Origin of the sequence: Photorhabdus sp. P32 (assembly GCF_038085095.1) — a bacterium.
Classification (GTDB): Bacteria; Pseudomonadota; Gammaproteobacteria; order Enterobacterales; family Enterobacteriaceae; genus Photorhabdus; species Photorhabdus luminescens.
This window is the reverse complement of the sequence record NZ_JAZGJN010000287.1, coordinates 57,672-115,342: the sequence shown is the minus strand read 5'-3', so window position 1 is coordinate 115,342 and position 57,671 is coordinate 57,672. Positions and strand designations below refer to the sequence as shown.

The following is a 57,671-nucleotide window of genomic DNA, read 5'->3' as shown; positions in this document are numbered from 1 at the left end:
TTGCAAAATAGAGATTATTTTACTGATAGCTCTTTGATAGTTTATATGCAGCTGCTGAGTTTATTGATGAGATACTTTTGTAATTTTTAAGTAACGGAATATCTACGTCGGCGAGCCTGTAACTAAACCAAGAGTGTTAACCACTATCGTAAACATTTCATCAAAGTAAGCTTGAGTTACTTTCTTGGAAGGTCAATTTCCACTTAATATCAGGCAATATAGCCGTCATTCATCGCGGACAATCAATCATTATTAAAAATAGTTTTAAATCTATATATAATTTTTGATGTAAATATCATGGTAATTAATAAAATCCTGGTGCATACTTTCTTGTTCATAGATTTAAGTACACTCCAAATAATATAAAAAATTACTGTCTTATGGTGGTTTGGTGATCCATGAACATCGGGCAAGCATAGTTTATTGAAAAATGAACACTTATTTTCTAAATGTAATGTTTCTGTTAAAGAAATAACTTCATCATATTTACTTTGCAAATAAAAAACTTTTAGACCTTTATTTACCTTTTCAACAGGAGTAAATTCATTGTCCAGAAAGTTAAATAGCTCAGCATCTGTGTATATTTTTTCTTGGTTGATTTTATTAATATTATTTATCAAAACATCTTTGGTTATTTTTGGTAAATTTTTAAATGCTTTAACATTGTGGTAGAGATCATATATAGGCGCACCAACCATAGTTATAGTGTTGATTCTGTCATCGATACAACTATTCTTCAATGCGATGTAACCACTAAAACTCATCGCCAGTAAATGACACCGGTTTTCATGTGAAAAATCTATTACATTAAGTATGTCTGAAAACATGCTAAATGATTCAATGTTAAAGTTTATTTCATTTTCACCAACACATGGCATCTCAGTCAAAATGACTGTAAGATTAAGAGAGTGGAAAATATCTAATGCGCTTATCCACTGCTCTTTCAAAGAAATTATTCCTCCACATATAATTACAATATCTTTTGTTTTTCCATGTTTGATATAAAATCGCTGACGCCCGTCCGAGGTAATTTTTTCTTCCAGTTTGTGAGTGGCTATATACATTTTTTTAAACAAGCTAATGTAGTCATCATAGGAACGATGTTGAATTGTCGTCGCTGGATAAGGGAATCTTGCAATATTATATAATCCTAATGCTTCTTTATAATTATCATTTCTTTCTGAGTTTTTGGCCTCCTTCCAAAAAACATTGCCCCAGCCAGATGATGAGTCATCTGACAATGAATCTATAGATAAAAGTAAGTTACTAACTCTTCTATAGATTCCCAAAGTTTTTGCATGTAAAATTACGTAATTCTTCATTTCATCTAACTTATTCATATTTATCTCACAAAAATAAAGTTGATTCGTATTCCATAAAATTAGATTTTACTTTATTAAGAAATCTTGAGGCTTCGACACCATCAAGTACTCTGTGGTCAAAAACCATAACTAAATTACAGCTATATACGTCTTTTTCTGTCTGTTCTGGACAACCCAGAGTAAATGTAAATGTAGAACCGGATATAGGGATGCAAAGATTCTGACTTTCCTTACCGAAGGATGTTACAGTGAAACTACCAAACAGAGATGCTTGATTTTTAGGGTTTAATATCAACCACTTAGATAACAATCTTCCTATAAACAGTGGAAGTTTCTGTATCAATCTGATTTTCCTATAGGAAGTCTGTTTTTTGAGTCCTTCTTTTTTTATTAAAGATATCTCTTCGTATATAGTATTTGTTGATTTTTTATCTGCGTTTTCAATAGTGTAAGTATAAATACCTTCTTGCGATTCGTCTTCTTTGGATATGGTTAACCTTGCGTTGATTGCTTCCATATTAATTAGTCTTATGCTACTACCATATTTCACCATACAGTTAAGATGTCTGAATTCTTTGAGCGTCTCACCAATTGCTTTAATTAATACTGATGTTGCATAACTCATTTTACAAGGTGATATATTTATTTTTGTTACAAGAGTAACCCCCTTAATTCCATTTACGATATCTAAAAAAATTAGAGTCTGTTTTCTGTTACTTTGTATTTTTGTTAATTTCATTGTTCATCGCCTCAAGGATTTCGCGCAAATTTCTGCATTCTAATAATTTCTCAATTTCAAATTTGATATTTTTCTCATTTTCTAATTTTATTATCATATACACAAAGGTTAATGAATCCCAGCCGTCAAGATTTGAAAGATTACAATCAAGGTCACTTGATTCAAACTGCATACCGGTTTTATCCTTTAAAAATGTCAAAAAATTATCAGATTTCATTTGGGACTCCTTCAATATTCACATAAGTGTGTTTGTCAGAAATCTTTATTTCCGATAAATTAACTTGGTATAAATAATCTGTTTTGTTTAGAAAACCGCATTTCTTATAAAAATCTTTAAATTTTTTATTTTTGTTTGTTTCTGTATATTTGGCCGTGAATAACTCACAATACTTTTTTTTAGCAATGTGTACGATTATATCCATTATGCCAAATTCAACTTGTCGTTCGAATATTCGGCAACTCATTGCGATATTTTCTATTAAACATGTTTTCTCAAAGAAAGACAGAAATGCACATCCAATAACTCCATAATCACCCAAATTGTCTCTACATGAGAATACGACAATTTTATTGGAGCTTACTGCAAGAAAGTCTCTTACCTCTTTTATATTCATTCTTATTGTTGTCATATTAAATTGGTTCGTTCTTAATGTTAATTCAGAAATTCTTTCAATATATGGCTCTGGATGTGTTGTAAAAGTTAAAGTTGTGTTCAGACTTTTTAAGAAATCGCTATTGTCTTTTGATGCAATGCGAATTTTTTCGCGTAATTTATTTTGGGAAAATGTTATGTTTCTTATTCTATCTGAGTCTGTTAATTTACTCTTGATAAAATAATCGAAACTTAATATTTTTTTGATATTTTCCATTATGTTATTTGAAAACTCAAAGACAGTAATGCCGGGAACATTCAATTTAACTTCTTCACATTCATACCTTGTGTCATCTATAAAAAGAACATGCTCTGGGTTGATATTTAGATGTTTACATATTCCCTTTATGTTATCACTTTTTCTATTCCAGTTAATTGATGTAAAAGAAAATTTATCCCAGTCTATTTTTAATTTACCATTAGCTTTATCAAAGGCTTCTCTTACAATGACCTCATCGTTTTTACTCGCTATTGCCAGAATAATACCCTGCTCGTACATCCTTAATAGCCATCTTTGATAAATATTAAAATCGTTGGCCTTTTGTGAAGTCAGAATATTGTCTAAACCATCTTCAGCTATAATACCATCCCATAATGTATTATCTAAATCTGTGATTATACATTTCAAGGATTTACCAGAAATTAGCTTTAATAATTTTATTGTCTCTGTTGCAACATAATTTAAAAACTCTAAAGACGCAACCGTGTTATGTGTTTTATATATATTCTCTGTGGTGTTACTATTAAACTCATTCAGGTTTATAATTTGAAATACAGAACTGCTATTTTCTATGTGTTCGGTAAATTTATAAACCAGCCTCTGAAAGGTTTTTCTGTCATCGAGGCTTAGATATTGATTAAGGTTATGAGCGCGGTAGGGTAATGATGACACAAAGAATTTAGCTTTATCTATTCCGAGATCGTAAAATATATCGATAACTCTTTTTACATCCAGTTTTATATTGTCAATATTTTGTTTTACATCATCTATCGGTTTGCATGTGCCATATTCATCGAGATAAAATGATTCGTCATGAATAATTAAGGCAATATCTGGATTGAAATCTTTTATTATAGATTGGTTTAATGACACATATGATAAATAATTGCTGTAATCAGCTTCCATAAATCTTAAATGGATATTCAGATTTGTGGCTTCATAATTTAGTATAGGTTGTAATGCTTTGTGGCTGAGATTGCAAAGAGCTAAACTATTTATAATTTGCTTAGAGCCTTGCTCTATAGATTTTCCTGAAATCATTTTGTTTAAAATACTATTTGGCATATGCACCTCCTTTTTTTACATGAACTCTTGATGTTAACCAACGAGATGATTCTATAGATATAGCTATACCATCCTCACCGTCGTTTGCTACATCAAAAAACTCTTTTAACTGAAAGAATAAAGCTGCATTTGCACAATTTCCTATATCAGCGACCTTGGATAAAATATGTGTTTTAGGAAATTCGATTTTATTACATATTACATCAACCATTTTTCCAGATAACTGTGGCGGCATTAGCCACATCTTGTCCGATATTTTTAGGTTATTCTCACTTAAAAATGATTTAAAACTATCTTCGATAAGTTCCGGAACTATTTTTTCAATTAATTTATATTCTTCTTGTAACATAGGGGAGTAGTTCATATTTTCCCGCGTTCCCTTCCAGTTAGCGAGTTGACCTATTTTTTCATTCAGTCCTATGTATTTGTAACTAACTTCATTTACTGTTAGAGAGTTTCTTGTTTCCTCGCCAGATAGAATGCAGCCTCCCACACCATCACCAAAGAGAACATAATTTACGACTTCTCTGGTGTCTATTTTTTGATTGCCCGAATCAAATACATTAAGAAATTTATTTGAGCATTCAACCCCTATTACGATTCCTTTTTTATGAAAGCCGCTTTCTAATATATATTTTGCCAGGTTTAATGCTTGTACAGCTCCTGAGCATCCTCCTATGATCTGATAGGTTTCAATATTTTTTATCCCTAACTTGTAGCATGCTTCATTGATGCTAGTTGGCAATAAATAATCAGGTGTTGCAGTTGATGTTATAATAAAATCAATGTCATGATAACTGTTTTTATTTCTCTCTATTAGTTTTTTTAAAACTATTGAGATGAGATCGGATGTATTACTGTTAACCTTACCTGTCAGTATATCGGTTGAAAAATGTCGTCCATAATTACCAAATAGTTTTTCTATTAACTGTGACTTGAAATTAATTAATTTACCGAGTTCTTCATTCGTTATGTTAGTGCCCGGAAGATATGTCTCTACTGATGATATGTACATATTTATCCCCCCATTTTTTTATTCTTTATTGATAAGTATATCTTATGTTTTTCGGGTGTAAAGAAGTTACTGAGATAATGATCATAAGCTGAATAATCCACAGTGTACCTGTTGCGGAAGTACAATCTGTACAAATTCGAGTTACTGAATTTCGTAAGTGAAGGCGATACTGTGGTGGTGCACAGCGTTGAGTGAGTGATGGTCATTTAGTGATTGTATATCAATATGCTATCATGATATGGAATTGATATACATTGTTTTGTCATGACTCGGAGAATACACCATGCACAATACCCAAGGAAAAACCACAGCCAGTTTCTTGATCCGCTTACGTAGTCAGGATACGCCCACTGGGATTAGCGCCGGGACGCTCGATGAACTGGTTAAAGTCACTGGTATGAGTAAAACTGAGATCGCACACCTTGCCTTGCGCAACTTTGCAGATCGGTACCTACCGCACTACGAGAAAGATGACGGACCATTGAGCAATGAGCAGATCTGTGCCGTCCGTGAGGCGAGCGCCGCTAGCGACATCGCGGATGATAACTTCACTCAACGCCTGTTCTGATCGAGAGGCAATGATGGCACAGCAGCACAAAACGATCAGGTTTACTCCCCTTGCCACTATCGGCAGCATTGTGTGGTGCCGGTTTCTTGAAAGCGTCGGGATGCCGGGACCGAAACCTCGACCGGCGTTAGTCATTGCTGTATCCCCTACTGATCACGCGGTGATTGTGGTCTACGGCGCTTCACAGAAAACCCATCAGATTAACCCAGGCGAATTTCTTATTCAGACAACGGACGCCGATTTTGAACTGACAGGCCTTGCTTACGACACAAAATTTAACCTAAATAACGAAGTAAAACTGTTTTATGATTCTAACTGGTTTGACGTTGCGCCAGCTTGGCGTGCGCTGCCAATCCCTATTACGCCGCGTATGGGAACGTTACCAGCCAGCTACTATGATGCTGTGAGACGAGCCGCAGCACACCTCAAAAAATAGCTATACCCTATGGATTTCAAGATGCATCGCGGCGGCAAGGGAGTGAATCCCCGGGAGCATAGATAACTATGTGACCGGGGTGAGTGAGCGCAGCCAACAAAGAGGCAACTTGAAAGATGACGGGTATAAATTTATTGTTTTAATTGGAGGGTTATAAAGGCATATACAAATAAAAAGCTCAGGTATTTTGAATTTAAGCTCTTCTTTAAAAATCTGCCGGTGAAAATTAGATTGCTATTCAATCTATTTCTGTCGGTATTTGCGAAATAATACTCAGGATAATAATTTACATAAATATTATCACGCATTAGAGAAGAGCGTGACTCTTTTAATTTGAACTTTTTATTAACAAATCTTGTTGATATGAAAATTTTCCTTTGCTATTTTAACAGATATTAAAACTGGAATAGGCATTATATTGACGATTCATTCAGTCAGATTAAAAACCTTGATTAGAAAATTTAGATTATTATCATAATTATGACGAAAGTTACAGGCTTGGAACCACGTAATCAGAATCTGATTTCCTATATATTTGTTGTTTACATCGTCATAACACAAAAATATATACCCAATGGATTTCAAGATGCATCGCGACGGCAAGGGAGCGAATCCCCGGGAGCATAGATAGTTAGCAAGATAGTTAAACAACAACTTAAATTGGAATTACCCCCATTAAATGGATGGCGAATATGACTAAAAAAATTTCATTCATTATTAACGGCCAGGTTGAAATCTTTCCCGAAAGTGATGATTTAGTGCAATCCATTAATTTTGGTGATAATAGTGTTTACCTACCAATATTGAATGATTTTCATGTGAAAAACATTATTGATTATAATGAAAATAATAAATTACGATTGCATAACATTGTCAATTTTCTCTATACGGTAGGGCAAAGATGGAAAAATGAAGAATATTCAAGACGTCGGACATACATTCGTGACTTAAAAAAATATATGGGATATTCAGAAGAAATGGCCAAGCTAGAGGCCAATTGGATATCTATGATTTTATGTTCTAAAGGCGGCCTTTATGATGTTGTAGAAAATGAACTTGGTTCTCGCCATATTATGGATGAATGGCTACCTCAGGATGAGAGTTATATTAAGGCTTTTCCGAAAGGTAAATCTGTACATCTGTTGGCAGGTAATGTCCCATTATCCGGGATCATGTCTATATTACGTGCAATTTTAACTAAAAATCAGTGCATTATAAAAACATCGTCAACCGATCCTTTTACAGCTAATGCATTAGCGTTAAGTTTTATCGATGTAGATCCTAATCATCCGATAACGCGCTCTTTATCTGTTGTATATTGGCCCCACCAAGGTGATACCTCACTCGCAAAAGGAATTATGCAACATGCGGATGTTATTGTCGCCTGGGGAGGGCCAGATGCAATTAATTGGGCTGTAGAGCATGCGCCATCCTATGCTGATGTGATTAAATTTAGCTCTAAAAAGAGTTTTTGTATTATCGATAATCCTGTTGATTTGACGTCCGCAGCGACAGGTGCGGCTCATGATGTTTGTTTTTACGATCAGCGAGCTTGTTTTTCTGCCCAAAACATATATTACATGGGAAGTCATTATGAGGAATTTAAGTTAGCGTTGATAGAAAAACTTAATCTATATGCGCATATATTACCGAATGCCAAAAAAGATTTTGATGAAAAGGCGGCCTATTCTTTAGTTCAAAAAGAAAGCTTGTTTGCCGGATTAAAAGTAGAGGCGGATATTCATCAACGTTGGATGATTATTGAGTCAAATGCAGGTGTGGAATTTAATCAACCACTTGGTAGATGTGTGTACCTTCATCACGTCGATAATATTGAGCAAATATTGCCTTATGTTCAAAAAAATAAGACGCAAACCATATCTATTTTTCCTTGGGAGTCATCATTTAAATATCGAGATGCGTTAGCATTAAAAGGTGCGCAAAGGATTGTAGAAGCAGGAATGAATAATATATTTCGCGTTGGTGGATCTCATGACGGAATGAGACCGCTACAACGATTAGTGACATATATTTCTCATGAAAGGCCATCTAACTATACGGCCAAGGATGTTGCGGTTGAAATAGAACAGACTCGATTCCTGGAAGAAGATAAGTTCCTTGTATTTGTCCCATAATAGGTAAAAAGTATGGAAAATGAATTAAAATATAAAACCATCGACCACGTTATTTGTGTTGAAGGAAATAAAAAAATTCATGTTTGGGAAACGCTGCCAGAAGAAAACAGTCCGAAGAGAAAGAATGCCATTATTATCGCGTCTGGTTTTGCCCGAAGGATGGATCATTTTGCTGGTCTGGCGGAATATTTATCGCGGAATGGATTTCATGTGATCCGTTATGATTCGCTTCACCACGTTGGATTGAGTTCAGGGACAATTGATGAATTTACAATGTCTATAGGAAAACAGAGCTTGTTGGCAGTGGTTGATTGGTTAACTACACGAAAAATAAATAATTTCGGTATGTTGGCTTCAAGCTTATCTGCGCGGATAGCTTATGCAAGCCTATCTGAAATCAATGCTTCGTTTTTAATCACTGCGGTCGGTGTTGTTAACTTAAGGTATTCTCTTGAAAGAGCTTTAGGGTTTGATTATCTCAGCTTACCCATTGATGAATTGCCGAATAATCTAGATTTTGAAGGTCATAAATTGGGTGCTGAAGTCTTTGCGAGAGATTGTCTTGATTTTGGCTGGGAAGATTTAACTTCTACAATTAATAACATGATGTATCTTGATATACCGTTTATTGCTTTTACTGCAAATAACGATAATTGGGTCAAACAAGATGAAGTTGTCACATTGTTATCAAATATTCGTAGTAATCGATGCAAGATATATTCTTTATTAGGAAGTTCGCATGACTTGAGTGAAAACTTAGTGGTCCTGCGCAATTTTTATCAATCGGTTACGAAAGCTGCTATCGCGATGGATAATGATCGTCTGGATATTGATGTTGATATTATTGAACCGTCATTTGAACATCTAACTATTGCGACAGTCAATGAACGCCGAATGAAAATTGAAATTGAAAATCAAGTAATTTCTCTGTCTTAAAACCTATTGGGATGGATAGTTAATGCTATCACTCAAATAGCAATATAAGGACTCTCTATGAAATTTGGAAATTTTTTGCTTACATACCAACCTCCCCAATTTTCTCAAACAGAGGTAATGAAACGTTTGGTTAAATTAGGTCGCATTTCTGAGGAGTGTGGTTTTGATACCGTATGGTTACTGGAGCATCATTTCACGGAGTTTGGTTTGCTTGGTAACCCTTATGTCGCTGCTGCATATTTACTTGGCGCGACTAAAAAACTGAATGTAGGGACTGCCGCTATTGTTCTTCCCACAGCCCATCCAGTACGCCAACTTGAAGATGTGAATTTATTGGATCAAATGTCAAAAGGACGATTTCGGTTTGGTATTTGTCGGGGGCTTTACAACAAGGATTTTCGCGTATTCGGCACAGATATGAATAACAGTCGCGCCTTAGCGGAGTGCTGGTACGGGCTAATAAAGAATGGCATGACAGAGGGATATGTGGAAGCTGATAATGAACATATCAAGTTCCATAAGGTAAAAGTAAACCCCACGGCATATAGTAAAGGCGGCGCACCTGTTTATGTGGTCGCTGAATCAGCTTCGACGACTGAGTGGGCCGCTCAATTTGGTTTACCGATGATATTAAGTTGGATTATAAATACTAACGAAAAGAAAGCACAACTTGAGCTCTATAATGAAGTGGCTCAAGAATATGGGCATGATATTCATAATATCGACCATTGCTTATCATATATAACATCTGTAGATCATGACTCAATTAAAGCGAAAGAGATTTGTCGGAAATTTCTGGGACATTGGTATGATTCTTATGTGAATGCCACGACCATTTTTGATGATTCAGACCAAACAAGAGGTTATGATTTCAATAAAGGGCAGTGGCGTGACTTTGTATTAAAAGGACATAAAGATACTAATCGCCGTATTGATTACAGCTATGAAATCAATCCCGTGGGAACGCCGCAGGAATGTATTGACATAATTCAAAAAGACATTGATGCCACAGGAATATCAAATATTTGTTGTGGGTTTGAAGCTAATGGAACTGTAGATGAAATTATTGCTTCCATGAAGCTCTTCCAGTCTGATGTCATGCCATTTCTTAAAGAAAAACAACGTTCGCTATTATATTAGCTAAGGAGAAAGAAATGAAATTTGGATTGTTCTTCCTTAACTTCATCAATTCAACAACTGATCAAGAACAAAGTATAGTTAGCATGCAGGAAATAACGGAGTATGTTGACAAGTTGAATTTTGACCAGATTTTAGTGTATGAAAATCATTTTTCAGGTAATGGTGTTGTCGGTGCTCCTCTGACTGTTTCTGGTTTTTTGCTCGGTTTAACGGAGAAAATTAAAGTTGGTTCATTGAATCACATCATTACAACTCATCATCCTGTCCGAATAGCGGAGGAAGCTTGCTTATTGGATCAGTTAAGTGAAGGAAGATTTATTTTAGGGTTTAGTGATTGCGAAAAAAAAGATGAAATGCATTTTTTTAATCGCCCGGTTGAATATCAGCAGCAACTATTTGAAGAGTGTTATGAAATCATTAACGATGCTTTAACAACAGGCTATTGTAATCCAGATAACGACTTTTATAGTTTCCCGAAAATATCTGTAAACCCCCATGCTTATACGCCCGGCGGACCTCGGAAATATGTAACAGCAACGAGTCATCATATTGTTGAGTGGGCGGCCAAAAAAGGTATTCCTCTCATCTTTAAGTGGGATGATTCTAATGATGTTAGATATGAATATGCTGAAAGATATAAAGCCGTTGCTGATAAATATGACGTTGACCTATCAGCGATAGACCATCAGTTAATGATATTAGTTAACTATAACGAAGATAGTAAGAAAGCTAAACAAGAGACACGTGCATTTATCCGTGATTATGTTCTTGAAATGCACCCTAATGAAAATTTCGAAGATAAACTTGAAGAAATAATTGCGGAAAACGCTGTCGGAAATTATACGGAGTGTATAACTGCGGCTAAGTTGGCAATTGAAAAGTGTGGTGCGAAAAGTGTATTGCTGTCCTTTGAACCAATGAATGATTTGATGCGCCAAAAAAATGTAATCAATATTGTTAATGATAATATTAAGAAGTACCACATGGAATATACCTAATAGATTTCGAGTTGCAGCGCGGCGGCAAGTGAACGAATCCCCAGGAGCATAGATAACGATGTGACTGGGGTGAGTGAAAGCAGCCAACAAAGCAGCAGCTTGAAAGATGAAGGGTATATACCCAATGGATTTCAAGATGCATCGCGACGGCAAGGGAGCGAATCCCCGGGAGCATAGATAACTATGTGACCGGGGTGAGTGAGTGCAGCCAACAAAGAGGCAACTTGAAAGATGACGGGTATAATATAAATGTAGATTATTTATCTGTATTTATTATTATATTGTGAATAATTCTGAAAATTGCTCATCATTGAATAGAAATAGACCATATAATGTTTTACCTGAAATAGTTTTCTCACTGAAAATAATAATCTTATTTCCTTGGGTTTAATGGTTTTATTTCGGGTTTAGAGATTTCTTCTGTTTAAATAATTGACGAGAATTAAAGAAGTAACGTTATTGATTATCATGCTAACTATTAATTATATAAATATCGTAGAGATTTTAGCATTATATTTGTTTGTCAAATGTTAAATATTGATTATAAATTCATATTTGATAAGTAATTATGTGTTCATTTTGGCGTTATTAATGTGTAAATAATGACGATTAAACTCGTTGAGAAGGTTATTAGGTATAAGTTGGTTATTACATTAGCCTTTATTTAAATCACTATTGTTATATTTTTTCATTTTTATTTACAAGGAATTAACAAAATTAAAAGTGAGTTTTTTACAAAACGGTAACACATTTTTATTTGGTTAAGGAGTTGTATTCAACATGTCGTCATTTTTTCTTCGGCGGGCTTTACTTGCTGGAGGTTGAAACAACGTACCTATTATTTTAAGGGAGTAAATGCCCTTTTTTCTTTAATTTCTGGAGATGACTTTTGACCTCTCTTGCTTATGTTGACGCCCTTTGCGCGTTTGAGCATCCTTATCGAGTCGATGCTGTTTGCGACCAACTATTTGATGCTGCCATGCGTGAGTTGACGCTATACCACTGCGAAAATACTCCCGGTTATTCCCTGTGGTTGAAGGCTAACGGTCTGGAAGTGGAAAGACTGGAGAAACTGGACGATTGGTCGCGTTTGCCGCCTATTTTCGCTAATTATTTCAAACGCCAGTTGTTGCTCAGCGCCACTGGTAGGAATGCATTGGAGTTGACTTCTTCTGGGACAACCGGCCAAAAGAGCCGTATGCGTTACGATGCTCGTAGTATGCATGCAGCTCAAAATATGGTTGAACGGATTTTCGAGTATTACGGTTGGAATACGCCGCAGCAGCCGTGCAATTATTTGCTGCTAAGTTATGAACCTGCCGGCACGGTTACGTTGGGAACCGCGTATACCGATCAGTATCTATGTAAATATGCGCCGATAAATCAAGCTTATTATGCATTGCGCCACAATGGAAAAAGCAATGAGTTTGATCCTTTTGGCGTCATTCGATCCTTACAAGAGTTTGCTGCCCAAGGGCTGCCGGTGCGTATCTTGGGCTTTCCGGCATTCTTGTGGTTTACACTGGAACGGATGCAGGAAATGGGGTTGCCGCCGGTGCAGTTTCATCCTGAGTCACTGGTATTTTTAGGTGGAGGCTGGAAAACCCACGCCGATAAAGCCATTCCAAAATCCTTACTGTATCAGCGTTTGGGGGAACAACTGGGTATTCCTGACGAGCGGTGCCGGGATGGTTACGGCTCGGTTGAACATCCTGTGCCTTATGTTGAGTGCCGAAATCACCATTTTCATGTGCCGACCTATGCCAGAGCCTATATCCGCGATACGGCCAACATGGCGGTTCAACCCTATGGCAAGTCAGGTTTTCTGCATCTGATATCACCCTATATCACTTCCAGCCCGGCACACAGTATTGTGGTGAGCGATTTGGCGGTGCTGCATCCGGCCGCTGAATGTGGTTGTGAGTTAGCTACCGATTGGTTTGAGTTACTAGGTCGTGCCGGTACCAGTAAAAGCCGCAGTTGTGCGATCGCCGCTTCTGAGTTGATAAAGGAGTCCTGAAATGTATTTAGTGAATGGTAAGGTTATCTCTGACTTGGAGCCTGCTGCCGTATTGGCGGAACTGAAAGGTAATTTGGCTGAGGCGCTGGCTTGTCCCCCAAGTGTACAACAGATATTAGCGTGTGCTGAGCGCTTTGTTGATGGTCTCGATACGGTTGCTGCTAAGCTTAAGCTGGATACAGCCGCAATCACCGAGTTACGTCGTTTCTGTCATCGCGATTCTTTAGAGGCAAAGTTGCGGCACGAACTGGGAGAACAACCCTTTTCTTTGCGTCGCTTTGATTATACGCAGCCCCGTTTTGAAACTTGGCGACCATTGGGGCTGGTCGTGCATATTACGCCGGCCAACGCGCCTTTGCTGCCATTTATGGCAGTGTTAGAGAGCTTGCTAGTGGGTAATGTCAACTGGTTACGTCCTAGTAGCAGTGATAACGGCCTTAATGCGCAGATATTGGCTGAGTTCCTACGCCATGACCTGAGCGGCACGTTGGCGCCTTATATATCCGTATTGCCTTTGCCGTCAGATCAATTATCAGAATTACTGGCGTGTGCTGATGCCGTATCCGCTTGGGGCAGTAATAGCGCTCTGACCGCTATCCGTAGTCAATTACGGCCCGGTTGCCGTTGGATAGATTGGGGGCATCGTATCAGTTTTGCTTATTTAGATCCGATGGTTGCCAGTGATGCTGATTACGATGCAGTGGCTGATGATGTTTGCCGTTTTGACCAACAAGCGTGTTCCAGTCCACAGTGTTTATTGGTCGATAGCACTGACGAGAACGTCTTACGGCAGGTGGTTAGTGCTGTGGCCGCCGCACTGGAACGACGAGCGCCAGTATGGCCAGCCTTACAGCCGGACATACAGGAAGCGGCGGAAATCAGTAGTCAAATGGCATTCTTACAGTTGGATCACACTTTTGCTGATCTTCGCGGTTCAGTAGAAAAAGGCAATGGTTGGCGAGTAGCCTGGACACAGTGTCAAGAGCTTGCGCCATCGCCTCTGTTCCGTACTTTGCAAGTTCGTCCGGCTCCACGTGCGCAATTGGTTGAGATTTTATTGCCGTGGCGTGTTTATTTGCAAAGTTGTGCTTTGATAGCGAAAGAAAAAGAGCTGCCGATGTTGAGTCGTCAGTTGCTGGCCGCTGGTGTTAGCCGGATATGTCAGGCAGGAGAGATGCATGATGGCTATGAGGGTGAGCCCCATGATGGTGTTTATGCATTGACTCGGCTGGCGCGGCGCGTCTCCGTCAATTTGAAAGCTGAACAACTGCCAAGCCATGTCACGTTGGATAAATTGTCGGCCAATCCGCCGGAGCTGGCAGGGATTCCAGTGATGGATAAAGCCAAGTTTCAGAGCGGCGGTATGACGGCGAAAGCACAAGTGTTTTTCCGTAGCGGCGGCAGTACTGGCGAGCCAAAGCTGTCGGGTTTCAGCCATCGAGATTATCACTGTCAAATGCAGGCTGCGGCAGATGGTTTGTTTGCTGCGGGTCTGGAACCATCACAAGACCGGGTAATGAATTTGTTTTATGGTAGTAACTTGTATGGCGGTTTGATGAGTTTCTTCTCTATGCTGGATAAATTATCCGTGCCTCATTACCCGATGGGTGGCCCAATAGACGATGATTTTAGCCAAATCCGGCACTTTATTGTCACTCAAGGGGTGAATACGCTGGCGGGAATGTCAAGTACTGTACACCGATTGTTTGAATGTGAAGAAGCTGCGTTGCGCGCTTATGGCGGGATACGCAAAATTTTTACTGGTGGTGAGCATATTGGTGAAGAGCGGCGTCGGTTTCTGTCCAGTTTTGGCGTACAGATAATTCGCTCGGCGATTTACGGTTCCGTGGATGCGGGTCCGTTAGGTCATGCTTGTGCTTGTTGCCAAGAGGGAGAGTTCCATCTGTTATCTGATATTCAATGGTTGGAAATCTTGGCTCTTGATAGTGATCAGCCTGTTCCGACAGGGGAAACCGGTCGATTGGTGTTTACCCCTCTGGCTCGGGAAGGGCAGAAGGTTCAGCGTTACGATGTAGGCGACTTAGGTTATTGGCTTTCTGGCCCTTGTGCCTGCGGATTACCAGCGCCGCGGTTTAAACTGGGAGGTCGTCATGGTGTGTTATTACGGGTAGGTTCTATTTTTTTGAACCCAACAGAATTATCAGCCGGGCTGCCGTTTCCGGTGCAGTGGCTGGTAGGGAACAACTCCAGTGGTTGTGATTATATCCATATATTAGCCGACGGGGATGTTGATCAGGTACGTGCGCATCTGTTGCAACATAAGATGATGAATCAGGTTGTCAGCGGTGGATTACTGCAATTGGAAGTTATCCCTACACCTGCTGGACAGTTCCATCGTCATCCGCAAAGCGGCAAAACGCCGCTGGTGCTGGATAGCCGATTCTGAGACCGATAATACTACTTTTTGGGTAAATCATGACACTATCATTACGCGATTTGGTTGAGTACGCCCGCAATCATGCTCCTTTTTTTAAAGATCTTTATCGTGATCTGCCTCGATCTGGTTGGACGTTAACTGATCTGCCATTGATCAATCCTGCTGACTATTGGCAGCAATCGCAGTCGCTGGAAAATTGGCCGGTGTTAACCGGCCCTGTTAACGGTGGTCATGTGTTTAAAACCGGCGGCTCTACCAGTGATGGTCGGATGTCGGTGTTCAGTTGTAGCGAATGGCGTGCTTTTGTACGCGCATTTGGTCAAGGGCTGGCACAGCAATTACAGCCTGGCGACCGTGTAGCTAATCTGTTTGTGGCTGGTGATTTGTATACCAGTTTATTGTTTATTCACGGCGCTTTGTCCTATTCACCGGTGCCGGTGGTGGAGTATCCGTTTACCTGGTCAGTTGATGATCGGGCGCTGGCCGATGCGATTGTCAGCTTGGGGATTAATGTTCTGGCCGGGGTAACGGTGCAACTATTACGTTTCGCTAGCACTTTGCAGCAGTGCGGCCAGTCTATGCCCGGCATTGATCGTCTGTTGTACGGCGGTGAAAGCCTGTTTCCGGAGCAATTGACACTGTTGAGCCATGTATTTCCTAATGCGCGTATTGGTTCAGTTGGTTGCGCCAGCGTTGATGCGGGTCTCATTGGGTCGGCGTCTCCCGATTGCTGTTACGGCGAACATCGGGTTTTTGATAAGGATACCATTGTCGAAATTATTGACGAATCCAATGGTCAGCCGATTACGGCGCCCGGACAAAATGGCCTATTGGTTGTGACCAACTTGCAACGGCGTTTGATGCCGGTTATCCGCTATCCTACCGGTGACATGGCCTGTTGGTGTGAAGCGCCGGGGCAGCCGCGCCGCAAATTCGCTTTGCAGGGGCGAGCGGGCGGCGCTCACCGAGTGCGAGTGTGCTCACTGTCCATTTTTCCTGACCATATTGCGCGTTTACTACGACAGCAAGAGGGCATACTGGCTTGGCAGTTATTGCTGAGCCGTCAGGGCGGCATAGATAAGATAGAACTATTGTTAGCTGGCGATCCATCATTGGCGCCATCCACAACATCAGTACACCAGACATTGTTGGCGGCACAACCCGCTATGGCAAAGTTATGTGATCAGGGATTACTGCATGTGGAGGTTACTTACTGCGCTTTGGAAAATATGGTCACTCATCCACGCTCCGGTAAATTGATGCGGGTAGTTGATCATCGTGGTTATGGTGCTGAAGAGAAGGCAGCATGAGCATGAATCCAGGAATACCATTAATTCGATTATTCCGGGAAGAGGACGCTACCGGTGTTAGTACGTTGTTTCGGGCGGTTTATGGTGAAGATTATGTCTACCCGGAAGTCTATTTACCTACCATGCTTGGTCGCTATAACGCGGCAAAACGGTGGTATTCCGCCGTTGCGGTACAGGATGGACAAGTGTTGGGGCATGCGGCGCTGTGGCGGGATGAAAGTTGTCCATTAAGCGCTGAACTGGCATTGATCGTGGTGCATCCACAGGCGCGTGGGCAGGGTATTGCTACTGTATTGGGTCGATATTTGTGTGAGCAGGCTAAGAAAATGGGGCTAAGCATACTCACGATTAAACAAGTGTCGTCGCATAACCACAGTCAGCGTCTGGCCCAAAATCTGGGGTTTCACACTACGGGATTGCTGCCGGACTATGTAACATCACCGTTTGATCAGGCACGACCGGAAAGCATCGTACTGGGTTGTTTACCTTTACAAAGCTGGCCGTTTCCAGAGTTACATTGGCCTTCCGGTTGGCAAAGGTGGTTGACATCGGTGACTCAAGTGTTTGGTCAAGAACCTCTGCAACCGGAGGAGTTGGCTGATGCAGATATCCGTATAACCAATCATGGCTGTCGGTTGGAAGTGTGGATAGAAAAGCAAACAACTGAGCGGGTAAAAGAGGTGGCGGAGTTACCGGCAAACAAACTGGTCTATGTGAAACTGCCGGTAGGAGAAGGGACTCTTCAGGCAATGGAAATTTTGCAGCAGGCGGGATTTGCCTGTACCGGGTTTGTGCCAGGTCATCATCACCATTGGGAAGCTTTATTGGTTCGGGGACATAGCAAGAAAGAGTTGACCTTAAATTGTCAGTTTGCTCGTCGTTTGCACCAGCAAAGCATGTTTGCTTGTGCGGGCGCATAGCCTTCCTGCAATTATCAGAGGTAATCAAGTAAAGTTCGTCAAAACCTAAATAGTTTTACAGATGATTGACAAAGTGTTGGTCTTTTGGTCAGCACTTTGAACGGATATTCAATTTATTCGTGATTCTCATGTTTGTTATGTAATTGTATATAAATTGTTGCAATTAATGGTGAATTGCGGGCATTAATCAACCACATTTCTCTAAATTTCAGAATATTCCTATATATTTTTAAGTGAAATTCATTGCACCATTGATCACTTATTAATCCATAAGTGGCAATGACATGATGATTTCAATTAAAGCCACTCTTCATACGGTGAATCAATGGAGATGTGAATAGATGGCAATAGGATATTTCCTGCTCGTTGGTGATAAAACAACTTGCGGCGGTCAGATTATTACCGGTGACCACACCATGACATTCAATGGGCGAGCAACGGCCCGTGAAGGGGATAAGGTTACCTGTGGCAAACATCCCGGTACTTATACAATTGTCGGTGGTGTATCCGATGTGTTTGACATGGGGCGTAAGCTGGCTGGCACGCTGGATAGTGTCAGTACTTGCCCCTGTCGGGCCCGATTTATTAATTCTGAGATGGACAGTTATGAGAAGCAGGATAAGGCTGCTGACCGAGTTGTCGCTCCAGCGAATATAGTGATGCAGCGTTTCTCCTCGCCGACAAAGGAAGCGGGTGGTATTCAGCCAGAGCCGCCTGTAACGCCGACCCCTCCGCCGCCGATACCGGTGTTTACGAAGTCCTGCCAACGAGGTAAAGGGTGTACCGATGCCGGAACTGAACCTGAACCGGCAGATAATTTTGGCAGAATGGCGATATATCAGGTGCCGTCATCTCCTGCTCCAGCCTCGGCGCAAAAACCTGAACCACCTCCGCAGGATAAGAAACACCCGCCAGAACCGGATAAGCCGCGGGATAAAAAATTACCGTGGTATAAGCGATGGTTTCGTAGTGGAAAAGATAATGCCGAAGCGGCTGCTACCGCTGTGGCCGCCACTGCCCGTAGCGCGGTAGCGGAAGGCGAGACGCTGGCGATGCGTTACATTGGTGGCGGCGCTATCAGTGCTGGACGTTGGCTGGCTGCGCCGAATCCGGTAACGGTTGGGTTAATGGGACTGTTTTATTCACCATCTTTGAATCAGGGGGAAGAGGATTACTTAGATCCGTATCGCCTGAGACAGATAGCGGAACAGTACGGTAAAGCACCAACTCGTGTACGTTTTCGCTGGATCAGAGATGAAAAAAGCGGCAGGATGACGGTTCAGGGATATCACGTCAGCCCGGAAGGCGGTCTGGATAAAGTGCCGGTTCGCATGATGACGCTGAATCGGACCACGGGTAATTACGAGTTCTGGGAACCGGGAGAAACCCGGCCGACAATTTTATGGACGCCGAACGAGCAGGAATTTCAGGTTCCAACGCATACCGGGAATGAAGAACAGCCGTTTATTCCGTCGCAAATAACCGTGTTGCCGATCCCGGATAAAGTAGGCAGTGATATTGAATCGTTGCCGATGCCGGAAGAGAAGGATTTCCGCGATTATATTCTGGTATTCCCCATTCCGAATATGCCGCCGGTGTATGTGTATTTGAGTAAACCGCCGGTGAAATTATTTGAAGTGGATTTGTATAGAAACTTTGCGGGCAGGCTAAGAAATGGAACACATGCGGATCATATGCCTTCGGCTGCTGCGGTTCGAGCGAGATTGCAGAAGATGTACCCAGATGCTCAACCTTTTGAAATTGATGCTATGGCTAAAGATGTTGCCGCTATCATTATTCCTGCCGAAGTACATCGAAAACTCAGTATGACTTATGGTGGACGAAATACTCCAGCTCGGATAGGACAGGATTCAAAGGATTTACGCTCTGCGGTTGACCGGGATTTTGATGCTATAAAACCAGCGTTGAAGCAGTATGGTGCAACAGAAGACCAACTTGAAGAAGCTAGATCGAAGATGCATAAAATTAATCAGAAACAGGAATTATATAAATAATGGCGACCAACATTGAAGCGTTAATTAATAGTTTGGGGAAAACCTATCAGGAAATTTTTGATGAAGGGTTGATTCCTTATAAAACTAAACCAACAGGATATCCTGGAGATCCTGAAATATCCCTGCATATGATTAAAGAAGGTGTACATCTTGCTTTTAGGAGGGATAACAAGGTTTTATTTGCGATAGGGCTTATCTTGATTGATGAGAAAAAAGATTCATACCAATTTCCAAATGAACTACCATCACCATTAATTCCCATAATGTTCCGTCAATGGATTCATGAACATTTTGGTGAACCTGAAAAATCACTTCCACCAAGGAAAAGGTTAACTAAAGAAATTGGCTGGACTGAGTTATATACCTTATTGGATTTTCGTATTCCAACTAGCATGCAAGTTGATTACGATTTGCTGGAACGGGTCAGATTGGTGACTTTTTTACCCACTTCAGAAGTCCGTTGGTAATCAACAATAGATGGACGGTTATCTTTGAATGCCAATTCATTTGCAAGCAGCTTGGAAAGTTAAGTCTCAGATGAATTGGCTAAATCAGGAGCAGAGGTTATATAAATAATGACTATCAACGTTGAAGCGTTAATTAATAGTTTAGGCAAAACTTATCAGGAAATTTTTGATAAGGGCTTAATTACTTATAAGACTAAACCAAGAGGTTTTTCTGGTGATAAAACAATATCGCTAGATATGGTAAAAGAGGGGGTTTTCTTATCATTTGATCGAGAAACTAAGACATTCATAGAGATGACTTTAACTTTACTTATACCTGAGCGCCCCAATTTTGTTTTTCCTAACAACATGCCATATCCCTTAATTAAGGAAATGAGCCGCCAATGGGTGGATGAGAATTTAGGTAAACCAATTAAATCAGCGCCTCCATTTGAAGCATTGACATATAAATTTGGTTGGACATATCTTTATTTCTATCAGGGTAAATCAGAAATTGGTATGCAAATATCGCACGATGTTCTAGATCGAGTTAGTCGAGTTACATTTCTACCTACGAGTGAAGTACGTTGGTAGTCAGTAAAAAGGGAAGGCTTTTTTGAGAGCTAATTCATTAATTAACACTTGAAAGATTAAATTGAAGATTAATTATCTGAGTCAAGAGCAGGAATTATATAAGTAATGACTATCAACGTTGAAGCCCTAATTAATAGTTTAGGTAAGTCTTATCAGGAAATTTTTGATGAAGGATTAATCCCTTATAAAACGAAACCAACAGGGTACCCCGGAGATCCAGATATTACTCTGAATATGGCTAAAGAAGGTATGCATTTAGCTTTTAAAAGAGATGGTAAGGTTTTATTTGCTGTAGAGCTTTTTCTGCTTGATCAGAAGAGACCTTTATATCAATTTCCTAATGAATTACCTTCTCCCTTGAAGCCTTTGATGACTAGGGAATGGGTTCATGAGCAGTTTGGTAGTCCTGAAAAGGCTCTTCCGCCGAGAAAATTTCTAAAGAAGGATGTTGGTTGGACGGAACTGTATACGTTATTGGATTTTCGGATACCAACTAGTATGCAGGTTGATTACGATTTGTTGGAACAAGTGAAGTCAATTGCATTCTTATCCACATCAGAAGTACGTTGGTAATCAACAATGGATGGGAGATTATTTTTAAAAGCCAATTCATTTGCGAGCAGTTTGGAAGGTTAAATTTCAGATGAATTGGCTAAATCAAGAGCTGAGGTGATATAAATAATGACAATCAACGTTGAAGCATTAATTAATAGTTTAGGTAAAACCTATCAGGAAATTTTTGATGAAGGATTAATTCCTTATAAAACTAAGCCATCAGGTTTCTCTGGTGATGAAGTGGTATGTCTGGATATGGTAAGAGAGGGAGTTTTTCTGGCGTTTTATCGCGAGGGAAAGCGTTTAAAAGAAATTACATTGACTCTATTTGATGAAAAGAAACCCTTATATCAATTTCCGAATGAGTTACCATCTCCTTTAGTGTCTCAAATGTCACGACAGTGGGTTCATGAGCAGTTTGGGGAGCCTGAAAAATCACAGCCTCCAGAGGTAATAATGAAGCGTCAATTTGGATGGGCTGATTTATACACTGTTTTGGATTTTCGCATACCAACCAGTATGCAGGTTGATTACGATCTGCTGGAACAAGTGAAATCAATTGCATTCTTACCCACATCAGAAGTACGTTGGTAATCAACAATATATGGGTGGTTATTTTTGAAAGCCAATTCATTTGCGAACAGCTTGGAAAGTTAAGTCTCAGATGAATTGGCTGAATCAAGAGCTGAGGTGATATAAATAATGACTATCAACGTTGAAGCCCTAATTAATAGTTTAGGTAAAACCTATCAGGAAATTTTTGATGAAGGGTTGATCACTTATAGAAGTAAACCAAGTGGTCCTCCTGGGGTACTTAATATTGGTATTGATATGGTGAAAGAGGGGATTTTTTTATCGTTTGAACGGAGTAGTAAAATATTAAACGAAATTACTTTAAGGTTGCTTAGCGACGATAAAGCTTCATTTATATTCCCAAATGAATTGCCATCACCATTGAAACATTCTAAGGATAGGGAATGGGTTAAAGAAAATTTAGGTGATCCGATTAAATCAATACCACCAAGGCAAATTTTAAAAAGGCAGTTTGGTTGGAAAGATTTATATCGTTTCACAGACGAAATCAGTATGCAGATTTCTTATGATTTACGTGAACAGGTTAACTCGGTGACTTTCTTACCTACATTAGACGTGAGTTGGTAATTAATATATAGATGGAAGATTCTTTCTTAAAGCCAATTCATTTGCGAACAGTCTGAAAGGTTAAACCTTAAATGAATTGGCTAAATCAAGAACGGAGGTTATATAAATAATGACTATCAACGTTGAAGAGTTAATTAATAGTTTAGGTAAGTCTTATCAGGAAATTTTTGATGAAGGGTTGATCACTTATAAAACGAAACCAGATCCGTCTTCACTGATTTATGTTCACACAAAACACCCATTAAAAGGGATTTAATGTGGAGATGGAGAATTGGATAAGGTCACTGCAATTAAAACATTAGACGAATTCAGTAAGATGGGTAAAAACATCTTTCTTTTGCGGGATTTGGAAGTCATTTTTGCTGATGAAACGTTACGAACATTGAAGAAATCCGTTGACCGTCTTATCAAAGCGGGGTTATTGGTGCGCATCACCAAAGGGATTTATGCAAATGCTCGCGTGAGCTTGGGAGCGTATCCGCTGGAAAGTATCGCAATCAATATCAGGCGTGGAGAATATAACTACATCAGCCTTGAGTCTGCGCTGTCCCAGTATGGAGTTATCTCGCAAATCCCTATCGATAGACTCACAATCATGTCAACAGGCAGATCAGGAGAGTTTGAAACGCCTTGGGGCGTCATTGAGATTACGCACACGAACAGGAAGCTAAGCGAAATTCTGAAAGGAACGCTGGAAAGCCGGGGGCCGATGCGTATCGCCAAAAAAGAAACCGCTCTTCGTGATTTAAGGCGAGTAGGTAGAAATACACACCTGATTCAACAGGAGGAATTGGAATATACCTGATGAAGCTGATTTTAATATTATTGTCGATGAAATCGTTACTCAGGACGGGCTTGCCAATATCAGGCCCGTGGCTGAGGAAGAACTATTCATTACCCTTCAATAGAATATACCCGTTATCTTTCAAGTTGCCTCTTTGTTGGCTGCACTCACTCACCCCGGTCACATAGTTATCTATGCTCCCGGGGATTCGTTCCCTTGCCGTCGCGATGCATCTTGAAATCCATAGGGTATATATTGTTTAAAAAAATAATGAAAACATGCCAGGAATATTCATCACATTGATATAAAAGACTATTTTCCTGCCATTGTCACCGTCATGCATTAATATTCCAGCACACTGGGTATTACCTTATTAAAAGTAAGCTCTTGTAAACTATTATTAATTATTCTGTAAATTAATCATCAATATAAGTAAATATTTACTCTAAATAATTATATAAAGGTAAAGTTATTTTATTGTCTGTATTTTGTTTTTTAAGGTAAGCAAGTTTTGTGATTTATTATATTTTTCCTCACACATCATCACTGTGTAGCGTTTTTAGAAGGTTAAGAGACCTGATGTTCTAAAGGCGTGTGTTTGTTCTGGTGCCTTTCTTACATATAACAATGGTGATTATTTTTTTGCACGAAAAAAACAAACTTGCTTCTCATGATAAACCTCAATTCAGGAGTCCGTATGAATCAACTCGCCAGTCCCCTGATTTCCCGCACCGAAGAGATCCATAATCTACCCGGTAAATTGACTAACCTTGGTTATGCCTCCGTGTTTGATGTGGTACGTATGCCGCGTGAGCGTTTTATTCGTGAGCATCGTGCTGATTTAGGGCGCAATGCTGAAAAAATGTATGATCTGGCGGTGGGCTATGCTCATCAGGTGTTACACCATTTTCGCCGTAATTCTCTTAGTGAAGCTGTTCAGTTTAGCTTAAGAAGTCCGTTCTCTGTATCAGGCCCGGATTATGCCAATCAGTTCCTTGATGCAAACACTGGCTGGAAAGATAAAGCGCCTAGCGGCTCGCCGGAAGCGAATGATGCCCCGGTAGCTTATCTGACTCATATTTATCAATTGGCCCTTGAGCAGGAAAAGAATGGCGCCGGCGCCATTATGAATACGTTGGCGGAACGTCGTCCTGATTTGGGCGCTTTGTTAATTAATGATAAAGCGATCAATGAGGTTATACCGCAATTACAGTTGGTTAATGAAATTCTATCCAAGGCCATTCAGAAGAAACTAAGTCTGGCTGATCTGGAAGCGGTAAACGCCAAACTTTCCACCACTCGTTATCCGAATAATCTGCCGTATCATTATGGTCACCAGCAGATTCAGACAGCTCAGTCGGTATTAGGTACCACGTTGCAAGATGTCACCTTGCCGCAGACGCTGGATTTGCCGCAAAACTTCTGGGCAACAGCAAAAGGAAAATTGAGCGATACGACTGCCAGTGCTTTGACCCGACTGCAAATCATGGCGAGTCAGCTTTCGCCAGAGCAGCAGAAAATCATTACAGAAACCGTCGGTCAGGATTTCTATCAGCTAAATTATGGTGACAGTTCGCTGACGAAGAACAGTTTCAGCGATATGACCATACTGACTGGCCGAACAAATTTGACTGTGCCTCAGGTAGAACTGATGTTGAGTTCAACTGTCGGGGGGGCTACGGTGGTTAAGTCTGATAATGCGAGCACTGGCGACACGGCAGCGACGCCATTTGCTTACGGCGCCCGTTTCATTCATGCCGGTAAACCAGAGGCGATTACCTTGAGTCGCAGTGGCGCGGAGGCGCATTTTGCTCTGACGGTTAACAATCTGACCGATGACAAGTTGGACCGTATCAACCGCATCGTGCGCCTGCAAAAATGGCTGAATCTGCCCTATGAGGATATTGACCTGTTGGTGACTTCTGCTATGGATGCGGAAGCAGGAAATAGTGCGCTGTTGATGAACGACAATACGCTGCGTCTGTTGGGAGTGTTCAAACATTATCAGGCGAAATACGGTGTTACCGCCAAGCAATTTGCTGGCTGGTTGCGCGTAGTGACTCCGTTTGCCATTACACCAGCAACCTCGTTCTTAGATCAGGTGTTTAATTCCGCCGGCGCCTTTGATACGCCGTTTGTGGTGGATGATCATGATTTTGTCTATACATCGACTACCGGGGGAGATGGGGCGCGTGTCAAACATATCAGCACTGCACTGGGCCTCAATCATCGTCAGTTCCTGTTATTGGCGGATAATATTGCTCGCCGACAGGGGAATGTCACACAAAGTACGCTCAATTGTGATCTGTTTGTGGTGTCGGCGTTCTACCGTCTGGCTAATCTGGCGCGTACATTGGGGATAGATCCAGAGGCTTTCTGTGCCTTGGTTGACCGATTGGATGCAGGTACAGACATCGTCTGGCAGCAATTGGCAGGAAAACCGACAATCACGGTACCGCAAAAGGATTCCCCATTGGCGGCGGATATTCTGAGTTTGTTGCAAGCGCTAAGTGCGATCGCTCAATGGCAACAACAGCATGATTTACCTGTTGAAACCTTACTTTTACTGTTGAGTAGCAATTCTACCTTTACCGGTCAGGGTACTGACGATCAATTGAATTTTATCCGTCAGGTATGGCAGAACCTGGGCAGTACATTTGTGGATGCAACATTGTTATCCCGTAGCGGCGCGCCATTAGTTGATACCAACGGTCACGCCATTGACTGGTTTGCTCTGCTCTCGGCGGGTAGTAATCCGCTTATCGATAAGATTGGTTTGGTGACCGATGCCGGTGTAGAAAGTGTTATAACAACAGTGGTCAATATACAAAGCTTGTCTGATATAGATAAGAAGCTGGCAATTACCACTCTGAAGAATACGTTGAATCAAGTACAGCAAACTCAGCAAGGTGTCGCTGTCAGTTTATTGGCGCAGACCCTGAATGTGAGTCAGTCATTGCCTGCATTGTTGTTGCGTTGGAGTGGAAAAACTGTCTATCAGTGGCTTAGTACGACTTGGGCATTGAAAGATACCGTTAAGACCGCTGCCGATATTCCTGCTGACTATCTGAATCAATTACGTGAAGTGGTACGCCGTTCCTTGTTAACCCAACAATTCACCTTGAGTCCTGCAATGGTGCAAACCTTGCTGGATTATCCAGCCTATTTTAGCGCTTCCGCAGAAACGGTAACCGATATCAGTTTGTGGATGCTGTATACCTTAAGCCGTTACAGCGATTTGCTGTTCCAGGTGGGGAAAGCCGGTAGTGGTACGGAAAATGATGTATTGACCTATCTGCGTTCGGCTAATGCTGCCGCGCCGTTGAGCCAATCTGATGCTGCACAGACGTTGGCGACACTGTTGGGTTGGGAGGCTAATGAGCTGCAAGCCGCTTGGGCGGTATTGAGCGGGATTGCCAAAACTACACCGCAACTGGATACGCTTCTGCGTCTGCAACAGGCACAAAACCAGACGGGTCTTGGCGTTGCACAGCAACAGCAAGGCTATGCCCTGAGCCGTGACAGTGATTATTCCCTTTGGCAAAGCACCGGTCAGGCGCTGGTGGCCGGTGTATCTCATGTCAAGGATAGCCGTTGAACATGGCAGAAGTTCGCCACCTGAATAGGTGAATCTGATTTTTCCGTATGGCCCAATCGGGCCGATTCTAAACCGCCATTTAAGTAAGGCAGGTGTAATTATGTTATCGACAATGGAAAAGCAACTGAATGAATCTCAGCGTGATGCGCTGGTGACCGGCTATATGAACTTTGTGGCGCCAGCCTTGAAAGGCGTCGATGGTCAGCCAGTGACCGTGGAAGATTTGTACGAATACTTGCTGATTGACCCGGAAGTGGCTGATGAGGTTGAGACCAGCCGAGTAGCTCAAGCGATTGCCAGTATACAGCAATATATGACTCGTCTGGTCAACGGCTCTGAACCGGGGCGTCAGGCGATGGAACCCTCCACCGCTAACGAATGGCGCGACAATGATAATCAATATGCAGTCTGGGCTGCGGGGGCTGAGGTTAGAAATTATGCTGAAAACTACATTTCTCCCATCACTCGGCAGGAAAAAAGCCATTATTTCTCAGAGTTGGAGACGACTTTAAACCAGAATCGGCTCGATCCGGATCGGGTTCAGGACGCAGTTCTGGCGTATCTCAATGAGTTTGAGGCGGTGAGTAATCTGTATGTACTTAGTGGTTATATTAATCAGGATAAATTTGATCAGGCCATTTACTATTTTATCGGCCGTACCACTACCAAACCATATCGATACTACTGGCGTCAGATGGATTTGAGTAAAAATCGTCAAGATCCGGCGGGAAATCCAGTAACGCCAAATTGTTGGAATGATTGGCAGGAAATCACCTTGCCGCTGTCTGGTGATACGGTGCTGGAACATACGGTTCGCCCGGTATTTTATAACGACCGGCTGTATGTGGCTTGGGTTGAGCGTGACCCGGCAGTGCAAAAGGGTGCTGACGGCAAAGATATCGGTAAGACCCATGCTTACAGCATAAAGTTTGGCTATAAACGCTACGATGATACCTGGACGGCACCAAATACTACCACGCTGATGACGCAACAAGCAGGTGAAAGCTCAGAAACACAGCGATCCAGCCTGCTGATTGATGAATCGAAGACTACACTGCGGCAGGTCAATTTGCTGGCTACCACCGATTTTAGTATTGACCCGACAGAGGAAACTGACAGTAATCCGTATGGCCGCCTAATGTTGGGGGTGTTCGTGCGTCAATTTGAAGGTGATGGGGCCAATAGAAAGAATAAACCCGCTATTTATGGTTATCTGTATTGTGACTCAGCTTTCAATCGCCATATTCTCAGGCCATTGAGTAAGAATTTTTTGTTCAGTACTTACCGTGATGAAACGAATGATCAGAACTGCCTGCAATTTGCGGTATACGATAAAAAGTATGTGATTACTAAAGTTGTTCCGGGCAAGCCGACAGAAGATCCCGAAAATACGGGTTGGGTAGGTAAAGTTGATGACTTGAAGCAGGGGACTACCGGTGCCTATGTGGATATCGATCAAGATGGCCTGACCCTCCATATCCAGACCACGACCAATGGGGATTTTATTAACCGCCATACGTTTGGGAGTGCTGACAGAGAGAACAATTCTACGTCTGGTTATGGTTTTTCATGGACTGGGGACGAGGGTTTTTACCTGGATTACGATGATGAAGACTATTACAGCTTCCATAATGCAGTAATCACCTATTATCCCCAAGGTTATGGTGGAGGGTCTATTCCTAATGGAACATGGGATATAAACCAGCCCGTTGATGATGCATGGAGTTCCATATTCCTGCTTTATGGACACCATTCTGTTACTGTGAAAAATGGCGGTATCGCTTGGGTAGGGGATGATCCTAGCAGTTATAACCTGTATATTCCGGATGGTACACGTTTGGGGGATTGGTCCGGTGCAATAAATTATGCTATTAGTACTGATACCTTGATTGCTTTTTTCGCAGGTGCTGGTCATCTCACTTATATAAAAAACTTCAAGAAAATCGCCGATAACCGCAAATTCTATCAGGAAATCAATGCTGAGACGGCGGATGGGCGCAATCTGTTTAAACGCTACAGTGATCAAACTTTCAAACTTGCCAGCGGTGCGACCTATTCTACAACCTATACCCTGTCCGAGGCGGATTTCTCCACTGATCCGAATAAAAACTACCTACAAGTTTGTTTGAATGTTGTGTGGGATCATTATGACCGCCCATCAGGGAAAAAAGGGGCCTATTCTTGGGTCAGTAAGTGGTTTAACGTGTATGTTGCGTTGCAAGATAGCAAAGCGCCGGATGCCATTCCGCGATTGATTTCCCGTTACGATAGCAAACGTGGTTTGGTGCAATATTTGGATTTCTGGACCTCATCATTACCTGCGAAAACCCGCCTTAACACTACCTTTGTGCGTACCTTGATTGAAAAGGCAAATTTAGGGCTGGATAGTTTGCTGGATTACACCTTGCAGGCAGATCCTTCTTTGGAAGCTGATTTAGTTAATGACGGCAAAAGTGAACCAATGGACTTTAATGGCTCAAATGGTCTCTATTTCTGGGAATTGTTCTTTCATTTGCCGTTTCTGGTTGCTACCCGTTTTGCCAACGAACAGCAATTTTCGCCAGCACAAAAGAGTTTGCATTACATCTTTGATCCGGCGATGAAAAACAAGCCACACAATGCTCCAGCTTATTGGAATGTACGCCCGTTGGTTGAAGGACACAGCGATCTTTCACGTCATTTGGGTGATCCGATTGATCCCGATGCTCAGGCTTATGCTCATCCGGTGATATACCAGAAAGCGGTATTTATCGCTTATGTCAGCAATCTAATTGCTCAGGGAGATATGTGGTATCGCCAATTGACTCGTGATGGTCTGACTCAGGCCCGTGTCTATTACAATCTGGCCGCTGAATTGTTAGGGCCTCGGCCGGATGTGTCGCTGAGTAGCGCCTGGACACCACAAACTTTGGATACCTTGGCAGCCGGGCAAAAAACGGCTTTACGTGACTTCGAGCACCAGTTAGCTAACAGTGATACTGTTTTACCCGCGTTACTGGGCAATAACATTAGCCACTTGAAACTGGCGGATAATGGCTACTTTAACGAACCGCTCAATGTCCTGATGTTGTCTCACTGGGATACGTTGGATGCTCGGTTATACAATCTGCGTCATAACCTGACCGTTGATGGCAAGCCGCTTTCACTGCCGTTGTATGCTGCGCCGGCTGATCCGGTAGCGCTGTTGGCTCAGCGTGCTCAGTCCGGCACTTTGGCGAATGGTGTCAGTGGCGCAATGTTGACGGTACCGCCATACCGTTTCAGCGCTATGTTGCCTCGGGCTTATAGCGCCGTGGGGACGTTGACCGGTTTTGGTCAGAACCTGCTTAGCTTGTTGGAGCGTAGCGAACGGGCCGGTCAAGAGGAGTTGGCGCAACAGCAATTGTTGGATATGTCCAGCTATGCCATTACGTTGCAACAACAGGCGTTGGATGGATTAGCCGCAGATCGTCTGGCGTTGCAAGCCAGTCAGGCTACGGCGCAACAGCGCCATGACCACTATTACACGCTGTATCAAAACAATATCTCCAGCGCGGAACAACTGGTGATGGATACCCAAACTTCAGCCCAATCCCTGATTTCTTCTTCCACTGGCGTACAAACTGCCAGTGGGGCGCTGAAAGTGATTCCTAATATCTTCGGTTTGGCTGATGGCGGTTCGCGCTACGAGGGGGTAACGGAAGCGATTGCCATCGGGTTGATGGCTGCTGGTCAAGCCACCAGCGTAGTAGCCGAGCGTCTGGCAACCACGGAGAATTACCGTCGCCGCCGTGAAGAGTGGCAAATCCAGTACCAGCAGGCACAGTCTGAGATCGAAGCATTACAGAAACAGTTGGATGCGCTGGCGGTGCGCGAAAAAGCGGCTCAGACTTCCTTGCAACAGGCGAAGGCGCAGCAGGTACAAATTCGAACCATGTTGACTTACCTAACTACTCGCTTCACCAAGGCAACCTTATACCAGTGGTTAAGTGGTCAATTATCCGCGCTGTACTATCAAGCATACGACGCTGTGGTTGCCCTTTGTCTTTCTGCTCAGGCGTGCTGGCAGTATGAATTGGGGGACTACGCTGCCACTTTTATCCAGACCGGTACCTGGAATGACCATTATCGTGGTCTGCAAGTAGGGGAGACACTGCAACTCAATTTGCATCAGATGGAAGCCGCCTATTTGGCTCGTCATGAGCGCCGTCTTAATGTGATCCGTACTGTGTCGCTCAAAAGCTTATTGGGTAATGATGGCTTTGGTAAGTTAAAAACTGAGGGCAAAGTCGACTTTACATTAAGCGAAAAGCTGTTTGACAACGACTATCCGGGACACTATTTGCGCCAGATTAAAACCGTGTCAGTGACATTGCCGACGCTGATTGGGCCGTATCAGAACGTGAAAGCAACGCTTACTCAAACGAGCAGCAGTACACTGCTTGCAGCAGATATCGGCGGTGTTAAATATCTCAATGATTCGACAGATAAAGAGGGTAATGCGACGCATATTGTCACTAATCTGCGTGCCAGCCAGCAAGTAGCGCTTTCTTCTGGTCTGAATGACTCTGGTAGTTTTGAGCTGCGTTTGGAGGATGAGCGCTATCTATCGTTTGAAGGCACTGGTGCGGTATCCAAATGGACGCTTACCTTCCCGCGTTCTGTGGATGAACATATTGATGGCAACATATTGAAAGCGGATGACATGCAGGCGTCATTGTTGGCGAATATGGACGATGTACTGGTGCAGGTGCATTACACCGCCTGCGACGGCGGCGCCAGCTTTGCAAATCAAGTCAAGAAAACACTTTTTTAAATCAACTTTTAACTAAATATCTCCCACTCTGTTTGTCAGAGTGGGAGAGGGTCTGTCATACCTGAAATTAATCTTGCGATCTTTCTCCATTTCATTGGAAGGGAAGCTTTAAAACAAAATAAAAGGAATATGATATGAGTACGTCTGATACGACTCTTTATACTCAAACCCCAACAGTCAGCGTGTTAGATAATCGCGGCCTGTCCATTCGTGATATTGGTTTTCACCGTGTTGTGGCAGGTGGGGATACTGACACCCGTGTCACCCGTCACCAGTATGATGCTGGTGGACACCTGAACCACAGTATTGACCCTCGCTTGTATGATGCAAAGCAGGCTGATAACTCAGTAAAGCCTAATTTTGTCTGGCAACATGATCTGGCCGGTAATGCTCTGCGGGTAGAGAGTGTCGATGCTGGCCGAACTGTCACATTAAATGATATTGAAGGTCGTCCGGTAATGACGATGAATGCGACAGGTGTTCGTCAGACTCGTCGCTATGAAGGCAACACGTTGCCCGGTCGTTTGTTATCTGTGAGCGAGCAAGTTTCCGACCAAGAGACTTCTCAAGTGACAGAGCGCTTTATCTGGGCTGAGAATACAACAGCGGAGAAAGAGTATAACCTCTCCGGTCTGTGCATACGCCACTACGACACGGCGGGAGTGACCAGATTGATGAGTCAGTCACTGGCGGGTGCCATGTTATCCCAATCTCACCAATTGCTGGCAGAGGGGCAGGAGGCTAACTGGAGCGGTGATGATGAAACTGTCTGGCAGCGGATGCTGGCGAGTGAGGTTTATACAACACAAAGCACAACTAATGCCATAGGGGCTTTACTGACCCAAACCGATGCGAAAGGAAATATTCAGCGTCTGGCTTATGACATTGCCGGTCAGTTAAAAGGGAGTTGGTTAACGGTGAAAGGCCGGCGTGAACAGGTGATTGTTAAGTCCCTGATCTGGTCAGCCGCAGGTCATAAATTGCGTGAAGAGCATGGTAACGGCGTGATTACCGAGTACAGTTATGAACCAGAAACTCAACGTTTGATTGGTATCACCACCCGACGCGCCGGAGAGAGTCAATCAGGGGCGAGAGTATTGCAGGATCTACGCTATGAATATGATCCGGTGGGGAATGTCGTCAGCATCCATAATGATGCTGAAGCTACCCGCTTTTGGCGCAATCAGAAAGTAGAGCCTGAGAACCGCTATGTTTATGATTCTCTGTATCAGCTTATTAGTGCGACAGGGCGTGAAATGGCCAATATCGGCCAGCAAAGCAACCAACTTCCCTCACCCGTAATACCTGTTCCTACCGACAACAACACTTATACCAATTACCTTCGTACCTATACTTATGACCGTGGCGGTAATTTGCTTCAAATTCGACACAGTTCACCCGCGACTCAAAATAGTTACACCACAGATATGACCGTTTCAAGCCGCAGTAACCGGGCGGTATTGAGTACATTAACGACAGATCCAACCCAAGTGGATGCGCTATTTGATTCCGGCGGTCATCAGCAGACGTTAATGCCAGGGCAAAATCTGGATTGGAATATCCGTGGTGAATTGCAACGAGTAACACCGGTGAGCCGCGAAAATACCAGTGACAGTGAATGGTATCGTTATAGCAGTGATGGAATACGGCTGCTAAAAGTGAGTGAACAGCAGACGGGTAACAGTATTCAAGTACAACGGGTGATTTATCTACCGGGATTAGAGCTACGCACAACTGAGGTTGCAGATAAAACAACTAAAAACTTGCAGGTGATTACGGTAGGTGAGGCGGGCCGCGCACAGGTAAGGGTATTGCATTGGGAAAGCGGTAAGCCGGCAGATATCGACAACGATCAGGTGCGTTACAGTTACGATAATCTTCTCGGTTCCAGCCAGCTTGAACTGGATAGCGAAGGGCAAATTCTCAGTCAGGAAGAGTATTATCCGTATGGCGGCACTGCGGTCTGGGCAGCGAAAAATCAGACAGAAGCCAGCTACAAATTTATTCGTTACTCCGGTAAAGAGCGGGATGCCACTGGGTTGTATTATTACGGCTACCGCTATTATCAGTCTTGGGTGGGCCGATGGTTGAGTGCTGATCCGGCGGGAACCGTGGATGGGCTGAATTTGTACCGGATGGTGAGGAATAACCCCATCACATTGACTGACCCTGATGGATTAGCGCCGTCTGCGAACCGAAATCGGAATACATTTTGGTTTGCTTCATTTCTGTTTCGTAAACCTGATGAGGGGATGTCTGCGTCAATGAGACGGGGACAAAAAATTGGCAGAGCCATTGCTGGCGGGATTGCGATTGGCGGTCTGGCGGCTGCCATTGCAGCTACGGCTGGAGCGGCCATTCCCGTCATTCTGGGGGTTGCGGCGGTAGGCGCAGGGATTGGCGCGTTGATGGGATATAACGTAGGTAGCCTGTTGGAAAAAGGCGGAGCATTACTCGCTCGACTCGTACAGGGCAAATCGACGTTAGTGCAGGCGGCGGCTGGCGCGGCTGCCGGCGCGGGTTCAGCCGCGGCTTATGGCGCGCGAGCACAAGGCGTGGGTGTTGCATCGGCCGCCGGGGCGGTAACGGGAGCGGTGGGATCATGGATAAATAATGCTGACCGTGGGATAGGCGGCGCTATTGGGGCCGGAAGTGCGGTAGGTACTATTGATACCATGTTGGGGACTTCCACCACCTTTACACATGAAATAGCGGCAGCAACGGGGGGAGCGGCTGGTGGGATGATCACCGGTACACAAGGGAGTACCAGAGCAGGTATTCATGCCGGTATTGGTACCTATTATGGTTCCTGGATTGGTTTTGGTTTAGATGTCGCCAGTAATCCCGCCGGACATTTAGCGAATTACGCAGTGGGTTATGCCGCTGGTTTGGGGGCGGAAATGGCTATTAACAGAGTAATGGGCGGCGGATTTTTGAGTAGGCTCTTAGGCCGGGCTATCAGCCCACATGTCGCCGGTTTAGCCAGACAATTAGTGCATTTCAGTGTCGCCAGACCGGTCTTTGAACCTATATTTAGCGTTCTCGGCGGGCTTGCAGGCGGCATTGGAACGGGTCTGCACAGAGTGATGGGAAGAGATAGTTGGATTTCCAGAGGGCTAAGCGCTATCGGCAGTGGTATTGATAATATTGCGGGTATGATTGGTAATCAGGTCAGAGGCAGGGTCCTGACCACAACAGGGATCGCCAATGCGATAGACTATGGAACCAGTGCTGTGGGAGCTGCACGACGAGTTTTCTCTTTCTAGTAAATATTTTGAATAAACATCGCTAGAAATCTTCGCCCAATAATGGGCGAAGATTTCAGGGCCGGGAGCAGCCACTTTATTACCCCAATCATTAATCGCTGCTTTTGAGATTATAAGGTCATCACAGATCTATATGTCAGATTCTGAATCGCTTTGCAGAAAAGTTTCGTAATCCTGACCGCCGTAGAAGATGCCAATAATAGAAACTAATTCAACATTGCTATCAACATCAAAAGCAATCACGGTTCGTTTCTTGTAATTGGTAATCCGTAAGCCGGAACAAATATCATCACGTTGAGTCCCGTGATGAGGAAAAGTTTGTAAACTCTCGCAATACCGTCTGTATAACGTGTTGCAGTGTCTGGGGAGGCAGTAACAGCCAGATAATGGTAAAGTGTCACCAATTGCTCTGAGGACTCTGGTGAAAAGACAACACGATAGCTCACTTTAATTCTGCTTGCGTTCAGTAGCTAATCTTGCTCGTACTTGATTAACAGTCAGTGCTCGTGCCGGATCTGCTTTCATGGAATCGTACACAGGGACGACTTGTTCGCGTAACCAGCTTTCAACCGCACGATCACGGGCCATTAACGCACGCAGGCCATCCCGAATAACTTCACTTTCCGTGGCATATTCTCCCGTCATGACCTTAGTTTTTACTACATCAGCCATTTCATTTGGCAATGTAATACTGAATTGTTGTGTAGTTCGCATGGCATACCTCCAGTTAGGTGTGTAGGATTTAATCCTACTCGGAAAATAAATATATGTCCGAAAAATAGACTCATAAAATAAAAAATTTTGGTGCCTATCTAGGTTGCAGATCGGCAATCATTCGCAGCAGTTCTGGGCGATCAGGATGTACACTGCGCTCAATATTGACTTGGTGGGGCAAAGTTCTACGACGTATAGGATAAATAGTGCGGTACAGTTGATTTTCTTAATGAATGACTGATTATTCTTTAATTTTTTAATGTGTTTATAATGCTTATGGCTTGTTCTTTATCTTTTACCCCCGTTATAAATGAAGGATTTAAAGAAGTTTGGATAGTCGCCGTAACAAGATGAGTACCTTTAAATGATATTGTCATTTGGGTACCGATATTTTTATTGATTAAAGCATCAAAGTGAGCAAAGCATTGTTTATTGTTTTTTATCGCTATTTCTATCTGGTCATTACCCCCTTCGTCTGGCCCTAAATAATCGATTTTGTCGGTACAGGCGTGAGTTAAGGTAAAATTACCGCCGGATGAAAATGCGAATTCCAATCCCTCTTCTGTTTGTGTTTGTCTGTTTGGGATATTTTGACCTGAACACCCGGTTATTACAGAGAGAAGTAACATAATAACAAACAAAATTTTCATGATTTCAACCTTTTTCATTTATTAATTTTCTGCCTATTTGTAAGCGAGTACTAAATTTCCGATTATCAAATTTGAATTTAATTGATGCTGGGATTTGGGTTATTTCACCGTTCATAAATTTGAGTGTTAAGTCATCAAAAGTAAAATCAATCTTTTTGAGTTTTAGCATCTCAGACACAATGGCATCCACACCGCCAGGTTTTGCTGGGATAGGCTTGCCTGATATCGTGCTCGGTCTGGCTTTTGTATATATACCCGTTATCTTTCAAGTTGCCTCTTTGTTGGCTGCGCTCACTCACCCCGGTCACATCGTTATCTATGCTCCCGGGGATTCGCTCCCTTGCCGTCGCGATGCATCTTGAAATCCATTGGGTATAGTCCGTGACCAATTTTAATGATTAGCCCTTTCTTTGTTAGTTGTTTAATTTGGTAGATATGTCTTGAATAAAAATGAGCACGTTATTTTAGCGTACTGCTATGGCCGTAACGATGAAGCATTACGATTTTACAGAAATTTGCCGCCTGTTGTTAGTTACGGTTAGCCACCAGTTCCTCTTTTAACTGATGCACTGATAACGCTGGCTTATGCTGGCGTTTTTTGTTTTGTGTGCGAGGTAATCGCAGATTGTCAGAAAATAGAACTTATTTTAAACACGTTGTAGACATCCTATAATATTTCTTATTTTACGTAAAATTATTTTATCTATTCAGCTAACAGGATTATTTTATGAGTACTAAAGTTATACCTATCCCATCATTTGGTCGTGATATGGCTATCAATGAGTCAACTGTTCTGGTTGATCAGGAGCACATCAATAGCCTAATAGAAAAGATCGATATTTCACAACCTGCGGCGGTGATCAGCTATGGCGCCAAGCCTATGGGAGGGATCGCCCGTTTTGCTGATACGTTATTAGAGAATGTACGAACCAAAGAGGCTGATGAGGTAGGCCAGAAACTCTCGGATTTGGTCATGTTTATTCGCGAACATGATGCGTTATCGGCAGAAGAGAAGAGTAGTCGCTTTCTGAGAAAATTACCGTTGATCGGCGGGATTTTTAAAAAAGTCGAACGCACCATGATTGATCAGAAAACGCTAACACAGCAAGTCGATACTATTGCCACTCATCTGGATAGTGCAATGCTTAACTTGCTACGTGATATCACAGTGTTAGATCAACTCTACGATCGCAATCTGAGTTTCTATAAAGAAATATCGCTCTATGTTGAAGCGGGCAAACAGAAGTTACAACAGATTAAAATGGTGGAATTGCCCTCATTACAGAGCAAGGCTGAAACGTCTCAAGACATGATGGATGCGCAGAGTGTTAAAGATCTACTGGAAAATATTAATCGTTTTGAACGCCGTCTTCATGATCTGGAACTGTCAAAAACCATTGCTATACAGACTGCGCCACAGATTCGGATTGTACAAAATAACAACCAGCAACTGGCGGAAAAGATCCAGAGTAGCATCCTTTCCACATTGCCAATCTGGAAAAGTCAGATGGTACTCAATCTGTCACTGAAAGCTCAGAGTAGAGCGGCTAAATTGCAAAAAGAGGTGGCCGATACGACCAACGATTTACTGCGCAAAAATGCTGAAATCTTGCAACAGAGCAGCATTGCAACGGCTACTGAAGTGGAACGCTCTATCGTTGACATTGAAACTTTGCGTGATGTGCAGAGCCGTTTGGTCAATACGATTGAAGATACAATGCGCATTGCGTCAGAAGCGCGCGTTAAACGAACTGAAATTGAGCAAGAACTCTCCTCAATGGAAGACAATTTACGCCAGCGTTTAACTGCGGCGGCTAATGCACAATATTAGTCATCTTATCAGATGCTTTCCTGACAGGAATGGATAATAGTAAGAGGAATAAAATATCCTATGCCTACACCTCAATCATCGTCTGACCGTGATGCGGCACAACAGCAGGAACAGGGGGTAATATCTCTGTTCGGTAGCATTAAACGGTCGTTATCACGGGTACTGTTTCATATCAAAGTCTTTGTCCTCGCTTTTATACTGGCTTGTGTTGTTCTGTATACGCCTTGGTCTTTTTTGGCCTTGCCAGTGGGTGATGGTCATATTTCTAGCATAGTGCTGTTATCAGTCTATATCGGATTGTTGGCTCTCTATCCGTCACGTCCACATAGGCCGGCGACTTTGGCCGGTTGGTTGGTGGCGGTGTTGAGTGTACTGGCGGGGCTGTGGGCCGCCGCACTGTTGTTTGGCGGGCTGGCGGCTTTGTTCATCACGATTATCAGACAACGTAAACTAGAGGTAAGCAGGTTCCCGTTATTACTGATGACAGCGAGTATTATTGTCGCGTTGTTTAGAATTGATGCCCATGCGATTCCTGTTTGGTTTGGTGTTGTATTTTTTATCGTTGTGTTGACAACCGGGTTTGCTGAATTCTGGGAGCATCTCCGGCAGCAGAAAGCGCTGCAACGGCAGCAACAGATTACTGCTCGTCAACAGGCAGAGGAACAGTGTCGGCAAGATGAAGCACAGGCAGAGTTTACTGAATATTATGAGCAACTGACTCAGATCAAACGTTATAAGTCTGGCATGACATATGAGATACAGGAATTGATTAGTCAGATTGAAGAGAAAACACAGGCGATAATTGGCTGTATGCAGGCTGATGCCAGGGATGTCACTCCCGGTAAGTTATTTCTCAACCGTTATTTGCCAATGATTGTCAAGGCATTGGGGCGTTGTGCTTCGTTAGAAGAGCAGAATGCTAATAGCGCGCAATTCGAAGAGGTGAGATCGCTGACTTATCAAGGGATGCAAGAAATGAGTGTCGCATTTAGTGAAATGCACCAGCGTCTATTGGATAACGATATCGACGATCTATTGGTGGATCTAAAGGTAATGAATCAGTTGATCCGTTCCCAAGGGTTTGGTGTTAAGGATGATTAAAAAATTTATGGGAATTATGACATGAGTTTGTAAATAGATTTTGCCGTTGTCTGTTTTTGATATGTTCGCCAGCATGTCGATAGAAGCTGACCGGGCTATCAATGGTTCATTGCGGTTGTATATCGACGGCATGCAAAGCCCTCAGTATAAGAATGAGGTTTTGTATAATCAGCCTCGTATGGGGGAGACGTTCAAGGACTATGTATCCAGGACCACTGATGGGCGTAAGCTCGGCATTATTGTCAATGACGCTGAGCAGTGGTCCGATCGATTGGCTCGGATGGGGGCGCGTATTTTTGCACCCATCACGGATGCCCTGATATCTTTGGCATCGCAGACGGATCTGACACTGAATCAGCGTTTGGCTAAGGTTAATGAAGGTGATCATTGACGCCATTGCTTTTGTCATGAAAGGTGAACTTCCAGGCAGCTACCTTGGTACTCCGGGGATAAGTGCCGCTGTTTATGTTCATCTCTACACGTTCACACAAATCCTTGCCCCGCTGAATTATAGGTGATTTTATCACCATCGCCCACCATTGATATGACGCCTTGGGCGTTATCTCATGTTTTTCCAAGGCCGATAGAGCCTATGTGTACAACCTACAGTCAGTGTTCTAAACGTTCGTGTCACGAGGTTCGTGTTGCCTGTTCATAGAAATTTACATTCTAATAATATTATTAGAACTATTAATTATTTGAACGAAAAATATTTATTATGTATGATTATTATCAGTTTTCCTAAAGTGTTTTATTAAATTTATAAGGATCAGCTCGTTTGAGATAAAAAAACTAAAAATAACGATATTGTGTTTATTATATGTAGGAAATTTACTTTAGTTAGATGGTTTGCTGTGTAATATTGTTAATGTAAATTTATGTATCAGCATTGTTGCTCTGTCTTTCGGTTAAAGCAGAAGCAAAGTACCTCCTGTCAATGTTGCATGGCTGACTTCCTTCTCATGAGCTACTATTTAGGATAAATACTATGTTTGAAAGTTTTATGAACGAAGTGCCGAAAGTACACGTTAATATTAAACGGAGCTTCTGTACTGGTAGCGCACAGAAAAAAGTTAGTGTCAATAAAAATGACGGTAACAGTGTCCTCTCCGAATATTCCTCTGTTGTACACCCCAGTGTTGAAAATTCCTTGTCTGCTGATGGCAATAAAGAAAAAATCACTCTGACTTTCCGCGATTTGAAATCCAATCTGCTAGACAACGCTATGTTCTGTAAAGAACTAGAGACCATTCTGAAAGCGCCGACGCTGAGCAATCACCGGCATAAGGCGAAAACTAATCTGCTATATACAACGTCAAAGGTCCCGCCAGAGATAAGCACAACCACCTGAAACAGGTTGAGTTGCACTACAAAAAAATCACCTAGATTGACTAAGGTCGGTAACAGCATTCGTTTCGATTTTTGAAGCGAGTGGCGTCATTGCACAATTTGTCAGTGGGAAGGATAACGGTCCTTTGTGTTTTGCCGAGCGTCTGCGGGGGCAGGTGCTCGGCAAAGCGTCCCATAAAGTCGTACACCTTATGCGCATTGGTCATGGCGAGGGGCGGTAGCGTACTAAAACCGGCATCAGCTATGAGAGAAAAACGTATGAAACGCTCGCTGTTGGAGCGAGGGAAAACTTCAAGATATGTAGTTTTACAATTTTAAAAAGGAGATTGGCGTTGAAAATATCGATTGTTGGTGCGGGTGTTATGGGGTTAGACACCGCGATGGTGTGCGCCGCTTTTGGTCATGATGTCGTTATTCTAGACATTGATCCAACCGTACTTGAGAACATTCCTGCCCGGATAAAAAGTGAGTTTAGGCTCTATCGCATGCTTGAACCTTCACTCAAATCGGTGAATATAAATGAGCTGCTTGAACGAATAAAAGTGGTCAGTGACTATCAGGAAATTGAAGGGAGCGACTGGGTCATTGAAAATGTGAAAGAAGATCTGGCAGCTAAACAGAATGTGTATAAACGGCTGTCGCCTGTCATGAATGAGAAGACCTACGTCGCTGCAAATACTAGTTGTATTTCAATTACTAAAATTGGCTCATGCTTACCTTATCCAGAGCAAGTTATTGGCTTGCATTTCATGAATCCTGTCGCGCTTAAGAAATGTGTAGAAGTCATTAAAGGTTTCCATACCAGCGACAAAACGCTAGAAGCTTCCCAAGCCTTGCTGCAAAGCATTAATAAGAATGCGGTGGTGGTGGAAGACTACCCCGGGTTTGTTTCGAACCGATTATCTCACCTGTTTATGAATGAAGCGGCTTTTCTGGTGCAGGATGGCGTTGCAACGCCAAAGGATATAGACAAGATTTTTAAAGATGGATATGGCCATGCTATGGGGCCTCTGGAGACGGCCGATCTGATTGGGCTGGATACCGTGGTGAATTCACTACGTGTTCTTTATGACAGCTATCAGGACCCAAAATATCGATGCTGCCCACTGCTTAAAAAAATGGTTGATGCCGGGCATTTGGGCAAAAAAAGCGGTATGGGTTTCTTTAAATATAAATAATTGGGAAAGTGTGAAAATGAATATTGACACACAAGTTGAAGTCACAAATAAACCTGTTAAATGTGTGATTTGGGACTTGGATAATACTATTTGGGAAGGCGTTTTATCTGAGCAGGATGAGGTGAAACTCAAAGAAAATATTCCCCAGATTATCAAAAAATTGGATAACATGGGTATTTTGCAGTCTATCTCTAGTCGAAATGAGGCTAGTGATGCGATGGCTAAACTTCGCGAATTTGAACTGGATGAGTATTTTATTTATCCGCAAATTAATTGGGGGCCGAAGTCTTTATCGATAGAAAAAATTCAGAAGAGCCTGAATATTTCAGCAGATACTTTTATTTTTGTTGATGATCAAATAATGGAAAGGGATGAGGTTAATTCAAGGCATCCTGACGTTGTTTGTATTGACGCTTTAGAATATAAGACACTGCTAGACTTACCGCGAATTGCAAATATGGAAATATCCGATGATGCAAAGCTGAGAAGGCGTCGTTATCAAGATGATATCCTCAGAAAGAATGAGGAAGAGCAATTTGTCGGCACTCCTGAAGACTTCCTCAGTCAATTAGATATGAAATTTTATATTGCCAAAGCCGAAGAGGAAGATTTACTCCGCGCTGAAGAGTTAACGCAACGCACCAATCAACTCAATTCTACCGGTATTACTTACAGTCGTGATGAACTATCAGCGCTTATGGCTGCTGATGATCATGACCTGTTTGTATTTGAGTTGGTCGATAAATATGGCTCTTACGGAAAAATAGGTCTTGCTCTGGTTCAATATAAAGGTGACACGGATTATATAAAGCTTTTGCTTATGTCATGTAGAACTATGTCCAGAGGTGTCGGCAGTATCGCTCTGACTTATATTATGAAACAAGCTAAAGAAAAATCGCGTAATTTGCATGCTGAGTTTAGGCGAACACAGCGTAATAGGCAAATGTATGTAACCTATCAATTTGCTGGCTTTAAAAAATGTCAGGAACTCTCAGATGATACAATAATTTTCTCCCATGATCTGAGTCAAGTTCCTGATTTTCCGCGTTATGTCGAAATTGAAATTAATTAAAGGATGAGTTTGTGAAAGATTCATATATTATATCAACAGAAATTCGTAATTTTATTGAAAATAATATTACCAATTTAGATGATGAAATAGAGTTAAAGGACGATACTAATATTTTTGAAAGCGGTCTGGTTAACTCTTTATTTTCTATGAGACTTCTATGCTTTATCGAAGATAAATTTTCGATTTCAATTCCAGATGAATATATTGAAAGAGAGAATTTTATTTCGATTGAAAAAATGCAACAACTTGTCCAAAAAATAAAAGGTTAGATTTTATTTATGAATAATAAAATGGACCGGCTGGTTAAATTAGCGAAAGAGTTTTCAAATGAAGTACTTCGGCCTAACGCTGGCATGTTCGACCAACAAGGCGGCGTACCAAGAGACGTTATTGCTCAAATGGCCGATTTAGGATTTCTGGGATCTATTCTACCGCGAGAATATGGCGGTAGTGGCCTTGATCCATTGTCATACGGCTATTTAACGGAAGAAATCGGTAAAGGCTGCAATTCGGCTAGGGCACTGCTTACGGTTCACACCAGCTTGGTGGGTGAAACTTTAGTGAGACTTGCCAACGCGGAACAAAAAGAAAAGTATCTGCCAGCGATGTGTAAAGGCGAGAAAATTGCCTGTTTTGCACTATCTGAACCCAATGCCGGGACAGATGCTGGTTCAATTCAAACAACTTACGAAGAGACAGATTCAGGTTATCGCATCAACGGTAATAAAAAGTGGATCACTTACTCGGGAATTGCCGATTTATTTCTGGTTTTCGCCAAGAATGGCGACAAAATCAGCGCCTTTATGGTGGAGAAAGAAGCGGCTGGATTGAGTCGCACGCCAATGACAGGACTGTTGGCTAGTCGCGGTGCTTATCTATCCGAGTTGAGCTTTGATAACGTGGAAATCTCCAAGGATAATCTTATCGGGCGAGAAGGCGCAGGGTTAAGCTTTGTCGCAAATACTGCGCTCTTTTATGGCCGATACAGTATTGCTTGGGCAGGGGTTGCAATTGCTCATGCGGCTCTGGAGGAAATGGTTACCTATGCTCGCAAAAGAGAACAATTTGGTAAAAAAATTGCCCAACACCAATTAATTCAAGGCTTAATTACAGATTCGACAACAGCCTTTTATGCGGCCAAAGCCCTATGCGAGAAGATTGGCGAATTAAGAAACCAAGGTAGCCATGATGCAATAATGGAAACAAATATTGCTAAATATCAGAGCTCTTTAGCGGCTATTCAGGTTGCAAATAATGCTGTACAGGTTTTAGGTGGTAATGGCTTGTGTAATCACTATCCTGTGGAGCGATTATATCGAGAAGCCAAAGTGCTGGAAATTATCGAAGGCACCAGCCAAATTCAGCAAGTTTTAATCGCTCAACATGCATTAAGACAATTTTATCGTAAACAGTCCGTTCTTTAGATCTCGATATATCAATTGCAACAATAAACCATCATGCCAAATTTATTTGGCAATGATGCTTTGAGTATCTTGGGATTTTATTTATTCGAAAAGTAAATATTATTTCTGAGATGCTCAAAATTATGACTATTCGGATCTGCTCTATTGGCTCCTGGTTTGGAGCAAACGTTAACAATAACCAAGCTCTGTATGAGCATTGATCTCCTGCTATTACTCGCCTGTGTAACAACGAAAACAAAGGTTAATTATGGAAAATAGTTTTACTGGACTTGAGGTTGCTGTAGTCGGCATGGCTGGGCAATTTCCTGGTGCTGACAACGTAAGTGAATTCTGGGAAATGTTGCGAGGCGGTATAGATGGTATCAGCTCATTGACTGAAGACGAACTTAAAGCCAATGGAGTTCCCAAAGAAGCGTATTCAAGAGAAAACTATATTTCGGCAAAGGGAATAATTAATCATCCATTCAAATTTGCCGCAGATTATTTCGGTATTAACCATTCTGATGCCGTAAGGATGGACCCACAGATCCGTTTAATGATAGAAAACTGCTGGCAAGCGTTAAATCATGCAGATATCGACTCTAAAACATACCAGGGAAAAATTGGTGTTTTTGCCGGAGCAAGTAGCCAATGGTCCTGGTTTAAAACATTGGATGCACAATTTAGTTCAGCGGCTGAGCAGTTCCATGTTGCTACTTTGAATGATCCCTCATTTTGTACGCGAATCTCCTATTTACTGAACCTAAGAGGGCCATCTGTCACCATTCAAACTGCGTGTTCGACCTCCTTGGTCGCGATACATATGGCATGTCAGGCGTTACAAGCCGGCGAGTGTGATGTTGCGTTAGCTGGCGGGGTGAGTATCACCCATCCTCATAAAAGCGGCTATCTATATCAAGAAGGGATGATTAACAGCCCTGACGGCAAAACTCGCGTATTTGATGAGCATGCATGCGGTACCGTATTCAGTAACGGGGTTGGCGTTGTTGCTTTGAAGCGCCTTGATGATGCCATTCAGAGTGGCGATAGAATTTTTGCCATCGTTAAAGGCAGTGCAGTAAACAATGATGGCAGTGACAAAATCAGTTTTACCGCGCCTAGCGAATTGGGACAAAAGAGTGTGATTCAGGATGCTCTTGAGTATGCGGAAGTGGACGCGGAACAAATTAGTTATATCGAAGCGCACGGAACCGGTACTTTGCTTGGCGATCCGATTGAATTATCCGCATTAAAAGGCGTTTTTCAGGGTGATGGCCCATGTGCGCTAGGTTCGGTAAAGTCTAATGTTGGTCACTGTGACGCGGCCGCTGGCGTCTTAGCTTTTATCAAGGTAGCGCTTTGCACCTATTTCAAGACATTAGTTCCTACGCTGCACTTTAAAAAAGCCAATCCGAAACTGGATTTGGACAACTCGCCTTTTTATATAAACACCGAAACCAAGCCGTGGGATATCGATAATGGTGGTGTGCGATTGGCTGGGGTGAGTGCATTTGGCGTAGGTGGAACTAATGCGCACGTAATTTTGCAAGAGTATGGGGACGAAGCACAGCCCTCGTTGGCGGAGTTGCAATATCAATCATTGCCGGATCGCCTTGAGTTTAGACCTGTTGCGAATGTCCAAAAAGAAAAGATTCAGCCTGCGCAGGTTGTAGAAGTGCGCCAAGAGCGAGCGCATTCACTTGATGAGGCCAGTTTACAAACAGCGCTACTTGAGATGCTGAAAACGCATTTTGCAAAAGATACGATTACGCTTAAAGACAACTTTTTTGATGCTGGCGCGAGTTCACTCGATATTGCGCATTTACATGACAAGGTCAACACTGAGTATGGATTGAACCTAAAAATCAGTGACTACTACCGTTATAGCAATTGTGAAAAATTAGCTCAGCATATTTGCTCATTAGGTAATAGCCAAACATTACAAACGAGCAAACGCACACCTCAGAGTACCTCGCCAATATCCGTTTCAAACGACGATAACCGACACAATTATCCACAGCACGCGGTTGCTGTTGTGGGAATGAGTGGGCGCTTTCCGGGCAGTGAGAACATTCAAGAATATTGGCAAAATCTGCTAGAAGGTCATGAAGGTATCCGCTTTTTCTCAGATGAGGAGTTACTCGAAGCAGGCGTTCCTGCGGCGGTTTTGCAGTTGGACAATTACATCAAAGCAAAGGGCGTGTTATCAAGCTCGTTTGATTTTGATCCAGAAGCGTTTGCGTATACGGCTCGTGAATCTCAGTATATGGACCCGCAATTCAGGTTGTTACATGAAGCGACATGGCAGGTACTCGATGATGCCGGATATGGCAATCAAAAATACAGGCCGATAACCGGGCTGTTTGCCTCTTGCGGCTCGAATCATGAGTGGTTAGAGCGATTAAAAAAAGAGGTGACGGACTCAACGGAACAGTTTGGTGTCGCGCTTTTGAATGACCGAGAGTTTTTGACAACTCGCGTCGCTTACAAACTGAATTTAACCGGACCGGCGGTAACGGTTCAAAGCGCCTGCTCCAGTTCTGCGTTGGCTATCACCTTAGCTTGTCAGAGTTTATATACTCATCAATGTGATCTTGCATTGGCTGGTGGCGTATCAATTACCACGCCGGTTAAAAGCGGTTACATGTATGCGCGAGGTATGGTCAACAGTTCTGATGGTCATTGCCGTCCATTTACCCAAGAAGCGAGCGGCACGGTATTTAGTGATGGACTGGGGATGGTGGCTCTCAAAAGGTTAGAGGATGCGCTGAGAGATAATGACAACATTTATGGGGTGATCGCTGGTTTTGGCGTCAACAATGATGGTCATGATAAGACAGGATACACCGCCCCGAATGCCAGCGGACAAGCCAGTTGTATTCGCCAGTCTTTAAATATGGCCGGTGTTAAACCCGACGATATTGAATTTTTGGAAGCGCATGGCACCGCAACTTTAGTTGGTGACGAAATCGAAATTGAGGGAATCAAAGAAGCGCTTGGCGCAAGTGACAAAAATTGTGTACTGGGGAGTGTTAAATCCAACATCGGTCATACCAATACAGCGGCAGGCGTAGCAAGCTTTATTAAAACGATATTAGCGCTTAAATACGAAACATTGCCGATGTCATGCCATGTTACAGAAACGATCCCTGATTCCTTATCGAACACTCGATTTACTTTGATCGATAAATCAAGGCATTGGAAGGGTGACAATGAGATTAGAACCGCAGGCGTCAGCTCCTTTGGTATTGGCGGAACCAATGTGCACTTGACTGTTAAATCGATAGAGCAGCCAGTGAAGAGGGATAATGAGCGTTCAGAACTTGTCGTTCTGTCAAGCAAGAGCCAGCAAGGTTTAGCGAAGATCGCGAGTAAACTGCACGACTATATCCAACATGCAGATCAAGCACCCAACCTGACAGATTTAGCTTACACATTGCAATTAGGGCGAGGCGAGTTTGATGTCCGTTCGTCAGCGGTTGTAGATAGCATTGAAGCGCTGAGCATCACTTTGTCTCGTTTGGCAAGCGGCAAGCCGGAGGGACGTGAGATTTCAGACAATGCACCCGGTCTTGTCTTTATGTTTCCGGGGCAGGGGGCACAATATGTAGAGATGGCGAAAGGTTTGTACCACGAGCTAGACAGCTTCAAAAATATAGTGGATACATGCCATCAACTGCTGCGTGAGCAATTTGATATCGATCTGTTGTCGCTCCTGTACAGCGATGGAGAGGATGCAGAAGAGCGTAGTATTGAACTACAAAATACCCGAATAACCCAACCGGTTATCTTTGTTGTCTCTTATGCACTGGCGAAGTGCTTAGAAAGTTTCGGTATCCGGGCTAATGCAATGATTGGTCACAGTGTGGGAGAGTATGTCGCCGCAACATTGGCAGAAGTGATGACCTTGGAAGAGGCACTAAAATTAGTGGCTTCACGTGGTCTCATTATGCAGGAGTGTGAACCGGGAGCCATGCTTAGTGTCGCGTCGAGCAGAGAAAAAATTGAGCCATTTCTGACGGATTCAGTAACACTGGCGACGATTAACTCGCCTAATTCATGTGTTATCGCGGGTCCTTTTGCAGAGGTTAAAGCGGTACAAGAGCGATTGTCACAAGAGAACTTCCGTTCTCGATTATTGAAGACATCGCACGCATTTCATACCGCGATGATGTTGCCGGGCGTCGATAAGTTTCGAGCAGAACTGGATAAAGTGAATTTTAAAGCGCCAAAAGCGGCGTTCTTATCCAACGTCACAGGCCAGTGGATTCAGCCCGAAGAGGCATGTTCGGCCGACTATTGGATCAAGCATTTATGCCAAGCCGTTGAATTTCAACAAGGCATTGAAACTTGCCTGCAAGAGCCGGAGCTAAACGTATTTTTAGAAGTAGGACCGGGACGTACTCTTTCAACTTTTGTGAAGCAAATAGCGGATAGTAACGCGAATATTTCCGTGTTTAATCTGTTACGTCACCCACTTGAGGAAGAGAGTGACCGAGCTTGTCTGCTCAAAGTATTAGGGGAACTTTGGTCTTTGGGATGTTCTATCGATTGGACGGTCTTATACCAACATGTATCTCCGGGGCGTATTAGCCTTCCTGGCTATCAATTCATAAAAGAGCCAAGTTTAAGTGAATATCATATTTCCTCTTCTACGGCTGGTCGGGTGTCTGAAACTAAAGTCACTAAAAAAGAACTCACTCAGTGGTTGTATACCGAACAGTGGCAACCTGTTGAGTTACCGACCGAAAGTACCGAACAGGCAAATAATATCGTCTGTTTTGTGCCGAGTTTAGCGTGGTGTAACGCATTTACTGAACGCTTTAATCAGGAAGGGAAAAAACTTAAATTCATTGTTCCGTCGCCGGAGTATTATGTCGACGGTCAGGTAATAGGCGTTACACCGGGAGATAAAAATAGTTTTGATAAATTAATGGCTGAACTGTCACATTCTGGTTTCTCGCCGGATTCAATTATTTTTGCCTGGCCGCTTTCCGGTACTAAAGACATAATGACATCTTGGTTTGCTGTCATTTTATTCCTGCAATCATGGGGGAAATCGGGGCACTTATCTGAGTTTCGTTTATTATTGGCGACTACCGCACTACCGGAATACAGTCTGCTTAATGGCTTAGTCAAGGTTATTGCTCAAGAGGTTACTAAATGTCATCCTCGAATTATTGAATTAGATACGGCCGAGCCTATTAAGGCGGCATGCGATATTCTTGCTCAAGAATTAACAGCAAGCGATATGCGTTTTATTGTCAAAAGATCTCAACAAGCGAGATTTGAAAAGCGTTACGAACAGTTTGAGAATGCCAACGTTATTTCCCAAAAACAGCTTTTCAAAAAACAGGGTGTTTATCTGATTACCGGTGGATTGGGTGATCTGGGGTTATTATTTGCAGAGCACTTAGTGACGCAGTATGGCGCTAAGGTAATTTTATCGGGGCGTAGAGATTTACCTCGAAAAGCCCAGTGGGGTGATGCTGAAATAAAAGCCCATCCGCAGTCAAAACTGATTGATCGAATACATCAATTATCTCTGATTAGTGACGGCGATATTGATTACTACGCGGCAGATGTTTGTGATCGTCAGGAGATGGAAGCGCTTATTGAGCACATTGAAACACAATATGGTCAGTTAAATGGGGTGATCTGTGCGGCAGGTGTTACGCGGGGAGATTCTTTCCAAGGCATTAACCATATTACTATGGAGAACTGTCAGCCCCAGTTTGACACAAAAGTTTATTCTTACCAGTTACTTGCAGAACTATTAGAACACAAGCAAATTGATTTCTGTCTTTTATGTTCCTCTATCGCGGCTATTTTGGGGGGCCTAAGCTTCTCGGCTTACAGTTCAGTGAGTTCTTTTGCTGATGCATTTGCGAAACAACAAAATCAGTTGGGTAAACCTTGGATTAGTATTAACTGGGATGGTTGGGTATTTGAACGTAAAAATGCTGATGACGTTATAGGTTCTTCACTAGAGCAGCTATTAATTGAGCCGGATGAAGGTCTTGCTATTTTAGAACGTGTTTTACAGTCACCTGTTGAGGGACAGTTAATTGTTTCTACCGGGGATCTGAACCAGCGATTTGAGCAATGGGTTGGCACCCATATTCGGCCTTTTACGTATCAATCCCATTCAGCGCATTCGAGGCAGACATTCTCAAAACAACAGATCGTTGACACTATTATGGATATTTGGAAAAACTTCTTAAAAATCCATTCAATTAATAGTAGTGATAACTTCTTTGAATTAGGGGCAAATTCATTGGATCTGGTTCAGGTCAATAAGCGCATTACCGCAGCGCTTTATATTGATTTGTCCGTGGTGGATATGTTCAGTTATCCGACATCAGAATTACTTGCTGATTTTATTATTGAGCAAAACGCCATGATGGTGGAGGAGCTATCAGCAGTTTCGGTTGGAAATAATAAAACAGCAGAACTTGATACTCCGTTGGATAATCAACGAAGCCAAGATCACAATACTGATATCAGTAAAAAAATCGCCATTGTGGGTATTGCAGCTACATTCCCGGAAGCCGAAAACATTTACGACTTTTGGCAGAACCTTACTTACGGTAAAGAATCCATATCGATATTCAGCAAAGAAGAACTTCTTGAAGAAGGGATCGATCAGGCGCTATTAGATAATCCCAACTACATCAGAGCGAAAGGGGTATTTCCTAATGCGGGTGAGTTTGATGCTACCTTTTTTGGCTATACACCTTACGAAGCAAGGCAAATGGACCCGCAAGTTCGCGCCTTTCATACCTGTTGCTGGCAGGCCCTGCAAGACGCTGGCGTTAAGCCAAAAGAAAGCAGATACAAAATTGGTCTTTATGCGGCGGCGTCAGGCAATTTGCAGTGGTTAGCTCAGGCGATGGCGACGGCTGAGGGAAGTGCGGGCCAATACAGTGCAATGACCGTGGCGGATAAGGATTATATGGCGACCATTGTCTCCTATAAATTGAATTTGACGGGCCCAAGTATGGTTTTGTCAACCGCCTGCTCGTCGTCTCTGGTTGCAGTCAATGAGGCAATCAAATCCCTGAGGGCGGGAGAATGTGATATCGCGCTTGCTGGCGGCGTCTCCATTACTTTACCGACCAAAGCCGGTTATCTGTCCGAAGAGGGGATGATCCATGCAAAAGATGGGAAGTGTCGCCCGTTTGATATCCAAGCTAGTGGTACGGTTTTTGGCGATGGCGTTGGCGTGGTGGTATTAAAACCACTCCAGCAAGCACTGAAAGACAACGACAATATCTATGCGACCATCGTAGGCACCGCTATCAATAATGATGGCGGCAGAAAGGTCGGATACACTGCGCCAAGTTATCAGGGACAAGTTGAGGTGATTCAAGCCGCGCTTAAAGATGCGAATGTTTCGGCAGACACGTTAAGCTTTGTTGAAGCGCATGGTACGGGCACCCATCTGGGAGATCCCATCGAATTTAAAGCGCTTAAACAAGCTTTTGCTACTGATAAGAAAAACTTCTGCAAATTAGGTAGCGTAAAATCCAATATCGGACATCTGAACTCAGCCGCGGGTATTGCCGGACTGATAAAAGCGGCAATGGCGCTTAAATATAAAGAGCTGCCGCCGACAATCAACTTTGCCAGAATCAATGCGGAAATCGATATTGTCAACAGTCCATTCATTATCAGCAATCAATACAGCCGACTTGATGATGCTCAGGGACCTCTGCGAGCAGGTGTTAGCTCGTTTGGTATCGGTGGTACGAACGCGCACGTTGTGCTTGAACAGGCGCCAAGTGTAAATCGACAAACAGTGACCAAAGAGCAGTCAGGCGATCTGCCAATCGTATTGTCGGCTCCTGATGAAAAATCGTTAGATAGCTATAAGAAGCAGTTGAAGCGAGCAATACAAAGCAACGTCGTTGATGGGCACATCAATGAGCTGGCATTGAGTCTAATGCAAAGAGAGGTTATGCCTTATCTGTTTGTTGCTTATAGTCGGGATCGAGAGGGTTTATTGCAGCGACTGTCGTCACCCTCTTCTGATTATCTCTACAACGGCATCACAGCGGATAGAAAAGTGGTTTATTTGTTCCCGGGACAAGGCATGCAATATGCGGCAATGGGACTTTCTCTCTATCACACAAATGATCTGTTCAAAACATGGTGTGATCGAGGATTTGAAATAGCCAGTGAGTACTGCACGATTGATTTAAAACAGCTTTTCCTCGCGGGGGAAGATGATGAGAAATTGTATAATACCGAGTTTGCTCAGCCGTTAATGTTGATTATTGAGTATTCACTGGCGCAGGTTCTCGCATCTTATGGTGTTAAACCGGCCGTGATGTTGGGCCATAGCTTAGGTGAATATGTCGCAGCTGTGGTTGCTGAAATCTTCTCGTTCGACGATGCTGTCAGGATGGTTTGTGCCAGAGGCCGCTTGATGCAGTCCACTGAAACCGCCGCTATGCTATCGGTTATGTGTTCGGCAAAAGTGGCTCAAACTATGTTGTTTGGTGGCTTGGAAATCGCGCTTGATAATAGCAGTGAGCTATGTGTGCTCTCCGGTTCAGACGAAGAAATCACCGCATTTGAGCAACTCTGTGAATCCAGATCAATCAAGACCAAGCGCCTTAAAGTCAGCCGTGCTTTCCATTCCCGTTATATGGAACCAATTTTGGCTGATTATGAGCGAGTTATCGGTGAGGTGAAACTCTCAGAACCCAAACTTCCTATCATCTCTAATGTGACCGGAGCATTGAGTACTAAAAATATGATGGCGGAACCGCACTATTGGGTTGGTCAAATTCGTGAACCGGTGCGTTTTACTCAGGGATTAGAGGAATTACTGGCAAGCGGTGATTGTATTTTCGTTGAGGTCGGGCCTGGCAATGGTTTATCGTCGCTGATTAAACACCATCAGGATTTCAATGCAAAACATCTCTGTATTTCTCTTATGTGTCATGGCAAAGAAGAGGAGTCTTGCCTCATGGAAAGTTTGGGCATGTTGTCGCTGTTGAACGCCAATGTTTCTTGGCGGCATGAATTAAACGGGATGGCTGTACCTCCAGTAAACCTTCCGCCTATGCCGATTCGAGGGAAAGAATATCCTAAAGATGTGAAAAGGCTACAGGCTATTTTCTCAGGTAAAGCTGGCTCTGATGTAACCCAAGTATCTACACAAAGTGTGGCGAGAAACCCAGTTTCTGGCGCTACGAAGATAAAGAGTGTGGAAGAAGAACTTAAGGTTATTTGGAAAAATGTACTGGGTGTAAGTGATGTGACCGGGGAAGATGATTTCATCGCATTAGGCGGTACTTCACTATCCGCAGTACAAGTTATCGCGAAAGCGAAGTCTGCAAAAATTCCCATTGATATGAATATGCTGCTATCACGCAACAGCCTGAATGAAATCACCCGTTTGATCGATCCGCCGAATTCATCTAATGCGATAGGTTGGCAGTACAATACACAGTTCAAGCCTGAGTTTTATGGTAGTGATGCGAGCTGTATGTATTCAGCGGTGAGAGAGAAACTGAAACATGATTATGGTTTGAATTGTCCAGATAGCTTAATGCGAGCATCGGATGGAAGTTTGCTGTTTGGTTTTGGCGTACAGTCCTCAGATTCACAAAGCAATATCCTGAGTGACTATCAGAATTATGGGGCACTATTGGATTGGCCTCAGTTGCAAGAAAGTTTCTCGTTTTCCTATCACAAGCAGTTTTTTGACGATTTGGAATCTTACACCGCGTATTGCATAAATGAGTTGGAGAAAGGAAAACTGGTTATTGTAACCGGATCAGATTACTACTTACCGTTTTCTCCTTCTTACGGGTTGAGCCATAGTGAATATTTACTTAGGCCGCTATTCGATAATATAGAAATCGATGAGGAAGAGGTCATTCCACATGCGTTTGTTTTGGTTGGGCGTACTCAAGGAGGCTATCAAATCTATGATGGGAGCTTTAATTACTTTGGTGAAATAAGTGATGATGAGTTCGCGCAAACTGTTATCGGGTTCAAAGGGCTCGATTTTATGAAATCTCATGAGGTGTATCACAAATCTCGTTCTTATCTTGCGATATCGGTTGTTCAAACGGGGGCGTTTTTACCTACTGACCGTCTATTACGTAATACGCTAGATAAAACCCTATCGGGATTGCAGACTCACACTGCTATTACGCATGGAGACACGCCAATTCACCATTATGTTGGTATCGGCGCTGTCAATAAATTGATGGAAAGCCCTGAGCTGTTATTAGGGATGACATTTGGTGAATTGGAGCAGTTTGTCAAGCGGTGGTTGTCACAGTTGGAGCTTCTCCATCGTTTCCTTGCTATGGCAATACCTGAGCATACGCAATTGTGGGCGGACGGTGTGGCGGGCATGACCGAAGTGCTTCGGAAACTCATTGCTGTTGATAATCAAAATCTCAGTGCCAATGACGTCACCAGCACAATGACGTTATTTAAACAATCGCTTGAGAGCGTAATTGGCAAACTAATGTGATATTTGCTGGCAGAGTTCTTGTAATGAGAGCTCTGCCGCTATTTTAATTTATGTTGGCAAATTTCACTCGCACTCTTATATACCCGTCATCTTTCAAGTTGCCTGTTTGTTGGCTGCACTCACTCACCCCGGTCACATAGTTATCTATGCTCCCGGGGATTCGCTCCCTTGCCGTCGCGATGCATCTTGAAATCCATTGGGTATATAGCAGTACTGAATTTAAAAATATTAATTTTGTATTGGAGATGTCATTGAAAAATACAGATTTCATGGCAAATGATTCTGTGCCCTTTGCATATTTGAAATTATCAATTCCAGTTTTTTTTGGAATGTCAATTCAGGGGCTTTATGGAATAATTGACGCTATCTTTATCACGAAATATATTGGCAAGGATGCTATGGCGGGCTTTTCAATATTTTTCCCTGTCCTTTTATTCGTAGGGGCTGTAGGGGTTATGTTGGGAGCCGGCGCTGCCGTATTAGTGGCGAGATTTCTGGGAGCAAATAAACCCGCCTTGGCGAATCGAGTGGCGATACAAGCTATATTCATGGGAGTAGTATGGGCTATCTGTTTTAGCGTATTATTTCTAACATCGGCACGAGAGATTTTATTATTTCTTGGCGCTACAGAAAGTATCGTTAATTATGCTGTGGATTATGCAACACCATTGGTGTTATGTCTGCCTATTATCGTGATAGCGACTATTTTTGGCGATCTGTTGCGAGCAGAAGGTAAAACCAATGCCATGTTCGCAATAATGCTCTGTGCATCCATGCTTAATGTTGCGTTTGATTTTATTTTTATTGTCGTATTCGACATGGGAATGTTTGGCGCTGCGATTGCGACGGTACTGGCTAATACTATAGCGCTAATATGTGCCGTACTGCTCTTTTATAGTAATCATACTCGTCTGACTCTCTCACCGACTTACTTCGGTATAGACGTGAAAGAGTGCAAAGATATAGTGCTTATCGGATTGCCAACCCTGATTGGAAATTTGTCATATGGGATACTCATTTTCACTATCAATTATCTGATCAAGGCGAGTGAGGTTGAAAACGCGGGCGATATGATTAGTGCTTTCGGTTTAGTTTTCAGGGTATTAAGCTTTATCGTCTTGCCGTTAATTGCAATGATGTCAGCGTTGCAAACTTTATCGAGTTATAACTTTGGCGCAGAAAAATATAATCGATGTATAAAGTCATTAAAGGTAGCATTGTTATATGCTTCATTTTATTCAATAGCAATGACTTTACTGGTCATTACGTTGCCGGAACAGCTATATGGCTTATTTACTGATGATAAAAATCTGTTATTAGAGATTTTTAATATTTCCTTTTTTATTTTTTTAGGTTTGTTTTTTCTTGGTGGGTTGCTGGTATTTATCGGTTTTCTGCAAAGCGTAAAAAAAGAGAAATATTCGATGTTATTGGTTTTTCTGAAGCTTTTTTTACAGGTTTCTTTAACTTTTTCATTATCTTTCTTGTTTGGCGTGGGATGTTTTCCTCTTATTCTATTTTCAATCGACTTACTGGTATTTATTTTGGCGGTTGTGCTTTCGCTAATCGCACTAGGCAATTTAGTTTCTAAACCAGCTAGTGTTCAAGTTTGTCAGGTTATTTAATAGATTATTATATACCCGTCATCTTTCAAGTTGCCTCTTTGTTGGCTGCACTCACTCACCCCGGTCACATAGTTCTCTATGCTCCCGGGGATTCGCTCCCTTGCCGCCGCGATGCATCTCGAAATCCATAGGGTATATAAGACACCATGTTTATAAACGTCTTTATATATTTCCAGATGAAAATTTAATAAATTATTAGGTTGGAAATATCCGGTGCGAAGTGAAATGGAACCTTAAATATGAACGGAGCTGTTATGAAGTGTTTTATTATGGTTTTCCTTCTGCTATTTTCCTGCATTAGTTCGGCAGATGAAAATTTAAAAAGTCAAATTTTGCAATATATGGAGTTTGGCAAGATACCAAGCTTAGTTATAGTGATGGTGGATAAGAATAAAAAATCAAACGTAATATTGTTAACAAATGAAAATAAAAATGGTGCTCAAAATTTAGATGAAGAGACTATTTTCGAGCTGGCATCGGTAAGTAAATCTTTTACAGGTTTAATTGCGGCCAAAATGATAGAAGAAGGTAAAATTTTTCCTCAAACCAAAGTGTCATCAATATTGCCATCGATAAAAACGACTTATGATGGGAAAAGCGTTGAGGTGACATTTTTGCAGTTGCTCAACCATACATCGGGTGTGCCTTTTAAAACCATTGATATGCTTTACTCCCAACCTCAAAAAGGGCTTGTGCAAGTTATCGATGATATTAAATTGATTGACCTCCAGACAATGCCGGGTCAGCAACATGCATACGCCACACTCAATTACGATATTGCCGCCAGAATGATGGAGAAAGTTTCGGGGCAGCCCTATCAACAATTGCTGCGAACTTATATTTTGCAGCCGCTACAGATGAATGTGACTTCTACTCTTCCAGAAGCAGCAAAAAAGGCAATCGGCCATCAAATTAGTTTCTTACAAGCCAGACCATACGATGCGCCATTTGTTTTGGCTAATGTACCGGCAGGATATATACAAACTAACGCTTCCGATATACTTAACTGGTTGAAATTTTTAGCAAGCAATACGGATTCAGCGCTCCTCGATGCCAAAAAATTGGTATTTTCAGGGAAGCTTGGTGTCGATACCAATGACAGTGAAAAAACGATATATACCTTAGGATGGTATAAACAGGGGAATAGCGTATTTCATA

The 57,671-nt window shown here is 42.6% G+C and carries 42 protein-coding genes and 1 pseudogene (1 of these 43 only partly in view); 35 read left to right on the top strand and 8 right to left on the bottom strand.

Annotated elements, in window-relative coordinates:
- Window positions 1–242 precede the first annotated feature (242 nt).
- Genes V2H77_RS18895 through V2H77_RS18875 form a run of 5 tightly spaced genes read right to left on the bottom strand, consistent with a single transcriptional unit; the run spans window position 243 to window position 5,013 of the window.
- Window positions 243–1,340, bottom strand: coding sequence for an alpha/beta hydrolase (locus V2H77_RS18895; RefSeq protein WP_341500042.1), 1,098 nt, complete (start codon window positions 1,338–1,340; stop codon window positions 243–245).
- Between the two features lie 7 nt (window positions 1,341–1,347).
- The gene (locus V2H77_RS18890; protein ID WP_341500040.1) at window positions 1,348–2,061 is read right to left on the bottom strand and encodes a 2-oxo acid dehydrogenase subunit E2; all 714 of its coding nucleotides are present in this window, start codon (window positions 2,059–2,061) and stop codon (window positions 1,348–1,350) included.
- Window positions 2,036–2,278, bottom strand: coding sequence for an acyl carrier protein (locus V2H77_RS18885; protein ID WP_341500039.1), 243 nt, complete (start codon window positions 2,276–2,278; stop codon window positions 2,036–2,038). Before V2H77_RS18885 ends, V2H77_RS18890 begins: the two co-directional genes overlap by 26 nt.
- Entirely contained in the window at window positions 2,268–3,998 is a 1,731-nt protein-coding gene (locus tag V2H77_RS18880) for an HAD-IIIC family phosphatase (protein ID WP_341500038.1), read from the bottom strand. The genes V2H77_RS18885 and V2H77_RS18880 overlap by 11 nt, the downstream gene beginning before the upstream one ends.
- The gene (locus tag V2H77_RS18875) at window positions 3,988–5,013 is read right to left on the bottom strand and encodes a 3-oxoacyl-ACP synthase III family protein (RefSeq protein ID WP_341500037.1); all 1,026 of its coding nucleotides are present in this window, start codon (window positions 5,011–5,013) and stop codon (window positions 3,988–3,990) included. Before V2H77_RS18875 ends, V2H77_RS18880 begins: the two co-directional genes overlap by 11 nt.
- Before the next feature lie 283 nt (window positions 5,014–5,296).
- Between V2H77_RS18875 and V2H77_RS18870 the strand changes: the two genes are divergently transcribed.
- The 21 genes and pseudogenes from V2H77_RS18870 to tccC all read left to right on the top strand — a co-directional run bounded on the left by V2H77_RS18870 (window position 5,297) and on the right by tccC (window position 35,088).
- Window positions 5,297–5,581: a hypothetical protein gene (locus V2H77_RS18870; protein WP_341500036.1), complete on the top strand. Its 285-nt coding sequence runs from the start codon at window positions 5,297–5,299 to the stop codon at window positions 5,579–5,581.
- Entirely contained in the window at window positions 5,553–6,017 is a 465-nt protein-coding gene (locus V2H77_RS18865; protein WP_341500035.1) for a hypothetical protein, read from the top strand. Before V2H77_RS18870 ends, V2H77_RS18865 begins: the two co-directional genes overlap by 29 nt.
- Window positions 6,018–6,709: 692 nt before the next feature.
- Window positions 6,710–8,152, top strand: a complete 1,443-nt coding sequence (gene luxC, locus V2H77_RS18860) for a long-chain-fatty-acyl-CoA reductase LuxC (RefSeq protein ID WP_341500034.1) — start codon at window positions 6,710–6,712, stop codon at window positions 8,150–8,152.
- Between the two features lie 12 nt (window positions 8,153–8,164).
- Window positions 8,165–9,088 (top strand): acyl transferase, encoded by a 924-nt coding sequence (locus tag V2H77_RS18855; protein ID WP_341500033.1) that lies wholly within the window; start codon window positions 8,165–8,167, stop codon window positions 9,086–9,088.
- A 57-nt stretch (window positions 9,089–9,145) separates the two neighbouring features.
- Window positions 9,146–10,228 (top strand): luciferase subunit alpha, encoded by a 1,083-nt coding sequence (gene luxA, locus V2H77_RS18850; RefSeq protein ID WP_341500032.1) that lies wholly within the window; start codon window positions 9,146–9,148, stop codon window positions 10,226–10,228.
- 14 nt (window positions 10,229–10,242) lie between these two features.
- Window positions 10,243–11,226: a luciferase subunit beta gene (luxB, locus tag V2H77_RS18845; protein ID WP_341500031.1), complete on the top strand. Its 984-nt coding sequence runs from the start codon at window positions 10,243–10,245 to the stop codon at window positions 11,224–11,226.
- Between the two features lie 889 nt (window positions 11,227–12,115).
- Window positions 12,116–13,246: a LuxE/PaaK family acyltransferase gene (locus tag V2H77_RS18840; RefSeq protein ID WP_341500030.1), complete on the top strand. Its 1,131-nt coding sequence runs from the start codon at window positions 12,116–12,118 to the stop codon at window positions 13,244–13,246.
- Window position 13,247: 1 nt separating this feature from the next.
- Window positions 13,248–15,653 (top strand): acyl-CoA reductase, encoded by a 2,406-nt coding sequence (locus tag V2H77_RS18835; RefSeq protein WP_341500029.1) that lies wholly within the window; start codon window positions 13,248–13,250, stop codon window positions 15,651–15,653.
- A 29-nt stretch (window positions 15,654–15,682) separates the two neighbouring features.
- Window positions 15,683–16,954: a phenylacetate--CoA ligase family protein gene (locus tag V2H77_RS18830; protein WP_341500028.1), complete on the top strand. Its 1,272-nt coding sequence runs from the start codon at window positions 15,683–15,685 to the stop codon at window positions 16,952–16,954.
- Window positions 16,951–17,874 carry a GNAT family N-acetyltransferase gene (locus tag V2H77_RS18825; protein ID WP_341500027.1) on the top strand — a complete coding sequence of 308 codons (924 nt, stop codon included), beginning with the start codon at window positions 16,951–16,953 and terminating at the stop codon, window positions 17,872–17,874. Before V2H77_RS18830 ends, V2H77_RS18825 begins: the two co-directional genes overlap by 4 nt.
- A 341-nt stretch (window positions 17,875–18,215) precedes the next feature.
- Complete coding sequence (locus tag V2H77_RS18820) at window positions 18,216–19,889, top strand: S-type pyocin domain-containing protein (RefSeq protein WP_341500026.1); 1,674 nt, start codon at window positions 18,216–18,218, stop codon at window positions 19,887–19,889.
- On the top strand, window positions 19,889–20,356 hold the full coding sequence (locus tag V2H77_RS18815; RefSeq protein WP_341500025.1) for a DUF6392 family protein: 468 nt from the start codon (window positions 19,889–19,891) through the stop codon (window positions 20,354–20,356). Before V2H77_RS18820 ends, V2H77_RS18815 begins: the two co-directional genes overlap by 1 nt.
- A gap of 108 nt (window positions 20,357–20,464) precedes the next feature.
- Entirely contained in the window at window positions 20,465–20,929 is a 465-nt protein-coding gene (locus V2H77_RS18810) for a DUF6392 family protein (RefSeq protein WP_341500024.1), read from the top strand.
- Window positions 20,930–21,034: 105 nt separating this feature from the next.
- Window positions 21,035–21,502, top strand: coding sequence for a DUF6392 family protein (locus V2H77_RS18805; protein ID WP_341500023.1), 468 nt, complete (start codon window positions 21,035–21,037; stop codon window positions 21,500–21,502).
- 108 nt (window positions 21,503–21,610) lie between these two features.
- On the top strand, window positions 21,611–22,078 hold the full coding sequence (locus V2H77_RS18800) for a DUF6392 family protein (RefSeq protein WP_341500022.1): 468 nt from the start codon (window positions 21,611–21,613) through the stop codon (window positions 22,076–22,078).
- Window positions 22,079–22,186: 108 nt separating this feature from the next.
- Complete coding sequence (locus tag V2H77_RS18795) at window positions 22,187–22,645, top strand: DUF6392 family protein (protein WP_341500021.1); 459 nt, start codon at window positions 22,187–22,189, stop codon at window positions 22,643–22,645.
- A gap of 109 nt (window positions 22,646–22,754) precedes the next feature.
- Window positions 22,755–22,847 (top strand): annotated as a pseudogene (locus V2H77_RS18790) (DUF6392 family protein); the annotation flags it as partial.
- A 69-nt stretch (window positions 22,848–22,916) separates the two neighbouring features.
- Window positions 22,917–23,450 (top strand): type IV toxin-antitoxin system AbiEi family antitoxin, encoded by a 534-nt coding sequence (gene abiEi / locus V2H77_RS18785; RefSeq protein ID WP_341500020.1) that lies wholly within the window; start codon window positions 22,917–22,919, stop codon window positions 23,448–23,450.
- A gap of 676 nt (window positions 23,451–24,126) precedes the next feature.
- Complete coding sequence (tccA, locus tag V2H77_RS18780; protein WP_341500019.1) at window positions 24,127–27,027, top strand: insecticidal toxin complex protein TccA; 2,901 nt, start codon at window positions 24,127–24,129, stop codon at window positions 27,025–27,027.
- Between the two features lie 100 nt (window positions 27,028–27,127).
- Entirely contained in the window at window positions 27,128–31,822 is a 4,695-nt protein-coding gene (tccB, locus tag V2H77_RS18775) for an insecticidal toxin complex protein TccB (protein ID WP_341500018.1), read from the top strand.
- A gap of 134 nt (window positions 31,823–31,956) precedes the next feature.
- On the top strand, window positions 31,957–35,088 hold the full coding sequence (gene tccC, locus V2H77_RS18770) for an insecticidal toxin complex protein TccC (protein WP_341500017.1): 3,132 nt from the start codon (window positions 31,957–31,959) through the stop codon (window positions 35,086–35,088).
- A gap of 447 nt (window positions 35,089–35,535) precedes the next feature.
- Here the strand turns inward: tccC and V2H77_RS18760 are convergent, their stop codons facing one another.
- The 3 genes from V2H77_RS18760 to V2H77_RS18750 form a co-directional block, all read right to left on the bottom strand.
- Window positions 35,536–35,802, bottom strand: a complete 267-nt coding sequence (locus V2H77_RS18760; RefSeq protein WP_265379497.1) for a ribbon-helix-helix domain-containing protein — start codon at window positions 35,800–35,802, stop codon at window positions 35,536–35,538.
- Between the two features lie 248 nt (window positions 35,803–36,050).
- Window positions 36,051–36,470 carry a hypothetical protein gene (locus V2H77_RS18755; protein ID WP_341500015.1) on the bottom strand — a complete coding sequence of 140 codons (420 nt, stop codon included), beginning with the start codon at window positions 36,468–36,470 and terminating at the stop codon, window positions 36,051–36,053.
- A complete protein-coding gene (locus tag V2H77_RS18750; protein ID WP_341500014.1) occupies window positions 36,457–36,630 on the bottom strand; it encodes a hypothetical protein in 174 nt (57 codons plus the stop codon). The genes V2H77_RS18755 and V2H77_RS18750 overlap by 14 nt, the downstream gene beginning before the upstream one ends.
- 1 nt (window position 36,631) lies before the next feature.
- Here V2H77_RS18750 and V2H77_RS18745 point away from each other — a divergent pair, with 1 nt between their 5' ends.
- The 14 genes from V2H77_RS18745 to V2H77_RS18685 form a co-directional block, all read left to right on the top strand.
- Window positions 36,632–36,814, top strand: coding sequence for a hypothetical protein (locus tag V2H77_RS18745; protein ID WP_341500013.1), 183 nt, complete (start codon window positions 36,632–36,634; stop codon window positions 36,812–36,814).
- A gap of 78 nt (window positions 36,815–36,892) precedes the next feature.
- Window positions 36,893–36,994 (top strand): hypothetical protein, encoded by a 102-nt coding sequence (locus V2H77_RS23695; RefSeq protein WP_376712557.1) that lies wholly within the window; start codon window positions 36,893–36,895, stop codon window positions 36,992–36,994.
- Between the two features lie 185 nt (window positions 36,995–37,179).
- Window positions 37,180–38,283, top strand: coding sequence for a toxic anion resistance protein (locus V2H77_RS18740; RefSeq protein ID WP_341500012.1), 1,104 nt, complete (start codon window positions 37,180–37,182; stop codon window positions 38,281–38,283).
- 60 nt (window positions 38,284–38,343) lie between these two features.
- Window positions 38,344–39,384: a 5-bromo-4-chloroindolyl phosphate hydrolysis family protein gene (locus tag V2H77_RS18735; RefSeq protein WP_341500011.1), complete on the top strand. Its 1,041-nt coding sequence runs from the start codon at window positions 38,344–38,346 to the stop codon at window positions 39,382–39,384.
- Window positions 39,385–39,430: 46 nt separating this feature from the next.
- Window positions 39,431–39,775 carry a hypothetical protein gene (locus V2H77_RS18730; RefSeq protein WP_341500010.1) on the top strand — a complete coding sequence of 115 codons (345 nt, stop codon included), beginning with the start codon at window positions 39,431–39,433 and terminating at the stop codon, window positions 39,773–39,775.
- Window positions 39,759–39,902, top strand: a complete 144-nt coding sequence (locus V2H77_RS18725) for a hypothetical protein (RefSeq protein ID WP_341500009.1) — start codon at window positions 39,759–39,761, stop codon at window positions 39,900–39,902. Before V2H77_RS18730 ends, V2H77_RS18725 begins: the two co-directional genes overlap by 17 nt.
- A gap of 470 nt (window positions 39,903–40,372) precedes the next feature.
- Window positions 40,373–40,735: a hypothetical protein gene (locus V2H77_RS18720; RefSeq protein ID WP_341500008.1), complete on the top strand. Its 363-nt coding sequence runs from the start codon at window positions 40,373–40,375 to the stop codon at window positions 40,733–40,735.
- A gap of 331 nt (window positions 40,736–41,066) precedes the next feature.
- The gene (locus V2H77_RS18715) at window positions 41,067–41,912 is read left to right on the top strand and encodes a 3-hydroxyacyl-CoA dehydrogenase family protein (RefSeq protein ID WP_341500007.1); all 846 of its coding nucleotides are present in this window, start codon (window positions 41,067–41,069) and stop codon (window positions 41,910–41,912) included.
- Window positions 41,803–42,984, top strand: a complete 1,182-nt coding sequence (locus tag V2H77_RS18710) for an HAD-IIIC family phosphatase (RefSeq protein WP_341500006.1) — start codon at window positions 41,803–41,805, stop codon at window positions 42,982–42,984. The genes V2H77_RS18715 and V2H77_RS18710 overlap by 110 nt, the downstream gene beginning before the upstream one ends.
- 11 nt (window positions 42,985–42,995) lie before the next feature.
- Window positions 42,996–43,253, top strand: a complete 258-nt coding sequence (locus V2H77_RS18705) for an acyl carrier protein (protein ID WP_341500005.1) — start codon at window positions 42,996–42,998, stop codon at window positions 43,251–43,253.
- A 9-nt stretch (window positions 43,254–43,262) separates the two neighbouring features.
- Entirely contained in the window at window positions 43,263–44,408 is a 1,146-nt protein-coding gene (locus V2H77_RS18700) for an acyl-CoA dehydrogenase family protein (protein ID WP_341500004.1), read from the top strand.
- A gap of 247 nt (window positions 44,409–44,655) precedes the next feature.
- Complete coding sequence (locus V2H77_RS18695; protein WP_341500003.1) at window positions 44,656–54,888, top strand: SDR family NAD(P)-dependent oxidoreductase; 10,233 nt, start codon at window positions 44,656–44,658, stop codon at window positions 54,886–54,888.
- Between the two features lie 251 nt (window positions 54,889–55,139).
- Window positions 55,140–56,513 carry an MATE family efflux transporter gene (locus tag V2H77_RS18690; protein WP_341500002.1) on the top strand — a complete coding sequence of 458 codons (1,374 nt, stop codon included), beginning with the start codon at window positions 55,140–55,142 and terminating at the stop codon, window positions 56,511–56,513.
- A 239-nt stretch (window positions 56,514–56,752) separates the two neighbouring features.
- Window positions 56,753–57,671, top strand: partial view of a serine hydrolase domain-containing protein gene (locus V2H77_RS18685; protein WP_341500001.1) — the 5' portion only. 509 nt of this gene lie beyond the right edge of the window; 919 of the gene's 1,428 nt are visible here — the first part of the coding sequence; its start codon is at window positions 56,753–56,755; its stop codon lies off the right edge, out of view.

Excerpts from the sequence above, each read along its gene's own strand:
- V2H77_RS18885 (WP_341500039.1), bottom strand. The coding sequence starts at position 2,278 with ATGAAATCTGATAATTTTTTGACATTTTTAAAGGATAAAACCGGTATG.
- V2H77_RS18755 (WP_341500015.1), bottom strand. The coding sequence starts at position 36,470 with ATGAAAAAGGTTGAAATCATGAAAATTTTGTTTGTTATTATGTTACTT.
- V2H77_RS18830 (WP_341500028.1), top strand. The coding sequence starts at position 15,683 with ATGACACTATCATTACGCGATTTGGTTGAGTACGCCCGCAATCATGCT.
- V2H77_RS18835 (WP_341500029.1), top strand. The coding sequence starts at position 13,248 with ATGTATTTAGTGAATGGTAAGGTTATCTCTGACTTGGAGCCTGCTGCC.
- luxA (WP_341500032.1), top strand. The coding sequence starts at position 9,146 with ATGAAATTTGGAAATTTTTTGCTTACATACCAACCTCCCCAATTTTCT.
- V2H77_RS18740 (WP_341500012.1), top strand. The coding sequence starts at position 37,180 with ATGAGTACTAAAGTTATACCTATCCCATCATTTGGTCGTGATATGGCT.
- V2H77_RS18820 (WP_341500026.1), top strand. The coding sequence starts at position 18,216 with ATGGCAATAGGATATTTCCTGCTCGTTGGTGATAAAACAACTTGCGGC.
- V2H77_RS18855 (WP_341500033.1), top strand. The coding sequence starts at position 8,165 with ATGGAAAATGAATTAAAATATAAAACCATCGACCACGTTATTTGTGTT.
- V2H77_RS18725 (WP_341500009.1), top strand. The coding sequence starts at position 39,759 with ATGAAGGTGATCATTGACGCCATTGCTTTTGTCATGAAAGGTGAACTT.
- V2H77_RS18710 (WP_341500006.1), top strand. The coding sequence starts at position 41,803 with ATGACAGCTATCAGGACCCAAAATATCGATGCTGCCCACTGCTTAAAA.
- tccB (WP_341500018.1), top strand. The coding sequence starts at position 27,128 with ATGTTATCGACAATGGAAAAGCAACTGAATGAATCTCAGCGTGATGCG.
- V2H77_RS18745 (WP_341500013.1), top strand. The coding sequence starts at position 36,632 with ATGGCATCCACACCGCCAGGTTTTGCTGGGATAGGCTTGCCTGATATC.
- V2H77_RS18865 (WP_341500035.1), top strand. The coding sequence starts at position 5,553 with ATGATAACTTCACTCAACGCCTGTTCTGATCGAGAGGCAATGATGGCA.
- V2H77_RS18760 (WP_265379497.1), bottom strand. The coding sequence starts at position 35,802 with ATGCGAACTACACAACAATTCAGTATTACATTGCCAAATGAAATGGCT.
- V2H77_RS18795 (WP_341500021.1), top strand. The coding sequence starts at position 22,187 with ATGACTATCAACGTTGAAGCCCTAATTAATAGTTTAGGTAAAACCTAT.
- V2H77_RS18695 (WP_341500003.1), top strand. The coding sequence starts at position 44,656 with ATGGAAAATAGTTTTACTGGACTTGAGGTTGCTGTAGTCGGCATGGCT.
- V2H77_RS18825 (WP_341500027.1), top strand. The coding sequence starts at position 16,951 with ATGAGCATGAATCCAGGAATACCATTAATTCGATTATTCCGGGAAGAG.
- V2H77_RS18890 (WP_341500040.1), bottom strand. The coding sequence starts at position 2,061 with ATGAAATTAACAAAAATACAAAGTAACAGAAAACAGACTCTAATTTTT.
- V2H77_RS18735 (WP_341500011.1), top strand. The coding sequence starts at position 38,344 with ATGCCTACACCTCAATCATCGTCTGACCGTGATGCGGCACAACAGCAG.
- luxC (WP_341500034.1), top strand. The coding sequence starts at position 6,710 with ATGACTAAAAAAATTTCATTCATTATTAACGGCCAGGTTGAAATCTTT.
- V2H77_RS18805 (WP_341500023.1), top strand. The coding sequence starts at position 21,035 with ATGACTATCAACGTTGAAGCCCTAATTAATAGTTTAGGTAAGTCTTAT.
- V2H77_RS18895 (WP_341500042.1), bottom strand. The coding sequence starts at position 1,340 with ATGAATAAGTTAGATGAAATGAAGAATTACGTAATTTTACATGCAAAA.
- V2H77_RS18870 (WP_341500036.1), top strand. The coding sequence starts at position 5,297 with ATGCACAATACCCAAGGAAAAACCACAGCCAGTTTCTTGATCCGCTTA.
- V2H77_RS18720 (WP_341500008.1), top strand. The coding sequence starts at position 40,373 with ATGTTTGAAAGTTTTATGAACGAAGTGCCGAAAGTACACGTTAATATT.
- V2H77_RS18815 (WP_341500025.1), top strand. The coding sequence starts at position 19,889 with ATGGCGACCAACATTGAAGCGTTAATTAATAGTTTGGGGAAAACCTAT.
- V2H77_RS18875 (WP_341500037.1), bottom strand. The coding sequence starts at position 5,013 with ATGTACATATCATCAGTAGAGACATATCTTCCGGGCACTAACATAACG.
- V2H77_RS18700 (WP_341500004.1), top strand. The coding sequence starts at position 43,263 with ATGAATAATAAAATGGACCGGCTGGTTAAATTAGCGAAAGAGTTTTCA.
- luxB (WP_341500031.1), top strand. The coding sequence starts at position 10,243 with ATGAAATTTGGATTGTTCTTCCTTAACTTCATCAATTCAACAACTGAT.
- tccA (WP_341500019.1), top strand. The coding sequence starts at position 24,127 with ATGAATCAACTCGCCAGTCCCCTGATTTCCCGCACCGAAGAGATCCAT.
- V2H77_RS18880 (WP_341500038.1), bottom strand. The coding sequence starts at position 3,998 with ATGCCAAATAGTATTTTAAACAAAATGATTTCAGGAAAATCTATAGAG.
- V2H77_RS18810 (WP_341500024.1), top strand. The coding sequence starts at position 20,465 with ATGACTATCAACGTTGAAGCGTTAATTAATAGTTTAGGCAAAACTTAT.
- tccC (WP_341500017.1), top strand. The coding sequence starts at position 31,957 with ATGAGTACGTCTGATACGACTCTTTATACTCAAACCCCAACAGTCAGC.
- V2H77_RS18800 (WP_341500022.1), top strand. The coding sequence starts at position 21,611 with ATGACAATCAACGTTGAAGCATTAATTAATAGTTTAGGTAAAACCTAT.